Source organism: Paenisporosarcina sp. P4_B8 (genome assembly GCF_056402175.1).
Window position 1 is genome coordinate 1 of sequence record NZ_JBFUHX010000004.1, and the last position, 57,671, is coordinate 57,671.

Annotated in this window: 60 protein-coding genes and 1 other RNA gene (1 of these 61 running past the window's edge); 40 read left to right on the forward strand and 21 right to left on the reverse strand. The window is 39.3% G+C overall.

The genetic code is table 11. From position 1 onward, the window contains the following. Nucleotides 1-219: 219 nt before the first annotated feature. Both AC1DSK_RS05220 and AC1DSK_RS05225 read right to left on the reverse strand, forming a co-directional pair. Nucleotides 220-1,095, reverse strand: coding sequence for a cation diffusion facilitator family transporter (locus AC1DSK_RS05220; protein ID WP_477547666.1), 876 nt, complete (start codon nucleotides 1,093-1,095; stop codon nucleotides 220-222). 46 nt (nucleotides 1,096-1,141) lie between these two features. Next, on the reverse strand, nucleotides 1,142-2,494 hold the full coding sequence (locus AC1DSK_RS05225) for a hemolysin family protein (RefSeq protein WP_477547667.1): 1,353 nt from the start codon (nucleotides 2,492-2,494) through the stop codon (nucleotides 1,142-1,144). A 204-nt stretch (nucleotides 2,495-2,698) separates the two neighbouring features. On the opposite strand from AC1DSK_RS05225, the gene chrA reads away from it, so the two are divergent. The 6 genes from chrA (at nucleotide 2,699) to AC1DSK_RS05255 (ending at nucleotide 11,745) form a co-directional block, all read left to right on the forward strand. Next, complete coding sequence (gene chrA / locus AC1DSK_RS05230; RefSeq protein WP_477547668.1) at nucleotides 2,699-3,886, forward strand: chromate efflux transporter; 1,188 nt, start codon at nucleotides 2,699-2,701, stop codon at nucleotides 3,884-3,886. 15 nt (nucleotides 3,887-3,901) lie between these two features. Beyond that, nucleotides 3,902-5,173 (forward strand): kynureninase, encoded by a 1,272-nt coding sequence (gene kynU, locus AC1DSK_RS05235; RefSeq protein WP_477547669.1) that lies wholly within the window; start codon nucleotides 3,902-3,904, stop codon nucleotides 5,171-5,173. Continuing rightward, the gene (kynB, locus tag AC1DSK_RS05240) at nucleotides 5,174-5,794 is read left to right on the forward strand and encodes an arylformamidase (protein ID WP_477547670.1); all 621 of its coding nucleotides are present in this window, start codon (nucleotides 5,174-5,176) and stop codon (nucleotides 5,792-5,794) included. A 939-nt stretch (nucleotides 5,795-6,733) separates the two neighbouring features. Beyond that, nucleotides 6,734-8,476 (forward strand): ABC transporter ATP-binding protein, encoded by a 1,743-nt coding sequence (locus tag AC1DSK_RS05245; RefSeq protein WP_477547671.1) that lies wholly within the window; start codon nucleotides 6,734-6,736, stop codon nucleotides 8,474-8,476. Next, on the forward strand, nucleotides 8,473-10,230 hold the full coding sequence (locus AC1DSK_RS05250; RefSeq protein WP_477547672.1) for an ABC transporter ATP-binding protein: 1,758 nt from the start codon (nucleotides 8,473-8,475) through the stop codon (nucleotides 10,228-10,230). Before AC1DSK_RS05245 ends, AC1DSK_RS05250 begins: the two co-directional genes overlap by 4 nt. Nucleotides 10,231-10,491: 261 nt before the next feature. After that, entirely contained in the window at nucleotides 10,492-11,745 is a 1,254-nt protein-coding gene (locus AC1DSK_RS05255) for an MFS transporter (protein ID WP_477547673.1), read from the forward strand. Between the two features lie 157 nt (nucleotides 11,746-11,902). Here the strand turns inward: AC1DSK_RS05255 and AC1DSK_RS05260 are convergent, their stop codons facing one another. Further along, complete coding sequence (locus tag AC1DSK_RS05260) at nucleotides 11,903-12,109, reverse strand: YheE family protein (RefSeq protein ID WP_477532729.1); 207 nt, start codon at nucleotides 12,107-12,109, stop codon at nucleotides 11,903-11,905. Nucleotides 12,110-12,178: 69 nt separating this feature from the next. On the opposite strand from AC1DSK_RS05260, the gene AC1DSK_RS05265 reads away from it, so the two are divergent. The 3 genes from AC1DSK_RS05265 to AC1DSK_RS05275 all read left to right on the forward strand — a co-directional run bounded on the left by AC1DSK_RS05265 (nucleotide 12,179) and on the right by AC1DSK_RS05275 (nucleotide 14,153). Next, a complete protein-coding gene (locus AC1DSK_RS05265) occupies nucleotides 12,179-12,568 on the forward strand; it encodes a ferritin family protein (protein ID WP_477547674.1) in 390 nt (129 codons plus the stop codon). Between the two features lie 78 nt (nucleotides 12,569-12,646). Beyond that, nucleotides 12,647-13,795 (forward strand): DUF445 domain-containing protein, encoded by a 1,149-nt coding sequence (locus AC1DSK_RS05270; protein WP_477547675.1) that lies wholly within the window; start codon nucleotides 12,647-12,649, stop codon nucleotides 13,793-13,795. Nucleotides 13,796-13,805: 10 nt separating this feature from the next. Beyond that, nucleotides 13,806-14,153, forward strand: coding sequence for a YlbF/YmcA family competence regulator (locus tag AC1DSK_RS05275; RefSeq protein WP_477547676.1), 348 nt, complete (start codon nucleotides 13,806-13,808; stop codon nucleotides 14,151-14,153). 434 nt (nucleotides 14,154-14,587) lie between these two features. Here the strand turns inward: AC1DSK_RS05275 and cspC are convergent, their stop codons facing one another. Beyond that, nucleotides 14,588-14,788: a cold shock protein CspC gene (gene cspC / locus AC1DSK_RS05280; RefSeq protein ID WP_016429181.1), complete on the reverse strand. Its 201-nt coding sequence runs from the start codon at nucleotides 14,786-14,788 to the stop codon at nucleotides 14,588-14,590. A gap of 629 nt (nucleotides 14,789-15,417) precedes the next feature. Here cspC and ssrS point away from each other — a divergent pair. Together ssrS and AC1DSK_RS05290 are read left to right on the forward strand one after the other, a co-directional pair. Further along, nucleotides 15,418-15,612: non-coding RNA, 6S RNA (gene ssrS, locus AC1DSK_RS05285), on the forward strand. Between the two features lie 361 nt (nucleotides 15,613-15,973). Next, nucleotides 15,974-16,513, forward strand: coding sequence for a MepB family protein (locus tag AC1DSK_RS05290; protein WP_477547677.1), 540 nt, complete (start codon nucleotides 15,974-15,976; stop codon nucleotides 16,511-16,513). A 396-nt stretch (nucleotides 16,514-16,909) separates the two neighbouring features. On the opposite strand, the gene AC1DSK_RS05295 is transcribed toward AC1DSK_RS05290, so the two are convergent. After that, on the reverse strand, nucleotides 16,910-17,572 hold the full coding sequence (locus AC1DSK_RS05295; RefSeq protein WP_477547678.1) for a CPBP family intramembrane glutamic endopeptidase: 663 nt from the start codon (nucleotides 17,570-17,572) through the stop codon (nucleotides 16,910-16,912). A 230-nt stretch (nucleotides 17,573-17,802) separates the two neighbouring features. Between AC1DSK_RS05295 and AC1DSK_RS05300 the strand changes: the two genes are divergently transcribed. Further along, the gene (locus tag AC1DSK_RS05300; RefSeq protein WP_477547679.1) at nucleotides 17,803-18,585 is read left to right on the forward strand and encodes an enoyl-CoA hydratase; all 783 of its coding nucleotides are present in this window, start codon (nucleotides 17,803-17,805) and stop codon (nucleotides 18,583-18,585) included. A gap of 41 nt (nucleotides 18,586-18,626) precedes the next feature. Here AC1DSK_RS05300 and AC1DSK_RS05305 read toward each other — a convergent pair whose 3' ends face one another. Then, entirely contained in the window at nucleotides 18,627-18,812 is a 186-nt protein-coding gene (locus AC1DSK_RS05305; protein WP_477547680.1) for a YhzD family protein, read from the reverse strand. A 146-nt stretch (nucleotides 18,813-18,958) separates the two neighbouring features. On the opposite strand from AC1DSK_RS05305, the gene AC1DSK_RS05310 reads away from it, so the two are divergent. The 7 genes from AC1DSK_RS05310 (at nucleotide 18,959) to yhaM (ending at nucleotide 26,873) form a co-directional block, all read left to right on the forward strand. Beyond that, nucleotides 18,959-19,168 (forward strand): helix-turn-helix transcriptional regulator, encoded by a 210-nt coding sequence (locus AC1DSK_RS05310; protein ID WP_342543064.1) that lies wholly within the window; start codon nucleotides 18,959-18,961, stop codon nucleotides 19,166-19,168. Continuing rightward, a complete protein-coding gene (locus AC1DSK_RS05315) occupies nucleotides 19,161-19,472 on the forward strand; it encodes a DUF2178 domain-containing protein (RefSeq protein ID WP_477547681.1) in 312 nt (103 codons plus the stop codon). Before AC1DSK_RS05310 ends, AC1DSK_RS05315 begins: the two co-directional genes overlap by 8 nt. 11 nt (nucleotides 19,473-19,483) lie before the next feature. Continuing rightward, nucleotides 19,484-20,383 carry an ABC transporter ATP-binding protein gene (locus AC1DSK_RS05320; protein WP_477547682.1) on the forward strand — a complete coding sequence of 300 codons (900 nt, stop codon included), beginning with the start codon at nucleotides 19,484-19,486 and terminating at the stop codon, nucleotides 20,381-20,383. After that, nucleotides 20,376-21,644, forward strand: coding sequence for an ABC transporter permease (locus AC1DSK_RS05325; RefSeq protein ID WP_477547683.1), 1,269 nt, complete (start codon nucleotides 20,376-20,378; stop codon nucleotides 21,642-21,644). The genes AC1DSK_RS05320 and AC1DSK_RS05325 overlap by 8 nt, the downstream gene beginning before the upstream one ends. A 163-nt stretch (nucleotides 21,645-21,807) precedes the next feature. Beyond that, nucleotides 21,808-23,028, forward strand: a complete 1,221-nt coding sequence (locus tag AC1DSK_RS05330; RefSeq protein WP_477547684.1) for a metallophosphoesterase family protein — start codon at nucleotides 21,808-21,810, stop codon at nucleotides 23,026-23,028. 9 nt (nucleotides 23,029-23,037) lie between these two features. After that, nucleotides 23,038-25,932 carry an ATP-binding protein gene (locus AC1DSK_RS05335; protein WP_477547685.1) on the forward strand — a complete coding sequence of 965 codons (2,895 nt, stop codon included), beginning with the start codon at nucleotides 23,038-23,040 and terminating at the stop codon, nucleotides 25,930-25,932. Then, a complete protein-coding gene (gene yhaM, locus AC1DSK_RS05340) occupies nucleotides 25,929-26,873 on the forward strand; it encodes a 3'-5' exoribonuclease YhaM (protein ID WP_477547686.1) in 945 nt (314 codons plus the stop codon). The genes AC1DSK_RS05335 and yhaM overlap by 4 nt, the downstream gene beginning before the upstream one ends. Nucleotides 26,874-27,095: 222 nt before the next feature. Here the strand turns inward: yhaM and AC1DSK_RS05345 are convergent, their stop codons facing one another. Then, entirely contained in the window at nucleotides 27,096-27,992 is an 897-nt protein-coding gene (locus tag AC1DSK_RS05345) for a peptidylprolyl isomerase (protein WP_477547687.1), read from the reverse strand. Nucleotides 27,993-28,122: 130 nt separating this feature from the next. Here AC1DSK_RS05345 and AC1DSK_RS05350 point away from each other — a divergent pair, with 130 nt between their 5' ends. After that, the gene (locus AC1DSK_RS05350) at nucleotides 28,123-28,224 is read left to right on the forward strand and encodes a YjcZ family sporulation protein (RefSeq protein WP_231391157.1); all 102 of its coding nucleotides are present in this window, start codon (nucleotides 28,123-28,125) and stop codon (nucleotides 28,222-28,224) included. 213 nt (nucleotides 28,225-28,437) lie between these two features. On the opposite strand, the gene AC1DSK_RS05355 is transcribed toward AC1DSK_RS05350, so the two are convergent. The 7 genes from AC1DSK_RS05355 to AC1DSK_RS05385 form a co-directional block, all read right to left on the reverse strand. Continuing rightward, complete coding sequence (locus tag AC1DSK_RS05355; RefSeq protein ID WP_016429167.1) at nucleotides 28,438-28,623, reverse strand: hypothetical protein; 186 nt, start codon at nucleotides 28,621-28,623, stop codon at nucleotides 28,438-28,440. Between the two features lie 68 nt (nucleotides 28,624-28,691). After that, nucleotides 28,692-29,237: a DUF3267 domain-containing protein gene (locus tag AC1DSK_RS05360; RefSeq protein WP_477547688.1), complete on the reverse strand. Its 546-nt coding sequence runs from the start codon at nucleotides 29,235-29,237 to the stop codon at nucleotides 28,692-28,694. Nucleotides 29,238-29,355: 118 nt separating this feature from the next. Continuing rightward, complete coding sequence (locus AC1DSK_RS05365; protein WP_016429165.1) at nucleotides 29,356-29,922, reverse strand: HTH-type transcriptional regulator Hpr; 567 nt, start codon at nucleotides 29,920-29,922, stop codon at nucleotides 29,356-29,358. A gap of 168 nt (nucleotides 29,923-30,090) precedes the next feature. Further along, nucleotides 30,091-30,474 (reverse strand): YtxH domain-containing protein, encoded by a 384-nt coding sequence (locus AC1DSK_RS05370; RefSeq protein ID WP_477547689.1) that lies wholly within the window; start codon nucleotides 30,472-30,474, stop codon nucleotides 30,091-30,093. A 98-nt stretch (nucleotides 30,475-30,572) separates the two neighbouring features. Then, on the reverse strand, nucleotides 30,573-30,764 hold the full coding sequence (locus tag AC1DSK_RS05375; protein WP_477547690.1) for a hypothetical protein: 192 nt from the start codon (nucleotides 30,762-30,764) through the stop codon (nucleotides 30,573-30,575). Between the two features lie 163 nt (nucleotides 30,765-30,927). Continuing rightward, the gene (locus AC1DSK_RS05380) at nucleotides 30,928-31,452 is read right to left on the reverse strand and encodes a tryptophan transporter (RefSeq protein ID WP_477547691.1); all 525 of its coding nucleotides are present in this window, start codon (nucleotides 31,450-31,452) and stop codon (nucleotides 30,928-30,930) included. A 117-nt stretch (nucleotides 31,453-31,569) separates the two neighbouring features. Continuing rightward, a complete protein-coding gene (locus AC1DSK_RS05385; RefSeq protein WP_477547692.1) occupies nucleotides 31,570-31,995 on the reverse strand; it encodes an HIT family protein in 426 nt (141 codons plus the stop codon). Nucleotides 31,996-32,109: 114 nt separating this feature from the next. Here AC1DSK_RS05385 and AC1DSK_RS05390 point away from each other — a divergent pair, with 114 nt between their 5' ends. Further along, nucleotides 32,110-32,850 (forward strand): ABC transporter ATP-binding protein, encoded by a 741-nt coding sequence (locus AC1DSK_RS05390; protein WP_477547693.1) that lies wholly within the window; start codon nucleotides 32,110-32,112, stop codon nucleotides 32,848-32,850. Continuing rightward, nucleotides 32,843-34,033, forward strand: a complete 1,191-nt coding sequence (locus AC1DSK_RS05395) for an ABC transporter permease (RefSeq protein ID WP_477547694.1) — start codon at nucleotides 32,843-32,845, stop codon at nucleotides 34,031-34,033. Before AC1DSK_RS05390 ends, AC1DSK_RS05395 begins: the two co-directional genes overlap by 8 nt. Nucleotides 34,034-34,116: 83 nt before the next feature. Here AC1DSK_RS05395 and AC1DSK_RS05400 read toward each other — a convergent pair whose 3' ends face one another. From AC1DSK_RS05400 to AC1DSK_RS05410, 3 genes are all read right to left on the reverse strand, one after another. After that, nucleotides 34,117-34,725 carry a DUF3298 and DUF4163 domain-containing protein gene (locus tag AC1DSK_RS05400; RefSeq protein WP_477547695.1) on the reverse strand — a complete coding sequence of 203 codons (609 nt, stop codon included), beginning with the start codon at nucleotides 34,723-34,725 and terminating at the stop codon, nucleotides 34,117-34,119. Between the two features lie 24 nt (nucleotides 34,726-34,749). Continuing rightward, nucleotides 34,750-35,142 (reverse strand): hypothetical protein, encoded by a 393-nt coding sequence (locus AC1DSK_RS05405; protein ID WP_477547696.1) that lies wholly within the window; start codon nucleotides 35,140-35,142, stop codon nucleotides 34,750-34,752. A 256-nt stretch (nucleotides 35,143-35,398) separates the two neighbouring features. Then, nucleotides 35,399-36,565 (reverse strand): M20 family metallopeptidase, encoded by a 1,167-nt coding sequence (locus AC1DSK_RS05410; RefSeq protein WP_477547697.1) that lies wholly within the window; start codon nucleotides 36,563-36,565, stop codon nucleotides 35,399-35,401. 209 nt (nucleotides 36,566-36,774) lie between these two features. Between AC1DSK_RS05410 and liaF the strand changes: the two genes are divergently transcribed. From liaF to AC1DSK_RS05440, 6 genes are all read left to right on the forward strand, one after another. After that, nucleotides 36,775-37,503: a cell wall-active antibiotics response protein LiaF gene (gene liaF / locus AC1DSK_RS05415; protein WP_477598097.1), complete on the forward strand. Its 729-nt coding sequence runs from the start codon at nucleotides 36,775-36,777 to the stop codon at nucleotides 37,501-37,503. 15 nt (nucleotides 37,504-37,518) lie between these two features. Further along, on the forward strand, nucleotides 37,519-38,592 hold the full coding sequence (locus AC1DSK_RS05420) for a HAMP domain-containing sensor histidine kinase (RefSeq protein ID WP_477547699.1): 1,074 nt from the start codon (nucleotides 37,519-37,521) through the stop codon (nucleotides 38,590-38,592). Then, nucleotides 38,561-39,205 (forward strand): response regulator, encoded by a 645-nt coding sequence (locus AC1DSK_RS05425; RefSeq protein ID WP_477547700.1) that lies wholly within the window; start codon nucleotides 38,561-38,563, stop codon nucleotides 39,203-39,205. The genes AC1DSK_RS05420 and AC1DSK_RS05425 overlap by 32 nt, the downstream gene beginning before the upstream one ends. 30 nt (nucleotides 39,206-39,235) lie before the next feature. Beyond that, a complete protein-coding gene (locus AC1DSK_RS05430) occupies nucleotides 39,236-39,709 on the forward strand; it encodes an SRPBCC family protein (protein WP_477547701.1) in 474 nt (157 codons plus the stop codon). A gap of 107 nt (nucleotides 39,710-39,816) precedes the next feature. Beyond that, the gene (locus AC1DSK_RS05435; protein WP_477547702.1) at nucleotides 39,817-40,050 is read left to right on the forward strand and encodes a DUF2642 domain-containing protein; all 234 of its coding nucleotides are present in this window, start codon (nucleotides 39,817-39,819) and stop codon (nucleotides 40,048-40,050) included. Nucleotides 40,051-40,140: 90 nt separating this feature from the next. After that, nucleotides 40,141-41,034: a manganese catalase family protein gene (locus AC1DSK_RS05440; protein WP_477547703.1), complete on the forward strand. Its 894-nt coding sequence runs from the start codon at nucleotides 40,141-40,143 to the stop codon at nucleotides 41,032-41,034. A 221-nt stretch (nucleotides 41,035-41,255) separates the two neighbouring features. Here AC1DSK_RS05440 and AC1DSK_RS05445 read toward each other — a convergent pair whose 3' ends face one another. After that, the gene (locus AC1DSK_RS05445) at nucleotides 41,256-41,774 is read right to left on the reverse strand and encodes an antibiotic biosynthesis monooxygenase family protein (protein WP_477547704.1); all 519 of its coding nucleotides are present in this window, start codon (nucleotides 41,772-41,774) and stop codon (nucleotides 41,256-41,258) included. Between the two features lie 212 nt (nucleotides 41,775-41,986). Here AC1DSK_RS05445 and hemE point away from each other — a divergent pair, with 212 nt between their 5' ends. The 3 genes from hemE (at nucleotide 41,987) to hemY (ending at nucleotide 45,481) form a co-directional block, all read left to right on the forward strand. After that, nucleotides 41,987-43,036, forward strand: a complete 1,050-nt coding sequence (hemE, locus tag AC1DSK_RS05450; RefSeq protein ID WP_477547705.1) for a uroporphyrinogen decarboxylase — start codon at nucleotides 41,987-41,989, stop codon at nucleotides 43,034-43,036. Nucleotides 43,037-43,109: 73 nt separating this feature from the next. After that, a complete protein-coding gene (gene hemH / locus AC1DSK_RS05455; protein ID WP_477547706.1) occupies nucleotides 43,110-44,045 on the forward strand; it encodes a ferrochelatase in 936 nt (311 codons plus the stop codon). 23 nt (nucleotides 44,046-44,068) lie between these two features. After that, a complete protein-coding gene (hemY, locus tag AC1DSK_RS05460) occupies nucleotides 44,069-45,481 on the forward strand; it encodes a protoporphyrinogen oxidase (protein ID WP_477547707.1) in 1,413 nt (470 codons plus the stop codon). A gap of 283 nt (nucleotides 45,482-45,764) precedes the next feature. Here hemY and AC1DSK_RS05465 read toward each other — a convergent pair whose 3' ends face one another. After that, a complete protein-coding gene (locus AC1DSK_RS05465) occupies nucleotides 45,765-46,727 on the reverse strand; it encodes an NAD-dependent epimerase/dehydratase family protein (RefSeq protein WP_477547708.1) in 963 nt (320 codons plus the stop codon). Next, nucleotides 46,714-47,067 (reverse strand): hypothetical protein, encoded by a 354-nt coding sequence (locus AC1DSK_RS05470; RefSeq protein WP_477547709.1) that lies wholly within the window; start codon nucleotides 47,065-47,067, stop codon nucleotides 46,714-46,716. Before AC1DSK_RS05470 ends, AC1DSK_RS05465 begins: the two co-directional genes overlap by 14 nt. A gap of 407 nt (nucleotides 47,068-47,474) precedes the next feature. Here AC1DSK_RS05470 and AC1DSK_RS05475 point away from each other — a divergent pair, with 407 nt between their 5' ends. From AC1DSK_RS05475 to AC1DSK_RS05485, 3 genes are all read left to right on the forward strand, one after another. Further along, entirely contained in the window at nucleotides 47,475-47,663 is a 189-nt protein-coding gene (locus AC1DSK_RS05475) for a hypothetical protein (RefSeq protein WP_477547710.1), read from the forward strand. Nucleotides 47,664-47,777: 114 nt separating this feature from the next. Further along, nucleotides 47,778-48,347 carry a TetR/AcrR family transcriptional regulator gene (locus AC1DSK_RS05480; protein WP_477547711.1) on the forward strand — a complete coding sequence of 190 codons (570 nt, stop codon included), beginning with the start codon at nucleotides 47,778-47,780 and terminating at the stop codon, nucleotides 48,345-48,347. Nucleotides 48,348-48,413: 66 nt separating this feature from the next. Further along, complete coding sequence (locus AC1DSK_RS05485; RefSeq protein WP_477547712.1) at nucleotides 48,414-50,600, forward strand: YhgE/Pip family protein; 2,187 nt, start codon at nucleotides 48,414-48,416, stop codon at nucleotides 50,598-50,600. A 46-nt stretch (nucleotides 50,601-50,646) separates the two neighbouring features. Here the strand turns inward: AC1DSK_RS05485 and yhfH are convergent, their stop codons facing one another. Next, nucleotides 50,647-50,772, reverse strand: a complete 126-nt coding sequence (gene yhfH / locus AC1DSK_RS05490) for a protein YhfH (protein WP_016429141.1) — start codon at nucleotides 50,770-50,772, stop codon at nucleotides 50,647-50,649. A 134-nt stretch (nucleotides 50,773-50,906) separates the two neighbouring features. Here yhfH and AC1DSK_RS05495 point away from each other — a divergent pair, with 134 nt between their 5' ends. The 6 genes from AC1DSK_RS05495 to AC1DSK_RS05520 all read left to right on the forward strand — a co-directional run. Continuing rightward, nucleotides 50,907-51,896, forward strand: coding sequence for a lipoate--protein ligase (locus tag AC1DSK_RS05495; protein ID WP_016429140.1), 990 nt, complete (start codon nucleotides 50,907-50,909; stop codon nucleotides 51,894-51,896). A gap of 282 nt (nucleotides 51,897-52,178) precedes the next feature. Next, on the forward strand, nucleotides 52,179-52,886 hold the full coding sequence (locus tag AC1DSK_RS05500) for a response regulator transcription factor (protein WP_477547713.1): 708 nt from the start codon (nucleotides 52,179-52,181) through the stop codon (nucleotides 52,884-52,886). Next, nucleotides 52,883-53,962 (forward strand): sensor histidine kinase, encoded by a 1,080-nt coding sequence (locus AC1DSK_RS05505; protein WP_477547714.1) that lies wholly within the window; start codon nucleotides 52,883-52,885, stop codon nucleotides 53,960-53,962. Before AC1DSK_RS05500 ends, AC1DSK_RS05505 begins: the two co-directional genes overlap by 4 nt. Next, the gene (locus AC1DSK_RS05510; RefSeq protein ID WP_477547715.1) at nucleotides 53,895-54,668 is read left to right on the forward strand and encodes an ABC transporter ATP-binding protein; all 774 of its coding nucleotides are present in this window, start codon (nucleotides 53,895-53,897) and stop codon (nucleotides 54,666-54,668) included. The genes AC1DSK_RS05505 and AC1DSK_RS05510 overlap by 68 nt, the downstream gene beginning before the upstream one ends. After that, complete coding sequence (locus tag AC1DSK_RS05515; RefSeq protein ID WP_477547716.1) at nucleotides 54,640-56,574, forward strand: FtsX-like permease family protein; 1,935 nt, start codon at nucleotides 54,640-54,642, stop codon at nucleotides 56,572-56,574. Before AC1DSK_RS05510 ends, AC1DSK_RS05515 begins: the two co-directional genes overlap by 29 nt. A gap of 362 nt (nucleotides 56,575-56,936) precedes the next feature. Further along, nucleotides 56,937-57,671 carry the 5' portion of a fatty acid--CoA ligase family protein gene (locus AC1DSK_RS05520; RefSeq protein ID WP_477547717.1) on the forward strand. Its footprint extends 819 nt past the window's final position, so the window shows 735 of its 1,554 coding nt (coding positions 1-735); it begins with the start codon at nucleotides 56,937-56,939; the stop codon falls past the right edge of the window.

A 57,671-nucleotide genomic window follows, 5' to 3' on the forward strand; every position in this document is an offset into this window, starting at 1 on the left:
CAACAAAACATTGTGATTTTGCACTGTCTTCGGATGGTGCATTTTAGATTTTAGAAGAAAAGCACCGCTAAATGCGGTGCTAATTAATTATTAAGTGATATGCGATATCGGAGATTATTTAGTTTTTTTCTCCTCTCAAGAAAACTCGATAGGATTTTTTCAGCGTTTCTTATCGTTAATAAATCAAACTTCTTCGTTTAACCCCAATCCTTCAATTCTTTAATCGATTGTCTCGTGGGGTTCAATATGAACCAGAACCATGCAAAATGGTTTTACTAAATGTATTTTTTTCTCAATCTCTTCCGTTATTCGATGACCCTCCACAACATTTAATGATGGATCAACTGTAACGGTTAAATCGACAAACATTAGATTCCCATGCATGCGTCCTTTGAAGTCTTCTAAATAGATGACACCCTGTACTTTTCGAACGAGAACTGAAAGAGTTTCAACCTCATCTTCGTTAAAACCGTCAGTCAAGGTATGTACGGCCTCATTGAATATATCGAATGCCGTTTTCATGATCAGTAATCCGACTAAAATGGCTGTAATTGAATCCAAGATAGGGAGTCCAAATATAGCAGCTAATATCCCGATGGATGCCCCGATACTGACGAGGGCATCTGATCGGTTATCATATGCTGCGGCTCGAACCGCGGAGCTATTAATTCGATTAGCCAGCCTTAAATTGTATCGATAAACCACATACATCACAATGGCACTGCCAGCAGCAACAAATGCTGTTAAGATGGAAGGTGTTTCGTGAATCGGGTGAAGCATGTTCTTTCCTGCATTTATTAATACTTGCAAACCGACAGCAGCCATAATAAAAGAGGCGACAAGCGATGCAACTGTTTCGGCACGGAGATGTCCATAATGATGATTATGATCCGGAGGTTTTTGTGATATTCGAAGTCCAATCAATACAGCAATTGAAGCTGCGATGTCCGTCGAGTTATTGAGACCATCTGCTTTTAATGCTTCGGAAGTACCGATATATCCGATGGTCAATTTTATAGTGCTTAGAACTAAATAGGTACCGATACTTATCCAAGCACCTTTTTCCCCTTCGCGTAATTGTGTATATAGCTCCAATTTGTTTCCCCCCTGCAAAACTTTAAGACATAAGAAAACGACTCTCTTAGTGAGAGTCGTTTCTTTCTAATCGTTCTTCAATCATATTTTCTAATTCTTCTTTAGTTAACTTAATGACTTCAAGATACAGTATGTGATGGCCTTCCATATCTTTAATCGTGAATTCGTATCCTTGTTCAATTATTTTTTCACCTTTAATGGCTTCAAAATGTTTAGTCAGGAACCATCCACCGATTGTATCGATATCTTCTTCATCAATATCAATGCCCAAAATATCATTAACGTTTTCTATTAAAATTTTGGCATCTAGGATATAGTGATGATCTCCTAATTTTTGAACATCCGGCAATTCATCATTATCAAACTCGTCTCGAATATCACCGACAATTTCTTCAAGAATGTCTTCGATTGTTACGAGACCCGATGTTCCGCCATATTCATCCATCAATATTGCCATATGAATACGTTCACGTTGAATTTTCAATAACAACTCACCAATTGGAATGGTTTCAATGACACGAATGATTGGTTGCATATAATCAATGACCGGTCGATTAATATTTTCCGAATCCTTAATATAAGCAGTCAATAAATTCTTCATGTTCACCAAACCGATTACATGATCTTTGTCGCCATCTGTTACTGGATATCGCGTATACTGTTCGACGTTTACCTGGTCAAACACTTGGCGAAGGGTCGTATCTTTATCAATGGTGCTCATCTCGGTACGGGGAGCCATAATTTCTTTGGCAATCCGATCGTCAAATTCAAAAATCTTGTTTACAAACTTATATTCCGATTGGTTGATTTCACCACTTTTCAAGCTATCCGATAGAATTATACGAAGTTCTTCTTCTGTATGTGCCAGCTCTGATTCAGATGCAGGCTTTAATCCAAATAAGCCTGTAAGTGTACGAGCTGAACCATTTAGGAATTTAATAATTGGATACATGATGCGATAGAACCAAATCAATGGTTTTGCCGTAAACAAGGCAACTTGCTCCGCTTTTTGAATGGCTAACGTTTTCGGTGCCAATTCACCGACCACTACGTGCAAAAATGTAACGAATGAGAACGCAATTCCGTAAGATAGGATATTTGACGTGTTATCACTTAGCTCGAAACGTTCAAATAGCGGATGCAATAAAAGCTCGACAGTAGGTTCTCCAAGTAAACCTAAACCTAACGCGGTCATTGTAATACCCAACTGACACGCAGATAAATATTCATCCAAATTTGAAATGACACGTTTAGAGTGAACTGCACGTTTATTTCCTTCCGCAATCAATTGATCAATGCGGGTTGATCTCACTTTTACAATAGCAAACTCACTTGCCACGAAGAATGCCGTAAAGGCGATTAAGACAGCAAATGCTGTCAATCGTATGGCTATGTCCAAAGAATTCCTTTGTTCCAGACCCGAATGAGGGGGAGAACAAAGTGTACACCTCCTGTTTTCTAAAAAATAGTTAATACCTATAATAATAAAATACTCAGGTTTAAAAAACAAATATTACTTTCCACAGTCAATTTTCCTTTCAACGGTTTCCTTATTTTTGTATCCTAAAAGAAGAGACTTATTTGACGGGGGAGTGATTAAATAATGGGAAAAGCTAAGAGAGGTCGTTATCTTGAAATCTTGTCCGCTTCAACCAAGCTAGGGTTAACTTCCTTTGGAGGTCCAGCAGCACATATCGGTTATTTTAGAGATGAATACGTGCAAAAGAGAAAATGGCTTGACGATAAACTGTATGCTGACTTGGTTGCCTTATGTCAATTCCTGCCCGGTCCCGCGAGTTCACAAGTAGGGATATCCATCGGTATGCTACGTGGAGGATTACTCGGTGGTATTTTGTCATGGATTGGTTTTACACTTCCTTCGGTTTTAATATTGATGGCCTTTGCTTGGATTATTATGCAAACGGGATCATTTGAAAGTGGTTGGATTCAAGGCTTGAAAATCGTCGCGGTTGCAGTTGTCGCACATGCATTGATGGGGATGGGCAAAACGTTAACGCCGGATCGACCGAGATTGACAGTCGCAATGATTGCCGCAGCTGCAACATTATTGATTCCGACGGCTTTGGGTCAGATTCTGATTATCGTACTAGCTGGTTTGTTTGGCGTACTGTATTACAAAAATGAAAAAGCACCAGATGCAGTCGAAATGCCATTGTCATTCGGTAAGAGGACAGGAATTATCGCGTGGATTCTATTCTTTGCTTTACTCATTATATTGCCGATCTTTAGACCATTTGTACAAGCTACCTGGTACGCGATCTTTGATATTTTCTATCGTGTTGGTTCCATCGTGTTCGGCGGAGGTCATGTTGTTTTACCTATGCTGGAAAGGGAAGTAGTACCAGCCGGTTGGATGTCTTCGGAAGCTTTTATAGCGGGTTATGGTGCAGCTCAGGCGGTACCGGGTCCATTGTTTACACTGGCTGGCTATCTTGGTCAAATCATGGGAAGCTTCTCCGGAGCTGCCATTGCCGTGGTTGCAATGTTTTTACCATCCTTCCTACTTGTAATGGGAACGTTGCCTTTTTGGGCGGTTATTCGTACTAAACCAAGAATTCAAGCAGCATTGAAAGGTGTGAACGCGGCTGTAGTAGGCATATTACTGGCAGCATTATATGACCCGGTTTTTACAAGTGCCGTACATGACCCAATTGATTTTGTCATTGTGTTAATTTCATTTACTCTGTTAGTATTTTATAAACTGTCACCTTGGATTGTCGTGATTATCACCGCAATATTAGGTGCATTGAGCTTCACTATATTTGGTTAAAAGGGAGAGATGGCTTTGGATACGACTGTGCAATTTGCAAAAGAAATGGATAAGCATGATAAGATGAGTTCTTTTAAAAAAGAATTCTACTTACCAGAGAATCAATTATATATGGATGGGAACTCGTTGGGGCTTATGTCAAAACGTTCAGAAGCAACTTTGGATAAACTAATTTCCAGCTGGCGTGAAAAAGGGATTGATGGCTGGACAGAAGGTGAGAATCCATGGTTTACATATCCAGAGCAGTTAAGTGAACGTGTTGCCAAAATTGTCGGTGCTCAAGGAAATGAAGTGATGGTGACCGGCTCCATTACCGTAAATATTCACCAAATGCTATCTACTTTGTTCCATCCGACACCTGAAAAGTCTGTCATTGTCGTTGACGAACTTAATTTCCCTTCCGATATTTATGCGGTGGAAAGTCATTTGCGGTTGCGTGGTCTTGACCCTGCTGTGTCGATGCGAAAAGTGAAAAGTACTGACGGCTATACACTAACACTGGATGCAATTGAAGAAATGTTAACAGAGGATGTAGCCATCTTAATGTTACCTTCTGTGTTGTATCGAAGCGGCCAGTTGTTGGATTTGCATCGCATCACTGAAATGGCCCATGCGAAAGGAATTTTGGTAGGCTTTGATTTGGCACATTCCATTGGCTCCGTGCCTCATAACTTACATAACGATGACGTAGATTTTGCAATATGGTGCCATTATAAATACATGAATAATGGTCCTGGGGGAACTGGTGGGCTTTATATTCACGAGCGTCATCATCACGAGTTGCCTGGTCTTGCGGGATGGTTCGGCTCAGATAAGACCAAGCAATTTGATATGTCTCATGAATTCTCCAAAGCAAATGGAGCGGGTGCTTATCAAATCGGGACCCCGAATTTATTCAGCACTGCGCCTTTAAGCGGAAGTGTGGAGCTTTTTGAAGAAGCGGGAATGGACGAAATCCGTTCGAAATCCCTTGCGTTGACAAAATATTTACGTGAGTTGATTCAAGCGGAAGCAGGTTCATTCGGCTTTGTTGATGTCACGCCCTTTGCAGATGAATCAAGAGGTGGACATATTGCCCTTGCCCATCCAGAAGCTGCCCGGATTTGTAGAGCATTGAAAGAAGCAAATGTCGTTCCCGATTTCAGAGCACCAGATATTATTCGATTGGCTCCGATTAGTTTTTATTCGAGTTTTGAAGATGTGTGGGAAATGGTTCAACGCTTAAAAACCATTATGGTAGAAGAAACATACAAAACGTTCTCCAATGAACGAAATGTGGTGGCTTAAATGAAAATACATGACATTTCGATGTTGTTGAACCAGAACGTTGCAGAATGGCCGGGTGATACGCCCTTCCAATTTCATATCAACTGGACAAAAGAACAGAGTGGTTCGGTAAACGTCGGACAAATTACGACGAGTACACATATAGGTACCCATATCGATGCTCCTTTTCACTTTGATGAAAACGGAAAAAAAGTTCACGAACTTCCTTTGGAAAACTATATTGTCGACGCGATTGTGATTGATGTGAGTGGAAGTGAGGTTATATCGAGAGAATTGTTGAAAGGTAAAGTGACTGGGGAAGCAAAAGCGGTTCTTTTCCGAACGAATGCCTGGCAGCAAAGAGATGTATTCCCTGAAGTAATTCCAGCATTTGATGCGGATATTGTGGATTGGATGGTTGAGAACGAATTGTCTTTATTTGGAGTCGACTTACCATCGGTTGATGCGATTACTAGTAAAGATTTACCTATGCATCATGCTTTAGGAACTGCAGGTCGCTATATTCTTGAAGGACTTATACTTGACGATCTCAAGGAAGATACTTATCAATTAATCGCACTTCCTTTGAAAATAGAAGGAGCGGATGGAAGCCCCGTGCGCGCAGTATTAATTGAAAAGTAATACGGAATACGAGGACCTTGGCTGGAACGCCGAGGTCCATTTTTAAATAGAAAGTAGTTGGTACCCGAAAATGCAATTTCTCCACCAATCACATCCCCATTTACATATGCTACTAACAGTGCGGTATTTGGTTTATATTGCATTAGGTCTACTGCTCTTTCCAGTGCCGCCCGACTGCCTTCTGAACCAACGTATCCTACAATCATTTTGTTAAACATAGATGCGAACTCCTTTCTTAGCTGAACATAGGGAATACGTAATTAATGAGAAGCCATAATACCGCGAAAAAGATAATTAGATACGCAGCGTATTTAATGAATGTCGCACCAACTAATCCATTGTCCGTTTTCTCCTCACGTCTAACTTCTATATTTTTTCTTTCTTGCGTCCATGGTAAATCGCTACTTCTTTTTGTGTATGATTTGTTACCGTTTAAATACCCTACCTAAATATGCCTAAACGCAAGTTGTTAACAGAATAATAATTTTTTTCTAAATCTATTGACAATCCAAAAAATGTCATGATAATCTTAATAAGTAAATAACTATGAGAAAAGGAGGTACGTGTCATGATCATCAAAGTTGAAGTTGATACAAACTACATAGTTCGTCCGTACCTACCGATCATTTCTCTTTGAGTTCACATTAATCAAGGAACAGGTATGGACACCTGTTCCTATTTTCATGCGCACACGCATCTGGAAACAGGGCGTGTGCTTTTTTGTGTTTTTTTACTACCAAATTTTGGTTGTTACAGCTCTGCTGTTTCAAATAGAGAAATGCCAAAGACCATGAATGACCTGTCTGAGGTTGAAAGCAAAAAAACTATGTAAAGGAGTGCTGAAGATGAACATTCAGCTACAGAAACAAATTTTAATCAAGGAATCTCTAGAAGGTGGCTAGTGTAAGCTCAACCTGAAAAAGAAAGAAGGAAAATCTTATGTTCTCCGTATTATTTAAACTTAAATGGTTTTTCGCAGAAAACTGGAAACGATACACAATTGCCATTTCATTATTGATGGTCACGAATGTAATCGAAGTTGTTCCACCATGGCTTCTAGGCGAATCTATTGATGCCATTTATCAACAAACATTAACATCACAGTTATTGATGACTTTCTTACTCGCTTTACTTGGTGTAACGGTTCTCAATTACTTAAGTAACTTTGTGTGGCAATACCAACTATTTGGCGGAGCCTATGTTATTGAAAAACAATTACGTAGCCGCTTGATGAAACAATTTTTACGCATGACGCCTTCGTTTTATGAGAAGAACCGTACAGGGGATTTGATGGCGAGAGCGACAAATGATTTAAAGGCAGTCTCCACAACAGCAGGATTCGGTATCTTAACATTGATTGACTCATCCCTTTATATGCTCACGATTTTAGTGACGATGGGAATTCTCGTTAGTTGGAAACTGACATTAGTAGCTCTTCTTCCACTGCCTATCTTGGCGATCATCATGCAAATTCTCGGCAAGCGCATCCACGAGAAATATATGAAGGCACAAGATGCCTTTGGCGATATGAATGATGGCGTACTGGAAGCTGTAGCGGGGGTTCGAGTGATTCGAGCATACGTGCAAGAACGTGCATCAGAAAAACAATTCGCTGATATGACGGAAGATGTGTATGCGAAAAACATGGAAGTTGAAAAAATCGATGCATTGTTCAATCCCATCACGAAAGTATTGACCGGAGTCAGTTACATGATTGGGATAGGGTACGGTGCGTACCTCGTTTCACAACAGCAAATGACACTGGGGGACTTAGTATCATTCAACGTGTATTTAGGGATGATTATTTGGCCAATGTTTGCAATCGGGGAATTGATCAATGTCATGCAGCGAGGGAACGCTTCTCTTGATCGCGTTCAAGAAACGCTCGATTATGAAGAAGATGTCAAAGACGCGTCTCATCCAGTAACAATCAATCAACCTGGACGCATCGGTTTCAACCAAGTGAAATTCCAATATCCACAGTCTTCGTCGGTAAATTTAAGCGACATCAACTTGCAATTGGAGCAAGGTCAAACGCTTGGAATTGTCGGGAAAACGGGAAGCGGAAAAACGACGTTGATTAAGCAGTTACTTCGTGAATATCCAGCTGGAGAAGGAACGATTTCATTAGCCGGCATTCCAATTGAAGATCAAACAAAAGACCAGGTTCGGAATTGGATTGGCTATGTTCCTCAAGACCATGTGTTATTCTCACGGACTGTCAGAGAAAATATACTGTTCGGTCATCCGGAAGGGACGGAAGAGGATATTGAAACTGCAATTCGTTTATCCCATTTCCAAAAAGACCTGCAATTACTACCACAAGGGTTAGAAACGCTTGTTGGTGAAAAAGGGGTCGCTTTATCTGGCGGTCAAAAACAACGTATTTCAATCGCCCGAGCACTCATTAAAAATCCTGAAATCTTATTATTGGATGATTCATTATCTGCTGTCGATGCGAAAACAGAAGCACGGATCATTGAAAATATCCAACAGGAAAGAGAAGGAAAAACAACGATTATTACCACGCATCGTCTTTCAGCCATCCAACATGCAGATTGGATTATTGTATTGGACGACGGTGTAATGATTGAAGAAGGTACACATGAAGATTTGCTGGAGAATGAGGGCTGGTATAAAGAACAGTTCGACCGACAGCAAATTGAGGAGGTGTCATCATGAGTACAGGAAAAAGATTATGGCTGTACGCCCTTCATTATAAAAAATTATTAATCATGGGAATTGCTATGCTGACGGTTGCAGTTGCAGCCGACTTGGCAGGCCCCTTGATTGCCAAAAAAATCATTGACGAACATATTGCAGATACGACTGCAGGTTCAATAGATTTTGAACCGATTGTGATGCTGCTTAGTGTGTTCTTTGCCTTAACGGTCGTGGCAGCAATTTTCCGTTACGGTGAATATTTATTGCTACAAAAAGCTGCGAACCGTGTTATTCAAAAAATGCGAAATGATGTGTATCAACACATCCAAACATTGCCGATCCGCTACTTTGATAACTTGCCTGCCGGTAAAGTAGTTGCTCGTATCACAAACGATACGGAAGCAATACGAGAATTATATGTAACAGTTCTTTCTCAATTTGCTTCAAGCGCTATGTATATTACAGGTATTTATGTGGCGCTGTTCTTCTTGGATTGGAAAATGGCTTCTATCGCATTATTTGTTTTACCTATTTTGTTTGTATGGATGGTCATGTACCGAAAATATGCATCGAAATATAACCATATCGTCCGTGCAAAAGTAAGTGATATGAATGCGATGATTAACGAATCCATTCAAGGTATGACGATTATTCAAGCATTCCGTCGTGAAGAACAAATGCAAGAAGAGTTCGAAGTGATGAATCGCGAACATTACAAATATCAAAATAAACTGTTGTACTTGGATGCGGGAACTTCACATAACCTGGTTGGTGCAATCCGCTCTATTACATTTGTATTATTCATTTGGTATTTCGGCGGAGCATCTTTGAATGCAACTACTGCGATTTCAGTTGGTGTGTTATATGCTTTTGTTGATTACATTACGCGACTGTTTAACCCAGTGACGGGTGTTGTGAATCAGTTAGCTAAATTAGAGCAAGCACTTGTAGCTGCTGAACGAGTTTTCCGTTTGCTGGATCGTTCTGGTGAAGATGTCAGCGACGAAAAAATTGCCCGTTATCGTGGCAATGTTCGATTCGAAGACGTGTGGTTTGCTTATAAAGATGAAGAGTATGTACTGAAAAACATTTCATTTGAAGCTAAGCAAGGGGAGACCGTGGCGTTAGTTGGTCATACCGGATCCGGGAAAAGCTCTATCATGAACTTATTGTTCCGTTTCTATGATGTATCCAAAGGTGCCATAACCATCGATGGAACAAACATTCAAGACTTGTCCCGACAAACGGTGCGAGATCATATGGGAATTGTCTTGCAAGATCCTTACTTATTTACAGGCACCATTGAATCCAACGTCAGTCTTGGAGATGCAAGAATATCCCGTGAAAAAGTGATAGCTTCTCTGGATGCAGTTGGAGGAGAACGTGTTCTGAAGCATTTACCAAATGGAATTGATGAGCCTGTAATTGAAAAAGGAAGCACTCTTTCTTCAGGTCAGCGTCAATTAATTTCATTCGCTCGTGCATTGGCATTTGATCCTGCGATATTAATTTTGGATGAAGCAACTTCCAATATTGATACAGAAACAGAAGAAATTATTCAGCATGCTATGGAAGTGCTGAAAAAAGGACGTACAACTTTCATTATTGCGCATCGACTTTCTACTATTAAAAATGCAGATCGCATTTTAGTTTTGGATAGAGGGGCAATTGTTGAACAAGGAACACACGATGAATTAGTTGCACTCGGTGGCCGCTATGAACAAATGTATCGCTTACAATCTGGAGTGGCTCTTAACCCGCAAGTGGGTTAAGGGGTACTCCCTTTTTTATGCTTATAACAAAGTTAGAACTTTTCGAGGTAATTTCTTTCTTTCATGATGCTGTGTCCAAATCAAGCGCAAGTCTGCACCTAAGCCTCAGTCCCTCAGGTGAAAGCAAGCTTTAGAATCGTTCCTTCCAGCACCGGTGTCAGGCTAGAGTGGTGCCTTACGCATTTCTAATCATTGCAACTTCCAAATGAAAGTCTTATATTTAGAGAGGCGAAACAAATGGGTTAGGGGATATATATAAACATGAATACCTGGTTGTCTGAATGGAAGAAAAAAATTACAGGGTTTAATCAAAATATACGGATGTTCATGCTTGCGAATGTCCTGATTCAAATTGGTATGGGCGTGTTTATGGTCATGTACAATTTATATATAAAAGAACTCGGATTATCCGAAGTCGTAAATGGGAAAGTCATTTCATATATGTCCTTAGCAACAGCACTTGTCCTGATTCCTGCTGGGTTTTTAAGTGATCGTGTCGGAAGGAAATGGGGCATAGCGGTCGGTACATTACTGACGGCGAGTACATTATTTTATAGAAGTATAGTTGTAACTGAAGAACCTATTGTCATTGCAGCGTTCTTTACAGGACTCTTTATGGCTATTGTGCAGGTGTCAGGCGTTCCTTTTCTCGCAGAAAACTCAAAAGCTTCCGAGCGTATGCACTTGTTCAGTATTCACTTTTCGGTTGTCACAGTGGCAAGTGTAATTGGGAGTCTCGGTGGCGGGGTAATGGCTGATGTTCTCGAATTTGGATTTGGAATGACTGCGGTCGACGCCATCCGCTGGTCTCTTCTTGCAGGAGCAGCACTGTTCACATGTGGGATTGTACCTTTATTGAAATTAAAACCTGAAACTGTTTCGGAGGTATCGAAAGTAGAAGCAGTGAAAAATCTTCCCGAACAGGACAGCGGATTTAAAATAAACGTACGCATTATTGTGTTATTTGCCTTTGCTCAATTGTTAATAGGAATTGGCTCGGGTCTAGTCATTCCTTATTTGAATTTGTATTTTGCCAATCGATTTGATGCTTCTTCCGCATTTATCGGATTAGTGCTTTCTCTTGGTTCGGCAATGACAGCTGTTGCGATGTTGATTGGTCCGATGCTGGTCAAAAAAGTTGGGAAAGTAAATGCCCTGGTGCTATTTCAGTTAGGGTCGTTGCCGTTTTTGTTTTTAACGGCTTTTACAACTTCCGTATGGCTTGCATCTGCTGGTTTTTTAATGAGGCAGGCATTAATGAATGCCGGTAATCCGATTCAAAGCGCGATTGCAATGGAAGTCGTCCATGATAAATATAAAGGATTAGCAAACTCCGTTAATCAAATGGTATTCAATATAGGGTGGGCAGTGATGGGTCCTGTTTCTGCTTTATTAGTGACGACATATGGCTCCTATTGGGGTTACGCCTATGCCTTTTCAATTACGGGTGTTTTATACATTCTTTCTTCCAGTTACTTTTATGTTGTATTTGGAAGAAAAAAACAGGTGTTGTAAGGGGTTTTTTTACTTAAATCCGCTATCGTAGAGGCTCTTCTACAGACACTGCCATTCAGGAAGCTGTCAGAATGTTGGTGAAGAGTAGATAAATGAGAAATAGCTGGAGACGCGAGATACAGGCGTTTCCAGCTATTTTTGTGTATGAAATAATCCTTCAATCGTAAACATGAAAGAGCATCAGCTCGTGAATCATTTTTTTCACAATTTCTTCATCTGGAGGTATAGAACCGTTTGTCCAAGAAATGGATCCATCCGGTAAGTATTCACCAGAATAACGACTTTGCTTATAGAAAAATGAAAATGTCCAGCCAGGTAGTTGTTTATTTTCAAACATGGGTTTGAAGCTAAAATGTTGCAGCATGATTGGGCTCCTTTCATAGGTAGAGACACACCTGCATACGCTAGAAAAAAGGCGTAAAGGAGTGGCCTAATGTTTAATGAACAATTAAAACAAGCCATATTAGACGAGTATCGAGATTTTTATTTTTATAAATCCATGTTGAAGCTGACTGATGATCCATACTGGCAATCGTTTATCAGGCATGCGATGGAGGACGAAAAAAGTCATTATGAAATGTTCCAACAACTCCATTATATGCTCACCGGCGAATTTGTACAAAATCCCCCTAAACCAAAACCACCAACTGACTTAAAGCAAGCAGCAAAAGAGTCGCTTGAAAAAGAGCTGGAAGCGACCGATTTTTATAAAGAAATGCTGCTTACCGTTCCCTTACCCGAAGCCTACAATCCCTTTTTCATTGCCATGCATGACGAAATGGAACACGCGATCAGATTTTCTACGATGTACAATGCACTTTAAATGAGAGGTTCACATTTTTATCAATCTGCCTTTGTCTGTTATAATGAAAGGCAGATTGACAGAAAAAGGTGAACCAACTTGGACTTTATATGGACATTACTTTTCATGGCATTTATTGGTGCCTTAATCGGAGGGTATACGAATCACCTTGCGATTAAAATGCTGTTTCGGCCTCATGAAGCGAAATATATCGGCAAATGGCGTGTGCCATTTACGCCTGGACTAATTCCAAGGCGAAGAGATGAGTTGGCGAAACAACTTGGCCGAACGGTTGTAGAGCATTTATTGACACCAGAAACATTTAAACGACGTTTCTTCTCTGATGATATGCGAAGAAAAGCGGAGTTATGGATTCAAGGTCAACTAACGAAACATCTTTTTGAATCAGATATGACCTTACAGCAATGGCTTTCAAAAGCTGGCATCGAAAACGTTCCTGCACTTGTAGAAAATAAAATGGATTCCGTTATCGATGAACAATTCGAATCACTTGAATCCAAATTCTCCTCAAAAACAGTGAAGGAGCTTGCACCCGAACAGTGGCAGAAAGAAGCCGATGAACGCATTCCTGAAATTGTTTCGTATATGATTGCAAAAGGGGAAACCTACTTTGCTTCTGAAGAAGGACGGAAAACGGTTAAACGACTGATAGACGATTTCCTTTCGTCAAAGGGTACTTTTGGCAATATGATTCAAATGTTTATGGGAGAATCTTCTTCTATCGTGGATCGAGTGCAACCGGAAATTCAAAAATTCCTACGCGCACCTGGAACATTTGAACTTCTTACCAATGTTATTCACGGAGAATTGGACAAATTAAAAGATCGTCCCTTGCATGAATTGATTGGTGGGTTTGATTTACAGCCGGTAATAACGGTTGTAAAATCGTATGTCAAACAAGAGGTGGCACTTGAAAAACGTCTGGATGCTACGTTACAATCGTACTGGCCAGAGGGTGCTGATTGGACAGCCAATAACTTGACGCCAAAAATGACTGAATTTATTTTTACCCAAGGCGAAATAAAACTGGAAGAAACGATTCAACGATTAAAGCTTGAAGAGATGGTAGAAGAGCAAGTTGATTCTTTCCCTGTTGAACGTCTTGAAGATCTAGTATTGGGTATCTCTAAAAAAGAATTTAAAATGATTACGGTACTTGGGGCATTACTTGGTGGGCTTATTGGTTTAGTCCAAGGTGGTATCATGTACTTAATCAATACTATGTAGGAGTGATCACATGTCAGTTAATATTTATGATGATATCAATCGATTAGAAACCACATTCAGAAAAACGTCAGAGTATGCTTCTGTACAAAAAGCAGTAGCAGCAGTAAAGGCGGATGAACAAGCATTGGCGTTGTTTAAGAGCTTCCGTGACTTGCAAATGACACTGCAACAAAAACAAATGCAAGGTGAAGAAATCTCGGGTGAAGAACTTGAGTACGCTCAGAAAACGGCACAACTTGCTCAATCGAATCCTAAAATTGAACAGATGCTTCAAGCTGAAATGGCGCTTAGTGGGTTAATTGAGGAAGTTAATCGTGTATTAATGAAGCCTGTACAGACATTATATGAAGGAATTTAAACCGGCGATTGCCGGTTTTTTTTATGGAGAAAGTAATTTAACTGAAAGAGGGTAATAAATGAAATAGAGGAAAACTGAAAGGTCCCAAAAAGCATTGCATGAGTTAGAAGATATGCTATAATCTAAGAATCCTTTAAATTGTGTTACTTTACTTGAATGAAGACCTCTGCTCACAACATGAGCAGAGGTTTTTTTGACATATATGAAAGAATAAATTATTCAATGTTTTTCTAGAGTTAAAGTTTTGTTATGTTCAGCCCTATGTGCCAGCCTGCAATCTAAGCTTCAGTCCCTAATGAGAAAGCGAGGTTTCGATTCGGTGCTTCCAGCGCCGGAATCAGACTAGAGTGGCACTTTGTGCTTTTCTTATTTGCTTTTTATTTTGGACAAATAAAAAACAGACTCTACAATGTAGAGTCTGTTGAAAGGTTAAATTATGCTTTTTGAACGTTTGAAGCTTGAGCTCCACGAGCGCCTTGCTCAACGTCGAAAGTAACTTTTTGACCTTCGTCTAAAGATTTGAAGCCTTCACTTTGGATTGCTGAGAAATGTACGAATACATCGTCCCCATTTTCACGCTCGATAAAACCAAAACCTTTTTCTGCATTAAACCATTTTACTGTACCTTGTTCCATTTTTGTTGCCTCCTAGTGTGAAATTCACACAATGTAATACTATCCCTGCCCAAAGTGATCATTAAGACGATAAGTCTGAAACGTATACAAATCTTTTACACCGACAAAAATAATTCTTCTTTATCATAGCACCATTCTCTCGGATTAGCAACTGATTTGATTAACTGCAAAAAAACATAGTCTAAATGAATAGTTTATTCCATATTCATTTATCAGTAGAAAGCTGATACAGTGCAGTTTCTGAATTGTATAGGCTAATCATTTCTAAATCGTTAATTTCTTATTAAGATGACGACAAAAAGGATTCCTGTAATGATGAAAATAATAACTCCGAAAAAAATGAACCCATAAAGCAAAGAACTCATTCCACTGAATACATCTCCAACAAATGTCTTTGAATACTTCAAAATTTTATCCATTTCCTCGTTCCTTTCATACAACGATGATTTTCATTAGAAAGCAAAATGATTTACTTAAAGTATTTGTTTTCGGATTAATTATTTTTAATTGTACAGGAAAAAAATGTAAAACACTAGAATGCTATCAAAATAGTTAACATAAATAAAAAGATGCTAACCGAGGTCAAAATTCCCATTGAAAGGTCAATGACAATCGTGTTAAGATATCAATACAAGCTGCATTGTTCGTAACGATATTAAGTTTTAACCTTTAAGCTGTTGTAGGGAGTTTTTATAGAAACAGGAATGACATGCCACATTCACTTAGGTCAATGAGGACAGGCAGGATGGTTTCCGCGAACACCCACTTTGAGGAGTGGTGGTCTAAAACTTTCTTATTTTATTTACGGCAAAGGCGGCTTTCTTAAAAAGTCTTTAATAGCAAGGTTATATAAGCACTCTTACCAAAAATGGTGAGGGTGCTTTTTTGTGGTCAATTTCTCTGCGGGTGTTAATTTGGTGCAAACTTGCAACAGTTTGGAGCGTCATTTTTCTTTATATATCAGAGGTTTATTACGATTAATAATCAAAATTTGCATTAGAATAGACTACGTATTTTTCATCTTCTTAAAAACTTGTAAACGAAAAAACACATGCCAATTCCATTGTCAGTTTGTTTGATAAATAAAAACGTTTGTTCTATAATTAGAAATATGTTCCGATCATGAAACCCTGGTTTACAGAAGTCGTATAGGTAGTCATGTTTAGATGGAGGATACTGAGAATAGTGAATAATAAATCTTATAATATTTGGACATCATCGAAGGCAATTCACAATGATCTCCTTATTGCAAAGGAGCTTCTATATAATAAGTGTGGATTTGACTGTACTCTCCCAAAAGCTGAATCTGAAAGTACCGATTATGGCGCTTATACTTTTGAGATTAGCGGGTTATCTATTAAATATCGAGTAGCTAAGATAACTCCAACCAAGATAGGACAGTTTGTTACTTTATGGAAGAGGGACGGTAAAGGACCTATTCAAACATTCCACAAATCGGATAATATAGATTTATTTATTATAAGCACTCGAAAAGACAATTATTTCGGGCAGTTTATTTTTCCAAAATCTGTATTACTGGAAAAAGGAATAATATCAGACTGTAACAATGAAGGTAAACGAGCTATTAGAGTTTATCCACCCTGGGATAATACAACAAGTAGACAAGCACTAAAAACTCAAAAATGGCAATTAGAATATTTCATGGAAATTATTGAAGATCAATCAATTGACTTAACTCGCGCAAAAAAACTGTTCCAGAGATAAAATGATTTTCATTCCAAAGATATAGTCAATAGTACTGAACCGCCTTATCATTGGGCGGTTTCCTTTTATTCAAAAATCAACAACAACGATAATAGGGCCTTTGGTTAAATCAAAATGACCATCGTTTGATTGCCCTGCACTTCTAACCAGGTGCTTTTTATTTGTCCTTTTATCATGTTGGTACAACTAATAAAACGGTGTCAAAGCATCATGAAAAATGCCGTTAAAATAATTTGATACTTGATCACATTTGAGAAGTAGTGGTCTAAAACTTTCTTATTTTATGTACGGCAAAGGCGGCTTTAAACTTATAAATATAGCCCAGTTCCTATTTAGGAACTGGGATTTTTTAATGAAGACTCTGATAACGATAATGTAAATATAAAATCGCAATGCCTATTGCATTAAATAAACAATATAAAAAAGGATAATACCGATATCTGCGAGTGTGTGGCTAATCACTGAAGCGGTGATGGATGAAAAAATCTTTCTAAAATAGCCCCAAAGCAAACCTGCAAGTAGGACTGGTATGGTTGCGATAACACTCAAAGGCATATCAACGAGCGGAATCAGAACCAACAAATGATAGAGGGCATAAAAAAATGAAGTAATGATGACACTTCGCATGGTTCCTAATTTATCAAGATATCGCTTGTACATAAATTCACGCCAGTACCATTCTTCCAAAAATGGATTGATGCAAATCAATATGAAAATATAGAGCCACACAATCGGACCACTAAATTCCCACTGGACGAGTATATCCGAAACATGATCAATTTCAAATAAGTGACCCATTGCTAATAACAATGAGCCGAAGATTGCAATGGCGCACAAAACTCCGCTAATAAGACCGGTCATAATGGATTTCAATGTTTTTTCAGTTTTGATGGATTGATAAAATGAAGATTTAAGTGCTGGGTTCCTAAAATAAGAGACAAAAGGAATTAAAAAAAGCCAGCTATAAAATAAACCGAATGTGATGGGAATCGATTCAAATATATTGATTCCTAAAAAAATCATAATTGTAGGACCGAAAAGGTAGATTACATTTTTCATGTTGCCTCCTGATTGATGGAATGACAAAATCATCTCGACTTTAGTATTGAAATTAAACCCTTGGAATATTCGCTTGCCAATTAAGTATAGCAGCAAATGGAATTTTGACCCATATGTCTTATGGATTTCAACAGACAATAAAGATTCTTAGTAATAATTAAAGGATTTATCCTTAGTTTCTCGAATAATAATATTATGAATGACTATTCACTTGGAGAGAGGTGTCTACTTTGACATATGAAACAGTAAGTGTAGAAAAAAATGGACGCTTGGCGACGTTGACTTTGAACCGTCCTCAAAGCATGAATGCAATGAACGCTTTAATGATGAGAGAAATTGCCGAAGCATTGGAATGGTTGCACGAAGAGAAAGATGTGCAGGTGTTATTAATAAAAGGAGAAGGACGTGCTTTTTCGGCAGGTGGTGATATTAAAGCAATGTTGGATCCGGAAAGTCCAATGGATATTGACTCAGTCATGGGCGATATATCCCGTCTGGCGAAGGCACTTTATACTCTTCCTATGGTTACGATTGCTTCTGTTCATGGAGCAGCAGCAGGATTGGGGCTTAGTTTAGTGCTTGGGTGTGATGTTGTCATTGCAGAGGAAAACAGTAAACTTGCTATGAACTTTATTGGCATTGGCTTGATTCCAGACGGAGCAGGACATTTCTTCTTAAAAGAAAGAGTGGGTATTCCGAAAGCTAAGCAACTGATTTGGTCAGGTAAAGTGTTGAATGGACACGAAGCCTTGTCACTTGGCTTAATTGATGAAGTGACGGCTGAAGGAAAGGCTTATGATTATGCGGAACTTTCGGCAGCAAAATTCTTGTCTGCACCTTTGAAAGCAATGATTGCATCTAAACAAATATTACATACGCAACATGTACATGAGTTGGAGCGTGTTCTGGCACTTGAAAGTTCAACTCAATCAGCAATGCGCCGGACGAAGGATCATTTGGAGGGCATACAAGCCTTTGTGGAAAAACGAAAACCAAGTTTTAAAGGTATATAAAAAAATCTGCTTGTAGCGAGATTCGCTTCAAGCAGATTTTTTTATACGTGAAATAAAATTAATTTCCCGGCATTATTGACCAACCGATGCGTCTGATCGGTAAAGTCTTTTTCATCGATTAAATCTTGTCCTTTTGCTTTTGCTTCCTCATCAGTGGCAAACTCCCAAGTCTCTTCTACGATTAATTTCCCTGTTTTTTCAAACGCTGTGAATTTATAAGATTTCAAAAATATCAAACCCCTTAGAAATGAATATAAGTTCATTATACAAGTTTTTAAAAAGAAAAAATAGTTTGTAAATTACTATTGACATATTTTGGATAAGTGAAGTAAGCTTTACGTAAAGTTAACTTTACGTAAAGGAGGGATGATGGTTGAAGAATTTCGTGAAAGAGAAGCGTATGGAATTAAATATGACGCAAGATGATCTTTCCGAAAAGTTAGATGTATCAAGACAAACCATTATTTCGTTAGAAAAAGGAAGATACAATCCGTCCATCAATTTGGCATTTAAATTGGCACGATTATTTAGTTGCACGATTGAAGACTTATTCGTTTATGAGGAGGAGGAAAAAGGTGTTTGAAAATGTTGATAATTTAGCTGCATTGTCTGGATTCTTTTTCGGTTTTTTGACAGTTACCATCGCACTTTACTTCAATCATAAAATCGGCAAAAAGAAACGAAGATTTGATGAACGTTACCATCAAATGCATACCCGTGCACGGTCGATTGCCTGGAGCATATCAACTTTCTGTATCGTAGGTGCCTGGATGGCCTCAATATTTGTGGAAGGAGCAGGTTTTTCATTTTTTATCTTAACGTTTGTATATGTTGCGCATATGATTGCGTATTTGATTAGTAGTATAGTTGTCGAGAAAAAATTCTAAGGGGTGTTCACATGACATTACAGATAGAACATGTAACGAAGAAATTTGGGGATTTCACTGCAGTCAAAGATTTATCCATGTCTGTTAAACAAGGGAGCATGTTTGGTTTTCTAGGTGCGAATGGCGCTGGCAAAACGACTACTTTCCGCATGATTCTTGGATTATTGGATCCAACAGAAGGGGCCATTACTTGGAATGGCCAACCAATCAGCTATGATAACAGTACACATATCGGGTATTTGCCTGAAGAACGTGGACTCTATCCAAAAATGAAAGTGGAAGATCAGCTGGTTTATTTAGGTCAGCTCCGCGGCATGAAAAAGAATGATGCCAAAATCGCAGCACATCAATGGCTTGAGCGATTTGAAGTGCCTCACTATGCAAATAAAAAAGTGGAAGAACTCTCGAAAGGAAATCAACAAAAAATACAAGTGATTGCCTCTGTAATCCACAAGCCTTCTTTAATCATTTTAGATGAGCCATTCAGTGGGCTGGATCCGGTCAATGTAGAAATTTTGAAAAAAGCGATAATGGACATCCAAAAAGAAGGCGCCACGATTGTCTTTTCCAGTCATCGTATGGACCATGTAGAAGAACTGTGTGAACAGCTTTGCATCATGCATCACGGGGAAGCAATTGTCAGAGGGTCTCTACGTGAAGTGAAAAGAGGATTTGGACGTCAAAACGTTCGATTGAAAGCGGATTTCGATCTTTCCTTTTTAAGTGACATGGAAGGTGTGAATTCATTCAAGCCTTCTATCGAAGGTGGACTATTTCAAATTTCGGAAGAACATACTGCACATGAATTATTGCGAATGGCCTTAACGAAAGGTGATATTCGATATTTTGCAATTGAAGAACCATCCCTTCAGGACATCTTTATTGAAAAGGTGGGAAAAGAACATGCGTAATTTCTGGACAATATTTAAACAATCATTTTGGACGAAAGCTAAAACGAAATCTTTTGTGATTACGACGCTCATTGTGATTGCCGGGATTTTCCTGATGGCCAACATTGCGACCATAATTACCAAAATTCAAGATGCAGGTGTATTTGATGGGGGAGCGGAGAAAGATACAATTTACGTTGTTGAAGAAGATGGGAAATTGCTCAATCAACTTCAGCAGCAATTAATGGCTTTAGAAAGTGATATCACTTTAAAAGCTACCAGCAAATCAGTGGAGGACCTGGAGCAGCAAATCACAGATGAAAAGATTGCTAGTTTCTTAGTGTTGAAGTTAGATGAAACAGATACTATCCAAGCGACTTATATATCTAAAAATGCTACTGATTTTGAGCAACCAATGCAGGTTCGTGAAGCACTTCAAACCGTGCAGACAAATATTAAAGCAACTTCTTTGGAACTGTCACCAGAAGAAGTTGGACAATTATTTTCACCAATTCAATTCGAACAGGATGCGGTAAGTGCCTCATCTAAATCAGAAGAAGAATTGAGTCAGGCGCGCGGATTGGTATATGTATTGATTTTTGTCATTTATTTTGCCGTGTTCTACTATTCAAATATGATTGCAATGGAAGTTGCAACTGAAAAATCTTCAAGGGTTATGGAAATCATTATTTCGAGTGTTTCTCCCGTTAAACACATGTTTGCGAAAATTGCAGGTGTGGGGACGCTAGGCTTGTTGCAGATTGCGATATTCGGAGCGGCTGGTTTTACCGCCTTGAAAACAAGTTCGTCTGATTTGACGTCCGGTGTATTTTCCTTTTTTGGTTTTTCAAATGTCAGCATCAGTACAATGATTTTCGCTGTTATATTCTTCCTTCTCGGCTATTTCCTGTACGCAACTCTTGCAGCGTTGCTTGGCTCGCTCGTGAGTCGAACTGAAGATGTTCAACAGCTATTGTTGCCTATGACTTTTTTAATAATTATTGCGTCATTCATTGCTTTTTCGGGTCTTGGAAATCCAGAGGCATCATATGTTCAGTTTGCATCATACTTCCCATTCTTTACACCGCTGGTTATGTTCCTTCGTGTTGGGATGCTTGATTTGCCTATTTGGGAACCACTATTGGGTATTGGAATACTATTAGTCACTATTTTCATTTTGGGCTGGTTCGGCTCACGGGTATATCGTGGGGGTGTATTGATGTACGGTGCCTCACAATCGTTGAAAGATATTAAGAAAGCATTGGAACTAGGAAGAAAATAAATAGAATTACTAGTAAAAGTGGGGCATAACATGTCCCGCTTTTTTCTTTTGTAAAAGAATTCTTTGTTCACCAGAACTGGAATCTGCCTTTCTGGCAAGTAGCATTTTTTACGTGAGAATGATAATATGAGAACAAATATTCGTTTTTTGAAGGAGGGACATTATGACATCCATTCGCTTTTTTCACGTGGCTGACTTACACCTTGATAGTCCATTTAAAGGTGTTACATCGATGCCAGAACATCAGTTAAAGACTCTCCGAGACAGTACGTTTAAAGCTTTTCAAACACTGATTGAAACGGCTGTTCAAGAAAAACCGGATTTCATATTAATTGTCGGGGACATATATGATGGAGAAGATCGTAGTTTACGTGCACAACATAAGTTTCAGGAAGGGATGGAAGTGCTCAACCGTCATCAAATTCCTGTATTTCTTTGCTATGGAAATCATGATCATCTTGGAGGCAAATGGACACGCTTTCGACTTCCGGAAAATGTCCATGTATTTCGGGATCAAGTAGAAAAAGTGAATGTTCAAATTCGACATCATGATGTATACATAAGTGGTTTCAGTTATCCGGAACGCCATGTGAAAGAGTCAATGACGACAATGTACGAAGAAGCATTCCAGACGGATGCATTTTACATTGGCATGCTCCATGGCAGTTTGTCAGGGGATACGACACACGCCGTTTATGCACCATTTACTAAAGAAGAACTTATAAATAAAAATTATGACTACTGGGCGCTTGGTCATATACACAAGCGACAAGTTCTCCATTCGGATCCCCCCATTGTATATCCAGGAAACATCCAGAGCCGTCACCGGAACGAAAAAGGTCCAAAAGGGTTTTATGATGTCTTCCTTGAAAAAGGCAACGCGCAATTTAATTTTATACCGACTTCGTCAATTATTTACGACCAAATAAATTGTTCGTGTAAGGGAATTGTTCATGCTAACGAATGGTTTGAAACAATCGATTCGGCAATTGAAAATTTCCGCAATGTTCATGGTGCTGGCGTTCTTGAGATTAATCTAACGGATGTTGATACCAATACGTTAACAATGCTAGAAGGTACTCCACTTGAAGAGTGGCTGTCAATGGTACGGGAGACACAAGAGATGAAAGAGCCTCATATTTGGGTACATGCTATTACATTTGATGCTATAGATGCATTTGAAATGGAATCAAGCGGAATGACTGAGCAGGTGATTTCCGTCATGGATACGTGGGATACACAACAATGGAAAGAAATTATTAGTGATGTCTATCAACACCCAAGGTTGAGTCGATATATTGAAAGATTGAATGACAATGACTATGAGACGATTCACTCAGAGGCTAGAACTTTCATCCAAAAAGAACTTGTAGGAAAGGAGTGAAGACCTTCCATGCGTATTCAGAAACTGGTGATTTATGGATTCGGACAACATGAAAATGTAACGATCAATCTGAAAGATGGAATCAATGTATTCTTCGGAAACAATGAAGCGGGAAAAACGACCATTCAACAATTCATTTTGGCGGTGATGTTCGGGTTCCCGCTCCGCAATCAATCCAATATGAGATATGAACCAAAAGGTGGCGGTCGACACGGTGGACAAGTTCATATCGATCATTCTGAGTTCGGTCACGTGGTGATAGAACGAGTCAAAGGTAAATCTTCCGGAGATGTAACAGTCTTTTTCGAAGATGGTACGCGAGGCGATGAAGAAACGTTAAAAAAAGTACTTTATCGATATGATCGAAACTCCTTTGAATCGATTTTTTCTTTTTCTATTCATCAATTGCAAAACTTTGACAAGATGACCGAAGTAGAGCTAAGTCGGACTCTTCTTTCCTCAGGAACAACGGGTGTAGACACGCTGACGAAGCTGGAGCAACGGGCGACAAAAGAAATGAGTGGCTTATTTAAAAAATCTGGCAGAAATCCGGAAATGAATATGAAAATTGAAGAAATCCGCATGTTAGACCAGAAGCTCAAAGAAGCACGAGCGGAAATCGATCAATACGAACCAGCCATTTTACGCATTGCTGAAATTGATGGAGAACTTGAAAACTTGAATCATGTTGAGCTGCAGGTCAAACAACAAAATGAGCAATTTGCCAAACTCCTTCAAGCTAAACCATTACTGGAAAAACAGAAACAACTTCAATCAGAACTTTCTATCAACCAACAAGCAAATTTTCCTATAGAAGGAATTCGACGGTACGAGAAAGCTAAAGATCGCATGCACGAAGCCAAAATTCAAGTGGAACAGCTACAATTTGCTATTCAACAACAACTAGAGCAATTGAATGAATTATGGTCGTTTGAACAAACACGGGAAATAGAAGAGTTATTGGCTAAGGAGTCCGAATGGCATCATTGGCTGCTTAGAAAGCAACAGTTGACGAGCGACCTTGAACAAGCGAAATCCGACATACAACAGCAAGCGCGAATGTTAGGGGTCAAAGACAAGTCCCATTTTTCTCAAGTGATATCTATGGATGTATCCCTTCAAAAAGAAGAGCACTTTCAACAAGTAATGCATCGATTGCAACAAGCCGAAGAGGCTATTCGATTTGAACGACAAAGCTGGGAACGAACAAAAATCGAAAAAGAAGAAATTGAAAGTAGAATGCAACAGCTTCGTGCGTCTGCACCTACTGAAATGGAGCAACAACAAAGTGGAAATGTGCAAAAACTGATAAGACAAGTGGCCGAGTTGAAAGCCCGCCAGCGGCTGGAGACACAGCCGGCAGCAGTGACGACAAACATTCCCCTAATTATCACCGTCATGATTTGTATAGCCTCCATTCTAGGGGCTATTCTTTCAGGAAACTGGACGATCGCGATTGGTGGAATTGTGTTAGCAGGACTTATTTTTGTGTTATTGAAAAAGATGGACCAAGGTACATCTGACAGGAAACCCGATGATTATTCATCGCAAATTGCAGCACTAGAACAGGAATTGTCCAGTACTGAGCAATTGACCAATCGGGTGAGATTGTATAATGAACGAATGGAGCAGCTCAAAGAAAAACTTCAAGATCAGCATCGGTTGACGGTGAAGGTAGAGCAAAGTATCGGTATTCAAGAGGCAAAATGTGAGGAAGCGAAAGAGACATTATCGGATTTTCTTCAGCTTCATGGATTTACAGAGCTATTGCATCCGAAATTGTTCCCAGAACTGTTTAAACGCATTCGTCATATTCAGGAACAGCAACAATCAATTTCACAAAAATTGACGGATGTTCAATCTCTTGAAGAAAAAATTCAAAATCGACTTAAAAAAATGTCCGAGGCAACGGGTGAGGCGCTTTCAAAAGAGCATGCTTATCATCGGTTGCGTGAGATCTGCAACAATGTAAAAACAAATCGAAAAGAGCATGAAATGTATCAAGTAAAAATGAAAGAATGGGAAGCTCAGTTATCAGAAAAAGAGAAGTTGTTTGATGCCCTGTCTGAAGACGTACAAAAGTTGTGGAGTGAAGCGCAAGTCGATTCTGAACGTGGATTTTATGAAGCCGACGTAGCATACCGTCTGAAACAAACCCTTCAACAGGAATACCAGTCGATTCAAGCGCAACTCAAATCAATTGGTGAAATCGCAATGTCTTCTGTAAATCATGAGGAACAAGAAGCCCAGTTGACTCAATTAAAGGAACAAGCAAATAATCTTACCAAATCCCGCCAAGACTTATTGGAGGAAAAAGCATTACTGAGACAGCAAACTAGCTCAATGCTTAGTGATGAAAATTATGGGTATATACTACAACAATTTGAACAAAAGAAAACTGAACTCGCAGAACTTGCACATAAATGGTCCGTAAACAAAGTTGTATCGGAAGCCATCAGGCAAACGATGCACAATTTAAAAGAAAATAGACTCCCATTTGTTCTTGAAAAAGCCCAGCAGTTCTTTAGGCACTTAACAAATGGACGATATGAGTCACTTGAAGTGAATGACGAGGGAATTTTCGAAGCGGTCCATTCACAAGGCATGCGTTATCGAATTGCGGAATTGAGTCAAGCTACGAAAGAACAAGCGTATATTGCCATGCGATTCGCTTTGGCGGAATCATTGGTTGGATCCGTGCCTTTCCCATTCGTAATGGATGATCCATTTGTCCATTTCGATCGTTTCCGTGTGAAACAAATGGTACAATTAATGTCAGATTTAGAAAACCATCATCAATTCTTGTATTTCACTTGTCATGAAGAGATGACGGCAATATGGACTGATGCACACATCATAGATGTTGCATTGTTGCAAAAGGAAAGGAGTGTATCGCCGGTATGAAAGGTAAAGGTATTTCAAACTTAGCAGTGGGCGAAACTGTCGATCATTATCTATTAATCAAGCAATCTATAAAGGCATTCACAACGACCGGAAACCCTTTTATGACCCTTATTCTTCAGGATAAAAGTGGAGATATCGAAGCGAAGCTCTGGGATACAAATGATGAGCATGAAGCGTTGTATCATGCGGAAGCAATTGTTCGTGTAGGTGGAGAGATACAACACTACCGTGGGAAAAACCAATTGCGAATCAAAAGCATTCGAGCTGTAAAAGATGATGAAGGAATTTCATTAAGTGACCTTGTGCCATCTGCTGAGAAAGCGAAAGAAGTATTGTTTGAGGAGTTAATGCAATTCTTCTTTGAAATGAAGAATCCACAGATTCAGCGAATAACGCGTCACTTGTTGAAAAAACATCAAGCGGCCATCATGACTTATCCTGCTGCAACGAAAAATCATCACGATTATGTCTCTGGTTTAATTGACCACGTCGTATCGATGTTAAAGCTTGGTAAATCATTATGTGATTTGTATCCTTCATTGAATAAAGATTTACTGTATGCAGGCATTATTTTGCATGATGTAGGAAAAGTTACCGAGTTATCAGGGCCAATCGCAACTTCTTATACCATCGAAGGGAATTTGTTAGGCCATATTACTATCATGGTCAATGAGATTTCAAAAGCGGCAGAAGAGTTACAAATTGAAGGGGAAGAAGTTATGCTTCTCCAGCACATGGTTTTGTCGCATCACGGGAAAGAAGAGTGGGGCAGTCCTAAAAAACCAATGCTGCGTGAGGCAGAAATTCTTCACTATATTGATAATATCGATGCGAAGATGAATATGCTGGATCGAGCATTAAAGAAAACGAACCCTGGAGAGTTTTCTGAGCGTCTATTCCCGCTCGACAATCGTTCATTCTATAAACCAACGTTTGAATAAGAAAAACGTGTATTAGGTAGTTAGTTATGCAAAGATTAACAATGATAAATAACAAGAATGGAACGAAGGCTAACGAACATCCTGTTGGCCCGAGGAGGCTTGCTAGTTCGTTCGCGGAAAGGGTACAGATTCCTTCTTTTTAAAAAAACAACTGTGAAAGTAACATAGCAAATAACAAAAAGGCGCTTCCTCAAATGGGAAGCGCCTTTCCTGTACACATTATTATTCAGCAGCTTCAGGTTCTGCTGGCTCTGGATTTAACATTTGATCGATTGCACCTTTTAAGTCTTCATCGTTAATTTTGATATCTGCTTCTTTCATTAACTTCGATACTTTAGGTAGCAAAGTGCTTTGATCAGCTTTTTGCAATTTTAAGGTTTTAGTTATTTCTGCTTTTTCATCTTCAAATGAACCAACCTTAGCTTCACGCTTATCCGTTACTTGGATAATATGATAGCCGAATTTAGTTTTTACTGGCTCACTGATTTTGTTAATTTCCAATGCCAATGCTGCATCAGAGAATTCTTTTACCATTTTATCTGGAGTAAACCAGCCAAGTTCGCCTCCTGATTGCTGTGCTGCTTGCTCAGTTGAATATTCTTTTGCTACAGCAGCGAAATCAGCGCCACCATCAAGCTTCGCTTTAACTTCCTTCGCAGTTGCTTCGTCTGCTACTAATACATGACGTGCATTTAATTCTGTTTTCATGTTTTCGTATTGAGCTTTTACTTCTTTGTCTGTAACTTTAACGTCTTCAGTTAAAGCTTTTTCTTGCAATAAGTTCAAACGAATGTATTTTTTATAGCTCTTTTCTGTTTGACCTTGTTGTGCAAGATATTGATCAAAGCTTTCGCCCATTTCTTTTTTCTCTTTGTCAAATTGAGCTTTTACTTCTTTGTCTGAAACTTCATATTCTGAAGCTAATACTTTTTCAATGATTAAAACTTGAAGTGCTTGTTTACCAACGGATTCTTTCATTTCTTCATAAAGTTCGTTTTTCGTAATATCTCCAGCTTTAGACGTGACAATTGGTTTGTCGTCTGACGCTGAGTCGCCATTACAAGCTGATAAAGCTAATACAGATGCTGCTAATGTCAATGTTAATACGGTTTTTTTCATGGGAAATCTCTCCTAACTATCTTCTTATTGCCGGTTTTACTATAACATAGACGACGGAAAAACAAAAATGGTTCCCTCATATGCCTACGCTTGTTGAACACAAGAGCATACGATAACAAAGAGGAAGGGGGTGTGCGAAGTGAGTGGTGGGTTCCAGCATCAATCCAGCTTTGCGTTAATCGTTGTATTATTTATTCTTTTAATCATCGTAGGTGCAGCGTTCTTGTGCTAATTTAAAAATCAGTAACGGCTGAGATAGACCGACATTGGCGTTGCATAAACTATCGGAAAAGAATATTTTCGGATGAAGTAGTGAAACGACTGTCCGAACTTACGCTGAAGCTGAACAGAGAGGCTCTCTTAATTTGTGGGTTTCTTTAAAAAGTATTCTTTGCTTTTCAAAAAGAAAAAGTCCATTTGCCTGGAGTCAGGCGAATGGACTTTTTTATGCGGTCAATAATATTTCTACATAAAAGGAAACAAGTAAAATCGTCACCAATACATTAATGGTTCGGAAAATCTTATTTTGTTTCTCTTCAGGAATTTCTCGTTGCGCACATAATGCATAAGTCATGCGATTAATCTGGAATAAATACACAATCGAGAATAGTACTACAACTGCGATAATCAAGTTTATTCCTCCCCTCTGCCAATCTTCACAAGCATATCAAAATCAAGAAAAAAAGAACAGCAATCCGTTTAAAAGTTAGCTGGAGGAACAAGAATTTCATATCCCGTATCCGTTTCTTCAATTAAAGCTTTTTTGGGTGAACGGGCAAGATTTTTAATATATAACAAATCAATCAGACAGAGACCACAATGATAAGCTAGCAGCATCGTAAAATAATGACCAAATTCGGGCATCATGAATGCACCAGTAATCAGCAGGCTGTTAATAATAAAAAATGGAGCAAGTAGAGCAAATAAGAAAAGTGCTTTAGGTACAGGCTCTTTTATACGAATCGATAATATAGGCATAAAGCTGAATTGTATTTTTACTGAGAAGTGTATGCGATTCCGATATCGAATAAATGGTAAAAAGTGAAGACTCTTATGAACCGGATACAATAACAAGAAACTCAGTAAAAAAACAGCGAATCGATCATCCGAAAGGCGATTGTCGTGTAAAATTTCGAGCAACACATAAAAAAGTGAAAATACGGCAACGACGAGTAATGACGATAACATGAAAATACGATCAAATCCGTATTGTTTTTTTACATTGATGGTTTTCCAGCAGTGCACTGTATGCATCTCCTATTGTAAAATAATGTACTTGCAGATACATACATTACGATGTTTTGATAGAAAAAGCAAGCCAATATTTATTACAAATTAGATAGCGTTTTCAAACGTTGCTATATTAACTCTTGTTTGTAACGGCCGGTTTAATGTTACCAATTTTTTCATCAAAGGATTGATCAATGTTTTTAAATGAATGTTCGAAGATTTCCATAAAGTCATCTCCATAAATATTTCGGATTACTGCCATGACTTCCATGAATTCGGGGAAACGCCCGTATAAATCTTTAAGAGGCATTGAACCTTCAATAACAGCGTGCTGAGAATCGTGATAATGCTCAATCATTTTTATTAATAATTCTTCACCTTGTTCAGTAAGCTCGATATACGTATTCCGCTTGTCATCTTCTCGTTTTGAAAAAGACAAAAGCCCACGTTCTTCCAATTTTTTTGAAAAGTTGAATGCAGTAGACACATGCATTACACCAAACTTTGCAACATCTGAAATGGAAGCCCCTTTTAAATGATATGAAATCCATAAAATATGATGCTCATTAATATTCAAGTCATAAGGTTTTATCCATTGTTGCCAATCCTTTTCGACCGCTTTCCAAAGCGCTTTCGACAACTGGGCAATTCGCTGGCTGTAGAGCATAGCTTCTTTCATGGTATACAATTGTTCAGACATATCGTCACCTGCTTCCATAAAAATCAATTTCTATCATTATAGCAATAAAGTAAAGGTCTGCATAGTTAGAATGTTGTAAATATTAAGATTTAAGTAGTTTTTTTGTTGACGAGAAATTGATTCAAATAAAAAATGCCCTGCAAATTTTTTGCAGGGCATTATGCTTAATTATGAACTGGCTGGTGAAGCATCTTTTTGATGCTTGGTGATTGATTTTTCAAGTTCCTCCATTGCCAACTGAATTGAAGCAATTTCATTTTGAAGACTTTCCTGAATAGGTGCAGTTTCTGACTGCCATTGTTGTACAGTTTGTTTCAATTCATTAATCGTTTGCGGTACATCAGTCTTTGCCGTATTAGTTAAACCAGCTATCGATTGTTTTAAATCGCTTATTTGAAACTTTACGTCAGATAATTTCTCTTTCCAATCAGATGATGCCATTTTGACATTCGAACGTAATTCGCTACCGGATTGAGGAGTAGAGAATAAGACCACTGCTGATCCTGCCACAAGACCTGAAACCAGACCAACAAAAAATGTAGAAGCTTTCATTATAGAGGCACTCCCTTCATATATATGTATACTATTCCTTCATTTCAATTAATTAAAACATGTCGGACAAGCCAAAACAACAAGAAATGCGAAAAGTGTCAAGAAAGCCCAACACCGGCGCTGGAAGCAAGGTCTCCTTTGCGACGAGTAACCGCAGGAGCAAGGTCTCCTTTGCGACGAGTAACCGCAGGAGCAAGGTCTCCTTTGCGACGAGTAACCGCAGGAGCAAACGAATCGAAAACTCGTTTTCGAATGAGTTTTAAGGTTTGAAGGAAAGATCGCGACATCATGTCGCAAAGCCTTCATGACCCACATCCTGTGGGCCTAAGCTTAGGTGTGGGCTGGCGCTTGTAGGTAGACAACATGAAATGCGAAAAGTGCCAAGAAAGCCCGATTTCCGTTGGTTGCTAGAGGAAAAAAAAGGCCTGCCAAGATTGGCAGACCATAGATTATTTAATTTGAAAAAGCGGTATCGAATTTTGAACGCTTCAACAATTGCGTTACAATCGGGAAAATAAAGAAGAATGCGATGGCATTCAACGCTACAGTTGGTAAAACAACCCCAACTACAAGACCGCCAAAAGGAACATTTACTCCGAGTACAAAAATGGCAACTGATAGGAAAATGATGCCTGACAGAAGTGTACCCAATCCTGCAAGTGCGACCGCAACTGAAAGTTTTTGTGTGAAATGTTTAAGTGCCACAACGACTGCAAAAAAGACAAATGCTGTAATAAACTTATCAATCACGTTTGGTAAAAAACCAGCTGGAAAAGTCGAAAATAATCCAGATATAACACCAGTTGACAGTGCGAGTAAAAATACATGTGACGCTTTTGGAAATAATAAAATACCAATAAACATCATCGTTAACATGAAGTCAGGTTTCATTCCACCGCCGAAACCTGGAATGATTAAGTACAACGCAGCTCCTACACCGACTAATAGGGCCATTAACACTAAATTTTTTGTATTCATTTGCTCATCTCTCCTCAACTATTCTAAACTCATATTTAGGAATCTCCGGGCGTATCCTGTGATCGACAGCGAGAAACTTACTTAAGATATTACAAGGTTTGGCAGTGAAATGCAAGTTTACTTGTGTATGTTTGACTTAATCAGTTCTGCATACTCAGCGAACATTTCATTGGAATATTGCTTCTCTTTTGTTTGCCAAGTTGCCTTAAATCCATCAGTTTGATCATATCTAGGTATGAAATGAAGATGGAAGTGGAAAATGCTTTGCCCAGCAGGAGCACCATTATTATTCAGCAAATTCAAGCCGGCTGGCTGAAAAGAAGCTTTGATTGATTCAGCGATTTTTGGCGCAACAGAAAATAATTGACCAGCTTCTTCTGATGACATGTCATAAACATTTTCATGGTGTTTTTTGGGGATTAATAGCGTATGCCCTTTTGTCAGTGGCATAATATCCATAAAGGCTAACACATGATCATCTTCATATACTTTTGTACTTGGAATTGAACCGTCTACAATTTTGCAAAATAAACACTCACTCATTTTAGGTCACGTCCTTTCAAGATATGGTCATAAGTTTATCATACAAAGAAGTGACAAGTGAAAAGCCATACAGCAAATTTTTTGATAAGATAAAGAATAAAAGGGGTGCATCTGATGAACGTATTGGAAGTAAACGCAGTAACAGGTGGCTATACACGGAAGCCAGTCATTCATGATTTATCCTTTTCCATTGCCCCCGGTGAATTAGTGGGTTTAATAGGATTGAACGGGGCAGGGAAAAGTACAACCATTAAGCACATAATTGGGTTGATGAATCCAAAAGATGGAGAAATTCGATTAAACGAAGTGACAATGAAGGAAAATATGGATGTCTATCGTTCATCGTTTTCATATATCCCGGAAACTCCCGTTTTGTATGACGAACTAACATTAAAAGAACATTTGGAACTGACTGCGATGGCCTATGGGTTAGATGAAGCAACTTTGGCAGCGCGTTCAGAAGTATTGTTGAAAGAATTCCGCATGGAAAAACGGTTAAATTGGTTTCCATCACATTTTTCAAAAGGAATGCGACAAAAAGTCATGATTATGTGTGCCTTTTTAGTAAATCCTTCATTATATATTATCGATGAGCCTTTCGTTGGACTCGATCCACTGGGCATTCAATCTTTACTGGATCAAATGAATGAAAAAAAACTAACTGGCGCATCTGTCCTCATGTCTACGCATATTTTATCGACAGCTGAACGCTACTGCGATCGTATTTTGTTATTGCACAACGGACGCATTCGTGCGCAAGGGACGATGAATGATTTACGGGCAGCGTTCAATATGCCACTTGCTACTCTTGATGATTTGTACATCGCAATGACGAAGGAGCAAGACCATGAATAACCTGCATGATGTATGGCGAATACGGTTTATTCATTATATAAATGAACTACAGAAATACATGAAATTTGTGTTTACAGGACATCTGGCAATTGTCATCGTGTTTGTCCTTGGAGCGGGTGGTTATCAATATAGTGAATGGTTGAAGTCTGCACCAACTGATTTTCCGGCTACATGGCTAGTATCCATTGTAATCGGACTATTATTGGCATATAGTCCGCCTACCACATTGATTCGTGAACCGGACCAGGTATATTTATTGCCATTGGAATCAAAGTTAATGTCATATATGAAAAAAGCGTTAGCTTGGTCATTTTGGTCTCAGATATTTCTAGTTTTACTGCCTTTAGTTGTTGCCATTCCTTTACTTACACAAGTAGGACAAGTCAAACCATTGACTATTGGTATGGTTCTTATCACCATTGTATTGTTGAAATTTTGGAATGGCCAAATTGAGTTTGCCTTCCAGTGGGCTAATTCAGGCAAGAGAATCTGGGGAGATCGTTCTATACGTGCCTTAATTTCTATATCTACAATCATAGCCACTTTCACATTGGTTCCTTTTTATTTGGTGCTATTGATTTTCCCAATTGGATTTTATAGTCTTTGGATTAAGCAGGTTAAGGGACAACCATTCCCGTATGAGCACTTTGTGAAAATGGAACAAAATCGTATGTTGCGTTTTTATAGATTTGCTAATTATTTCACGGATGTTCCTCACGTACGGGGAAGTATTCACCGTCGTCCATGGATGGATGTCATGTATCGATTGATTCCATTCCAGGAGGGAAACGCACAAAATTACTTAGTGTTTCGTACTTTTGTTCGTACAGATGATACTTTCTACTTATGGCTTCGCTTAACTGCACTTTCTGCTATAGGTGCGGCATTTATTAGCATTCCTGTTGTTGTAATGATTTTCGTAGGAGCTTTGGCATTTGCTTCTGCCATACAAATCAAACAAGCCCTATCGTCATCTAGTGAATTCCGAATGGATATGCTTTATCCCTTGGTCGAAACTGCACGGAAAAAAGCGGTGCTGAAATTAGTAAGAGTAGTACAAGTTTTGCAAGCAATAATCGTACTGATTGCTGTGCTTTTTACTGGTGTAGAGCAAGGCATTTTATATGCTTTGCCTCTAATTGTCGTAGTAGTTAGTGAGATTACCTTAAGGATGAGTAAATAGGAAATTTAAAACGGTCTCATAGCCCAATATAAGGGGGTTATGAGACCTTTTTCTAATACAATTGGTAATAGAAATTACTTTTTTCAGAAGGGCAGTAACTTTTCGAGTGGACCATCTAGCTGAATGATATTTTGTATGTCGAGAATCGGAATAGGGAAGTAAGGGAAGCCCCAGACGTAAGCGGTGATTTCGTATTGCTGGAAGTAAATGACCAGTGAATGGTCAGCAAAGTAGAAATCTTGATCTGGCCTGATTTTTGTGAATGGTTCAAGCAATTGAATATCCCAATCTTTGATTTTCTGTCCAATGATTTTCGATAAAACCGTTACATAATCACTATCTGGTTTAAATAAATCTTTTAATTCATACTGTCTTCCTGTAGTTACATCAAACGACAGTGCTTTAACTATGGTATTGCCGTGAGCGCCACCGGTAAACCCATAAACGGTTAATGTCAGACTTAAAATATTTCGTTCGTTTGTCTTGATTTCAAATCCTCCGACCATTTCCTGCAGAAATGGCTCATGAAATCCAAGCTCGACCATCGTGTTATTTATTGTTGAAACAATGACGGAATTGATTTTCATTTCCGCTTGTCGATTGGCGAGACCAATTACAAAAGGATAGTATACGTTAACTTTAGGTGTTTGTTTTTGAAGAACTTTGTGAGCTATCGTAACAGGTAAATCCATTTGCTCATCCTTTCTAAAACAAGTCTAATCTTTATCCTCTATAACCGTTACCTCAAAAGTTCCAAGACCCATCGAAGTGGAAAGTTTGTTGGTAAGATCCTGTATGTAGTTTTCTGCTTTTCTTTGACTCGTATCGATTCCATGCAAAATGATCGTTAATTCCTTTTTATCCATACTGAAAATCGTGTACGCAATGCTTCCAGTAGGTTTATATCCTTCATTTTTCAATGATGTAATAAGTTGTTGCTGAAAGTTCGTCTCGATCAATTTACTGTTGACGGCTTCAACTTCTTTCACATCTCGCAAATAAAGGTCCTGATCCGATTCGCTAGTCAAAGACGATAGAATTATAATCACGACTACCAGACTGATAAATAAGAAACCTAGTAACATTACTCCTTTTTTTGACCTTCTCATCGCAACCTCCAATTAGACATGGTTTTAAAATCATATGCCTAATCCTTTTAATTATTCGAAGTTTGGCATGAAAGCACGAACTGGAAATTAATAACACCTACTTCTTATATAAAGTAGCTTGATGAGGAGGCTTGCCTGTTCATCCGCAGAAAGGGCACAGATTCCTTCTTTTTTATAAAATCAACCGTGAAAGTTAACAGAGCCATTCAAAAAAAGAACCCGACACCATGTTACTGATGTCGAATTCTCATTTATTTTAGTCTTGATAATCTATGACTGCTGCACCTAATGTTTTTGCCGCAATCAACATGGCACTTTCATCAAAATCAAATTTGGGATGATGATGTGGGAATATTTCTCCTTGTGGTTGCGCCCCGGTAAAGAAGAATGTACCTGGTACTTTTTCCAAATAGTAACCAAAATCTTCACCGCCCATATGTTGTTCCGTTTCACGCACTTCACTGACACCCGGCACATGTTCAGCCAGTTCTTTCAAAAATTGAGTTTCAGCAATATGGTTAACGACAGCATTGTAACCACGCTCATATAAAAATTCGTAGGTGCAATCATTCGAATGGCATGTTCCTTGAATGACACGGTCCATTTCTTTTTCAATAAGATCACGGACTTCAGGATTGAATGTACGGACTGTTCCAATTAATTTCGCTGAATCCGCAATGACATTGAATGCATTCTCGGCTACAAAAGAACCCACAGATAATACGGCCGATTCCACTGGACTCACTCGACGAGAGACGATTTGTTGCAGGTTAGTAACTAGTTGAGCACCGATTACGACTGAATCTTTTGTTTGGTGGGGGCTGGCTCCGTGTCCTCCGCGACCTTGAATTGTAATTTCGAATCGGTCAGCTGCGGCCATGACCGGTCCGACTCTGTATTCAATCGTTCCTGCAGGAGTCAGTGACCACAAATGTGTACCAAAAATGGCATCGACACCCTCTAAACAGCCCGCCTCAATCATTGGCTTCGCTCCACCAGGCGCATACTCTTCTGCATGTTGATGAATGAGTACGTATTCTCCGGAAAGTTGTTCGCGCATTTGATGCAATGTTTTTCCAAGAACTAATAAAGTAGCGGTATGACCATCGTGACCGCAAGCATGCATAACGCCAGGAACCGTCGATTTATACGAGACATCTTTCTCGTCCTGAATTGGCAATGCATCGAAGTCCGCACGCAGGGCAACAGTTTTACCTGGTAAAGCACCTTTGATTCGTGCAACTACACCATTTCCGCCAACATTTGCTGTGAACTCAATACCTAAATCTGCATAGTAATCTTGAATGTATTTTGCTGTATTTGTCTCTTGAAATGAAACTTCAGGATGCATATGTAAATATCTGCGGATGACTAGCATTTCCTCAAATGCCGCATCTAGTTTTTCAAATAATTGATTCTTCACAAAAAAATCTCCTTTCGACTGTCGAAATAGTTTGAATGTTTGTTATTATATCATTGAGGGAACATCAGAACAATTGAAGTTTAATAAATTCACCAAACAAAGCAAATTCCGTCTTGAGGCGGAGAACACCTCCCACTAGCGAGAGATGTATTCGCATACGATTTAGTTAGAATAAAGAGTATAAGAAATTTTAGATTGGTGGTAAAAACATGAAAAGGCCATTATTGTCCACATTTTTTTTTATTGGGATGGGTGCGATTTTACTTAGTATGAATTTAGGTGTATTTAACTTACGAGAGACCTCCTGGACAACTTTTATTATTCCGGGAATCCTTATTGTGCTTGGATTGATTGCTCTGGATAGTTATCTAAAAAAAGATCGTCAAGGTATTTCCTTAGTTTGGGGAATGTTTGCCGCTTTGTACGGAATTCTCATTACATTGGGAATTCTGGATTATTTTGAATTTGCATATAGAGACTGGTTGAAATTATGGCCGATTTTATTTGTTGCTTTCGGTGTACATCAACTATTCAAACGGCCTTTACAAGAGAAAAAGAAGAAAATCATTACAATTAATACATCAAAAAATAGTGAAAAGAAGTCTTTTCACAGTCCTGATTGGGAATTAGGGCCTCTACAATTAACAAAAAATGTGGCTGAATATTTTTTTGACTTTTCAAAGGCAATTATTCCGCCTGGCGAGACTCCGATACAATTAACTGGTTTTGTAGGAGAAATCCATATGTTAATCCCTGAACATATCGGTGCTCATATTACGATTAAAGCGAATGTAGGTGAAGTTGAATTATTCGACCAACTGGATAAAGGACTTGGTGCAGACCTCGTTTATGAAACCCCAAACTTTGAAACTTCAGAAAAACGTCTGCGAATATTCATTAAGTACAATGTTGTCGATGTTAAAATTCATGGTGTCTAGGAAGGAAGAGTAGGAATGAAGTCATTTCATGTTGAATCCATTAAACAAGGCTGGCGGCTTGCACGTGATGTCTCCATTTTCCTATTCGCCATTCTTCAACTATATGTTTATTTCATTCCGTACACATTTATTACTATAAAAGGTTCTATTGTAGTGCCCATCATCGTTTTTATAGTAATCGCTACTTACGAAATGATCCGGGGATATCGAAGGGACAATCATTTATCAAGTCGCCACCGCGATCTACTGGCCGGTTTTGGCATGTTGCAAAACGGCAAATACCGTACCCGCCTTCCAGTTCAAGGGAATGACGAGCTTGGGTTGCTTGAAGAAGGTTTTAATGAGTTGGCAGAACAAATGAATGTCCAATTAAGAACTTTACAACGTCTAGTGGATCAGAATGTCATGATGATCAAACAAGCTGAACAAGCTGCAATGACGGAAGAACGTCAAAAAATTGCACGTGAATTGCATGATGCTGTCAGTCAGCAATTGTTTGCCTTATCGATGCTGTCCTCTGCTGCAGAGAGAACAGTTCTACAAAATCCTGAAAGAGCTGTATCCATTATTCAGCAAATATCTGTTCTATCCGTAAAAACCCTCAATGAAATGCGAGCTCTATTGCTTCATTTAAGACCAATGGATTTACAAAATAAAACCCTCTTTGTGGCACTTTCAGAGTTACTCGAAGAGTTGGAGACGAGGACTGATGTTACATTCGACCTTAAATTTCCAGAAGAGTCCTGCTTGTCTCAAGGAAGTGAAGAGCATGTGTACAGAATTGTGCAGGAAGTGCTTGCCAACTGTCTTCGTCATGCAGAAGCCACACATGTGAAAATTTTAGCAGAACTCAGTAGTTCACAATTTGTATTGACCATCAGAGACGACGGAAGAGGGTTTGATTCGGCAAAGAAGAAGCAAACATCATATGGATTGATGACGATTCGAGAACGCTGTGAAGAAGTAGGCGGCACTGCCCGATTGCACTCAAAAGAAGGGGAAGGAACGGAATGGCTTTTCCAGATTCCTTGCCAACCTTTAAAAGGAGGTATGCGTGATGAAACCGATTCGAATTGGCATAACAGATGATCATGAAATGGTCCGACTGGGATTGGTATCTTATTTTATGACAGAACCGGGAATCGAAGTTGTTGGAGAAGCGAGAAGTGGTAAAGAAGGAATCGCCTTAGCTAAAAAACATCTGCCCGATGTGATGCTGATGGACTTGTTAATGGAAGATGGCAATGGAATCGAAGCCACAAAAGAAATCCTGGCTTTTCATCCAACATGTAAAATCATGATATTAACGAGCTATTATGATGAAGAACAAGTATTTCCAGCGCTTGAAGCAGGGGCTTTCAGCTATTTATTGAAAACGTTGCCAGCCCATAAAATTTCTGAGGCGATTCAAGATGCCTTTAAAGGGCAGGCGACGATTGCCCCTAAAGTGACTGACTTGATGATGAAAAAGTTGCGTCCTAAAGAGAGGTTTCTTCACGATAATTTAACGGAGCGGGAATTGGATGTATTAAAATGCCTAGGGGACGGGCTTAGTAACCAGGAAATTGGGGAGAAGTTATTCATTGGCATCAAAACGGTGAAGACTCACGTGAGCAATATTTTAGGTAAGCTTGAATGTGCCGACCGCACTCAAGCTGCTGTTTATGCCAACCGTAATGGGATCTTGCACGGGAAAGAATAAACTGACTTTCACATTGAGGAGTGTCTCATGATGCCTGTTATCATACACATTACTTACATAAAAGCACCGATTGAAGTGTGTTTCAATCTTGCCAGAAGCGTTGAAGCGCATATGCAAACTACCTCTCAAACAAAGGAAAGGGCAGTTGATGGCGTAATAACAGGATTATTGGAAAAAGGTGATTGTGTCACTTGGGAAGCCACTCATTTTGGAGTGAAACAGAGATTAACTGCCAAAATTATAGAGATGGTTAGACCCAATTTTTTTATAGATGTTCAAGTTAAAGGAGCTTTTCAATCATTTACACATACGCACGAATTTACGGAAATCCATTACGGGACAATGATGAAAGATACGTTTGTCTATCATGCACCATTCGGTATCATTGGACGCGTGGCAGATAAACTGTTTTTGGAAAAGTACATGCAAGGATTTATTGAATCCCGTTCGAATGAGCTAAAGCATCTGGCAGAATTACGAATGAGGGAAATGAAGTCAGAATAAACCTGTTACAATGGACATTTCAAATTTTGAGGATTGGAAATTTCATATCACATTTGCCACAGCAGTTCCATACAATATGGGTATTGATTGAAAGGAGTGTGGCATGAATGGATGATCAACAACAGTCCGTAGAGTTTGTCAGCAATTTTGATCCTTTTGTGTACCAGACGTTAACGTCAGCTGTAGGAGGAAAAATTGTTGTTCAATTATCAAATAACAGTGTGGTCACAGGTGTACTTAAAGAGGTTGTGCCCGATCATATCATAGTGGAAAAAAATGGAACACCATTTTACGTTCGTATCCAACAAATTATTTGGGTGTCTCCAGCTTCTCATAAATAATAATTGAATATATTCACTTACTGGGAGTCATAAACATAAACGGGAAGAGTCGAATTCGTTTAATTATCAAATTTGAGAGAAGGAGATTCCATGTTTAAACGCATAAATAGGCTGGCAATCGAGTTGCCTGTACCCGAATATGGCGATGCAAACGCTGCTGCAGCCGTTCAAGAACTTTTGGGTGGTAAATTCGGAGAAATGTCGACTTTGAATAACTATATGTATCAGTCATTCAATTTTCGTCAAAAAACGAAATTTAAACCATTTTATGACTTAGTCGCAAGTATTACCGCTGAAGAATTTGGACATGTTGAGCTGGTATCCAATACCATCAATATCTTGAACAAAGGTATTTCTTTTGCAGGTGATCCTGATTTGACACCATTGCAAAATGGTAAAGATTTACGAAATACTTACGCGCTCATAGCAACCGCCCAAACTTCGATGGCAGGGGATTCCATGGGTAATCCATGGCGCGGTGACCATGTGTTTTCTAGCGGAAACTTGGTGCTGGATCTGTTGCATAATTTCTTCCTGGAATGTGGAGCTAGAACACATAAGATGCGCGTTTATGAAATGACGAGTCACGAAACAGCGAGAGAAATGATTGGTTATCTACTTGTACGCGGTGGCACGCACGTACTTGCGTATGCGAAAGCCATTGAAATGGCCACCGGTGTTGATATAACAAGAATGCTTCCAATACCGAATCTGGATAATCGGTCATTTGATCATGCGGTAAAATATGAAGATCGTGGTTTAGGAAATGTTCTCTTTACATGGAATGATGAAGGGCAGTATAAAGATATTCGCTCTATCTGGAAAGGCGATAATCCGAGTACCGGTCAGCCACTTGTTGTTCAAGATGGTATTCCTAAAGGTGGACCAATTCCGGACCTTGACGATTTACCCGAAGAATTCGCGCCGGGAATTGGGCCGGATGAATATCAACAAATTGCCAAACGTTTAATGGCTAACATGTAGGGTTTTAAACGATTTCTCAAGAAGTTAACTTGCTTGTGAACCGAGTTTGAGCGATAAAGTGTTTGATTTGAGCGATAAATCGCCAGTTTGAGCGATAAATTTCTAGTTTGATTGATAAATCCTCTAATTTCAGCGATAAAAATTTCACGAAATTTTTATTAAGAAATCCATAGCCATCAAAAAAGCGCCGTTCCCTTGGGAATAGGCGCTTTTCAATATTATTAAGCTTTGTCTGTCTTTTTTGCAGTTTTATAAGTTGTAACATAAGAAGCACTTGAGAAGATATTTGGACGTTTGTCGATGCCTTCATCGGTACCGCGTTTTTCATGTGCCTTGTTATAAGCTTGTGAATTCTGCCAAGCTTCGAATGAGCCTGCACCAGTCCATTCCGTCAAAATGATGTATGTGTCCGAACCGACTGGACGCAATACGCGGATTGCAATAAATCCTGGCTCATTTTCAATAGCACGCGGACGATTTGTGAATCGGTGTTCAAAAATCGGGCGACCTTCTTCTGTTACTGGGATATTGTTGAAAACGAAGTAGCCCTGGTCACTTAATTCACCTGAAGAGTCGATGACTTCATACTTACGCGGTGTTTGAAAAACTGTTTTGCCACTTGTTTCATGAAGTAGCACTGCATTTCCTTGTCCGTGTAGGACGACCATCTTTTCTCCAGCATGTTTTTCCTTTAAAGAATTCATGAATTCAGGTGTACCTGACGTCAAATAAATATTCACTCAAAATCCCTCCATTCTATAAGTACATTATAATCTTCCCCAGTTAAAAGTGCTCAAAACAACACTTTGTCAAAAGAGTGTCGTTGAATCAAGACAATTCTATGACAATTGCACTTGAAATCTATACAATAGTGTAGAGAACGTCTATATTTAGAACGAATATAACAAGGACGACCCCAAATATGTAAGGTTGAAAGGCAGGAAGGCAATTCATGAGACAGATTAACGACACTTTTTTACGCGCAGCGAGAGGCGAGAAAGTAGATTACACACCTGTATGGTATATGCGTCAAGCAGGACGTTCACAACCGGAATATCGCAAAATTAAAGAGAAGTATTCATTAGAAGAAATCACGCATCAACCAGAACTTTGTGCATACGTTACACGCTTACCGGTTGAAAATTACAATGTGGATGCCGCGATTTTATATAAAGATATCGTGACACCACTTCCTGGAATCGGTGTTGATGTGAAAATCAAATCAGGCGTGGGGCCTGTTATTTCTAATCCGATTCGCACAGTGCAAGATGTAGAAAAACTTGGTGAACTTTCGCCTCAAGATCACATCCCATTTGTTCTTGAAACCATCAAAATTTTGACTGAAGAACAACTGGATGTTCCGTTAATCGGTTTCTCTGGAGCTCCGTTCACGCTTGCAAGTTACATGATTGAAGGCGGTCCTTCTAAAAATTACAACAAAACGAAAGCATTCATGGTCTCTGAGCCTCAAGCGTGGTTTGCATTAATGGACAAGCTTGCTGATATGATTATCATTTATACTAAAGCACAAATCGATGCTGGTGCTAAAGCCATTCAAATTTTTGATTCATGGGTTGGCGCATTGAATATTGAAGATTACCGTATTTTCATCAAACCGATAATGACACGGATTTTTACTGCTATTAAAGAACAAGGTGTACCTGTAACGACATTTGGTGTTGGTGCAAGTCATTTAGCAAAAGAGTGGCATGATCTGCCAGTGGACGTAGTAGGTCTAGACTGGCGCTTATCAATCAAAGAAGCTCGAGCAATGGGCTTAACAAAAACGCTTCAAGGAAACTTGGACCCATCTCTTTTGTTGGCAGATTGGTCTGTCATTGAAAAACGTGCTAAAGAAATCATCGATCAAGGAATCGCTCATCCTTCACATATTTTCAATTTAGGACATGGCGTATTCCCTGAAGTAAATCCAGATACATTAAAACGATTGACGTCATTTGTCCATGAATACAGCCGTGCACAAATCAAAGCACATTCATAAGTCTTACAAGTTCGCGCAATGAAATTGAACCTAGCAAAATGAAGATTGTAAATTAATGAACGAGGTGATCAAGTTGACTAAAAAAACAATGGGACTGCTTGTGATGGCTTACGGCACGCCCTATAAAGAAGAAGATTTAGAGCGTTATTATACACATATTCGTCATGGCCGTCCGCCAAGCCCAGAAGCTCTTACCGATTTAAGAGACCGCTACCGCGCAATCGGTGGAATTTCTCCTTTGGCAAAAATTACAGACGACCAAGCGACTGCACTTCGTGACCGTTTGAATGCCGTTCAAGACGAAATTGAATTCAAATTATACATTGGGTTAAAACATATTGAACCGTTTGTTGAAGATGCCGTGGAGCAAATGCATAAGGATGGAATCACAGAAGCGGTTTCCATTGTACTTGCACCTCATTTCTCAACATTCTCGATTAAGTCGTATAACGGACGCGTACAAGAAACTGCTGAAAAATTAGGTAGTCTACAGATCACTTCAGTAGAGAGCTGGTACGATGAACCAAAATTCATTCAGTATTGGTCTGAAAAGGTTTCCGAAACTTTCAATTCGATGTCGGCAGAACAACGTGAAAAAGCTTGTTTAATCGTTTCTGCACACTCATTACCTGAGAAAATTATCGCAAATGGAGATCCATATCCAGATCAATTAAAAGAAACGGCCAACCTAATCGCGCAATCAGCTGGTATTGAAAACTACGAAGTCGGTTGGCAAAGTGCTGGTCAAACGCCAGAACCTTGGATTGGACCAGACGTTCAAGACCTTACTCATGAATTGCACGAACAAAAAGGCTATTCTACATTTGTCTATACGCCAGTAGGGTTTGTCGCAGATCATTTAGAAGTGTTATTCGACAATGATTATGAGTGTAAAGTGGTGACTGATGAAATCGGTGCCAATTACTACCGACCTGAAATGCCTAACACACAACCATTATTTATTGATGCTATGTCCGATGTTGTATTGAAACATTTAGATAAAAAATAAGGAAACTGAAATCGAAAGTGATGATGACTGTGTCTCAAGGAAAACGAAAAGTAGCGATAATTGGTGGCGGAATTACTGGATTGGCAGCTGCATATTACTTGCAGAAAGAAGCGAAAGAAAAAGGGTATCCTCTTGAAGTAGTTTTGATAGAAGCTTCCCATCGACTCGGAGGGAAAATCCAAACAGTCCGCAAAGATGGATTTGTCATTGAACGGGGACCTGACTCGTTTTTGGCACGTAAAAAAAGCTTTGGCATTTTAGCCGAGGATCTTGGCATCAGTGACCAACTTGTCAGCAATGCAACTGGACAGGCATATATTCTGGTCAATGACGGGCTGCACCCAATTCCTGGAGGGTCTGTCATGGGCATCCCTACACAAATATCGCCTTTCTTCACCTCGGGATTGTTCTCATGGAGCGGGAAATTTCGCGCGGCTGGAGATTTTATTTTACCTAAGTCCTCTGTTAACGGAGATCAGTCGGTTGGACAATTCTTACGCAGACGTTTCGGCGGTGAAGTGGTTGAAAATTTAATAGAACCTTTATTATCAGGCATCTACTCCGGAGACATTGATAAAATGAGCCTCCAGGCTACATTTCCCCAGTTTTATAAACTAGAACAGGAACATCGAAGTTTGATAATCGGTTCGAAAAAAACGACACCAAAACAGCCGATTGTTAAGTCAAAAGAAGGTATTTTCCGTACATTCAAAAATGGATTGGAAACTGTAGTGGAAGCAATTGAAGCACAGCTTGAACCAGGTTCAGTTATGAAAGGTGTTCGTGTGGAACGTTTCGAACGAGTTGGAGAACAAGTGAATTTGTTCCTAAACAACGATTCAGAAATGCTTCTCGATCAATTGATTTTTGCAACACCACATCTCGCCGCTCTGCCATTATTTGAGGAGCACGGATTGATGGCTGACTTCGAGGAGATGCCTGCTACTTCAGTGGCGACTGTTGCACTGGCTTTTAAAGAAGAAGCGGTCAAACAAGATAAAGAAGGCACCGGCTTCTTAGTGTCTCGAAACAGTGATTACTCCATCACTGCTTGTACGTGGACACATCGTAAGTGGCCAACAACAACACCAGACGGGCATGTATTGCTTCGAGGATTTGTTGGTCGGGCAGGTGATGAGTCTGCGGTTGAATTATCAGACAGCGAACTTGAAAAAATCGTTCTCTCGGACTTACGCAAAACGATTAACATTGATCAAGAACCTCTATTTTCGGTCGTCACTCGATGGAGAAATGCTTCTCCCCAATATGTGGTAGGGCATAAAGAACGCGTGGCTAAAGCGAAAAGAGAGATTCGAGAGCGTTTTCCAATGATTAAGCTAGCAGGAAGTTCTTATGAAGGCCTTGGACTGCCTGATTGTGTCGATCAAGGGAAAGCCGCTGTCAGTGAAGTTTTGGATGACTTGTTTGTTAAATAAATGAATGTGAAAGGGCAACTCCTCGGAGTTGTCCTTTTGTTTACGTTTATTGTAGAGTTATTATAAAAGATTCTAATGGTATAAAATAACAATTATTGTTACATCGTTGCAATAGCTTCGGAGGAATGGTCATGGCAAAACTACCTTTGGCCTTAATCTTTCCTGCGTAGTTCACGAAAGGTTGCGGATCCACTCTATAAATAATCAATAGTAAAAGTAAACGGAGCCTTTTTATTAAGCAGAGAGTACAAGGATAATAGTACCTGCTATGTTTACAAAAAAGTTATGAAAAACCAAGTGAAATATCGCGATAATACGTTAGAATGTCCTGTATTGACTCATCAAATGATATGCTAGGTTGCCATCCCAGTTTATTGATTGACTTAGGTCTAAGAGGTTTAACTACTTCAAGGTAATTGCCCAATGTTTGAATTTCAAATTCAACAGAAGAATAAAGACGGAGAGTATTTATCAGGTCTTTTAAGTACTTGTATTTTCCAGACGATATAACATACGTTTTGCCAGGAATACCTTTTTGAAATAATGTATCGTACGCCAAAATAGCATCTCTGACATCCAAAAAATCGAGTCTCGCATGTAAGTTAATTACTTTTAGTATTTTTTCGGCATTAGTGAATTCCATTTCAACTACTTTTTTTGCAAGGATTGAGCATAGCCCGAAAGAAATGCCCGGACCGATAAGATTGGAAGGCTTTGCGATAATAACATTCATTCCATAAAGCATTTCCCAGGACTGTGCAATCAATGTTTGAAGAGTTTTCGATAAAGCATAGGGATGGTGAGGAGCGGAGAAGTCGGTAGGATTGAATTCCAGCGAGGATCCAACAACTACGATTCTACAATCAGATTCTTCATTTCGCAGGGCTTCCAATAAATATGCAGTAGAGAAGACATTTGCCTCGAGAGAGCCAAGTGGATCACTCCAGGATGCTTCAACATGGTTCTGACCTGCCAAATGAAGAAGAAAATCGGGTTTTGTTTTTTTGATTAGCATTTTAACTGCCTGTTTATCTGTAAGTTCACATTTTTCATAGGTTACTAAGCGATTTGAAATTTGATTGGTTGCCATTCTCGTTACTGCAATCACATGATAGTTCTCATTCATAAAGTATTTGCATGCGTGTTTCCCCGTAAATCCATTTGCTCCTGTAATTAAAATCCTCGGTTTCCCCAATGGTATAGCATTTTGCGGGAACTGGCTTGATGACTCGTTATTTTGCGTCAAATCCTCCACTCCTATCGGAATGAAAATTGAAAGGACCTAGAAATGAACAGTCAATTAGATTGATAAAATCATAGGTATCATTCATTCCATTTTGGATTTCAACGAGAGGATCCCAATATAGCCCTAGATGTGTATTTTTATTACAAAGATTACTATGTTTGATATCTACATCCGGAGAAACAGTATGGAGTGGCTGCATATTAATACCATTAATATCTGCCGGTAACTTTAAAAGCTCATTGATGGAAGATTTTTTCGCCGTACTTACTCCTGACAAAATGAACGCGTCAAATAAATGGGAACTAATAAATCCGGCTTTTCCCGTGACAACAACTTTCAATTCACAAACATCCTTTTGTTTTTTACATTGTATGTAGTAGGTGACTATGAGTTTAGGCATTCGCATTTTTACATATAGACCTTCGCTTATCGTAGGTAACTAATAGAAGATATAAGTTTAAGTTTACAGAACTCAAATGTATTTTTATCGGGATGGAATTTAAGCAATGGATTGTGAGGAATTGAGTAAATTTGGGCAATGATTTGAGGGTTTAATCCTTTATTTGTTCAACCATTGTCATCACGAGTTCTGGTTAGGATTAGAATCATAGGAAGTTAATCTAGATAAAAGTTGGCGCTAATCTTTTTTCAATTGTTGAAAGTAAGGGCTTTTTTAAAAAAGCTCTTTAATTTGTATTATAGTGTTTAGTAAATCTATCAAAAATTGTAATAGTAGGTGGGAAAACTATGTATCTTATTATGAAATTTATGATTTTCATCATTTTAATCTTGTGTTTTGATTTTCTGTTGAAGATTATGATTTTCCATCCTTTTGGTGCTGATGGCATTATGGGTCTATGCATTCGCTCCATTATTGCAACCATTTTAGCCATTATCAGTTCATACTATATATTAAGAAGGATTAATGATTTATGAACAAATAGTGACAGTAATGAATTGCCTATTGTAAAAAACATAAGAATCTATTATGATTATGACTAGATGACCGATATGGTTTTTTAGTCAGTTTTATGAGATGAGGTGAAAGAATTGGATCGCAGACATGAAATTTTAGAAGCAGCAACTAAATCATTTTCTTTATTTGGTTATAAAGCGACCACCATGGATCAAGTGGCGAAGGTTGCAAATGTAGGAAAAGGGACGATTTATACATTTTTTGCAAATAAAGAAGAATTGTTTCATGAAATTGCCTTTACGATGATTAATGAAATGAAGGCAGAAAAAGATGCTATCATTTCGGATCAGTGCTCTTTCCAGAACAATGCCCATCTCGTATTAATGAAAATGCTGGAGTTCCGGGAGCGACACGCTTTACTTGCAAAGTTGATTGCTGAAGAAAAAGATATGAAAACGCCTGTCGTTCAGGCTGTTCTTGTAAAGGTTGAACAAGAAATTGTACGCTATATTGCAGAGCATATCGAGCGGGCGATTGCCAAGAATGAAATAAGAGAAGTAGATGTTGAACTAGTCGCCTACTTAATTTTTAAAGCCTATATGGCCTTTGCTGTTGATTGGCAAAAAACTCATGAGCAAGCGCTACCGGAAGAAAAAATAGTGGATGTATTTCGTGACACTATATTCCGAAGTCTCATTAAGTGAGACTCTTTTTTTGAAACAAAATGACCAATTGAGAAATTCGGTCAATAAGTATTAGGAGGAAATTAGATGATAAAACAAGAATTTCTAAACATTTTTAAGAACCGTAAATTACTTGTTCCAATCCTAGCGGTTTTATTCATTCCGGTATTGTATGCGGGGATGTTCTTATGGGCGTTTTGGGATCCCTATGAACAGTTAAATGAGCTGCCAGTAGCAATAGTCAATGAGGATGCGGGAGCTGAATTGGATGGGCAACGCATAACGGTCGGGAAGGATCTCACGAAGAACCTAGTAGATAGTCAAGAGTTTCATTTTGTGGAAGTGTCAAAAAAACAGGGAGAAGAAGCTCTGAAAAATCAAGACTATTATATGGTAATTGAGATTCCTTCGAATTTTTCTCAACATGCAACGACACTTTTAGATGAGAAACCTGAAAAATTGATGATTGAATACAAACCGAACGAAGGGTTTAATTTCTTATCCGCACAAATTGGTGAGTCAGCAATTGAACAAATTCGTGCAGAAGTAAATAAACAAGTCGTCGCTAGTTACTCCGAAAATCTTTTCGCTTCCATTTCTAAAATGGGCAATGGGTATGGGGAGGCTGCAGACGGAGCCGAGAAATTATCGGCTGGAGCAGATAGTCTTTCTTCTGGAGCGACGGATTTGAAAGGTTACTTGGAACAATTGGCAAGCGGATCGGTACAATTGGCTGATGGGTCAACAGCACTTGCTTCAGGAACCGTAAAAGCATCAAATGGAGCAACAGAATTAAATGAAGGACTCGGGAAACTTACAGCAGGAGCGGGTCAGTTACAACAAGGCGCTGGTAAAGCAGCAGATGGAGCTGGCCAACTGCAAGATGGAGTTGCGTCTTATACGCAAGGTGTCGCAAAAGTATCAAATGGATTAGCGGCGGCAAATGAAAAAGAACAGCAACTCAATGAAGCGTTAAGCCAACTGCAACAAGGTGCCACCATGACGAATCAATCTGTTGGCAAATTGGCAGGGGGTTCTACTCAAGTAACATCTGGTTTGGAGACTTTATCTGAACAAATGGCTCCGATTCTCGCATCTCTTCCAAAAGAGCAACAAACCGCTTTGAAAGGGGCACTTGAGCAACTTCAACAAGGAAGTTCACAAGTTTCTCAAGGCTTAGGTGAGTTACAAGTCGGAACAGAACAGCTAAGCGGCGGCATGAATCAAGCATCATCTGGTGCAGAGAAATTAGCTACAGGTCATCAGGAGCTTGCGAATGGATTGTCTACCTTAACTCAATCTTCCGAAGAATTAAATGCAGGGGCTGCATCTTTAGCAACTGGAAGTGACACCCTTTCGACTAAGTTGGGAGATTTGAAAAACGGGTTGGCAAGTGCCTCTACGGGCAGTAATGAACTTTCAAACGGGTTGCAACAACTTGTTCAAGGTTCGAATGAGTTAACTTCAGGTACATCACAAATTGCATCAAAATCTGGAGAACTTGCTGCTGGATCCACTGAGCTTGTTGATGGAACAGCGAAACTAGCTGAAGGTACGTCTTCTTTACAAGAAAAACTTGCAGATGCTTCTACTGTAGCAAGCGAAGTAAATGCTAACGAAGATACGATTGACATGGCTTCTTCTCCAGTTGGCGTAACAAAATCAGCTGTCAATCACGTGCCAAACTATGGAACAGGATTTGCGCCATATTTCTTGTCACTTGGATTGTTTGTGGGAGCATTGCTAATTTCAATCGTTTTCCCTCTGGTACAAACAGCCATCCCACCGACAAGTGGGTTTGCATGGGCAACGAGTAAAATGACCGTTCTCGGTATCGTTGGCGTTGTGCAAGCATTGATTGCGGTAGCAATCCTAATTTTCGGATTAGGATTAGATCCAGAAAATCTTGGATGGTTTATTGCGATAGCCATCATGACGAGTTTCACCTTTTTAGCCATCGTGCAATTGCTCGTTACAGTTCTTGGTGACAGTGGTCGATTTGTCGCCATCATCATTCTTATTTTGCAACTGACGACAAGTGCAGGAACGTTCCCGCTCGAAATGATTCCGCAACCATTGCAAATATTTAACCAATGGTTGCCGATGACCTATTCCGTACAAGGATTCAAAGCTGCGATTTCCTCAACGGATATTGACTTTATTCAGTGGAATATCGGAATATTGCTGGCATTCTTTATAGTAGCAGTTGCATGTACGACGACTTATTTCGTCATTTTGTTCAAGCGACGCTATTCAAAAGTCCAGGAAGCATAAAAAAACGGCCGTTCAGGAGGGAAATCCTGAACGGCTGTTTTTTTAATTAAATAGTATTACATTTATCGCATGTATTACCGTAGCACTCATGCTGTTCTTCGATTTTTTCTCCACATTGGGCACATTGCTTAGGGGGAAGGTTCTTGAAAAACTCTACTACATTCTCAATCATGTCGGTGACCTCCTTTTTCTGTACTAGTACTGTTATCGTATATGGTATTGTATTATAACAGTTAAACGAATGTCAACACAAACGCCTAATATTCCTATATAATATGAATAACATCTAAAAGGAGCGATACCCTCATGTATTTTATTGATAACAAAGGAATTACAGATCCTCGCATAAATTTGGCGATTGAAGAATATGCACTAAAAACAATGGACATAGAAAAGGATTCTTTCTTTCTGTTCTATATCAATGAACCAGCTATTATTATTGGCAAGAACCAGAACACCATTGAAGAAATCGATACAGATTACGTAGATATTAACGGTATTCACGTAGTACGCAGACTATCTGGTGGCGGAGCTGTTTATCATGATTTGGGTAATTTAAACTTCAGTTTCATCACGAAAGACGATGGGGACAGCTTCAGAAACTTTAAGAAATTTACGCAACCAATTGTGGATGCGCTGAAAGAAATGGGCGTTGATGCAGAACTGTCAGGACGCAATGATATCTTAGCCGAAGGTAGAAAAATTTCTGGAAATGCCCAATTCACAACAAAAGGCCGTATGTTCAGTCATGGTACATTAATGTTCAATACTGAAATTGATGCAGTGGTTTCTGCATTAAAAGTACGCAAGGACAAAATTGAATCAAAAGGAATTAAATCAATTCGCAGTCGAGTGGCAAATATTACCGAGTTTTTGGACAAGCAAATTACAATTGAAGAGTTTCGTGTGAAATTGCTCCACTCAATTTTTGGTGGAGAAGAAGTTAAAACAATTGAATTGACTGAAGAGGATTGGGCAAATATCAAAGCCCTATCAAAAAAACGTTATGGAAATTGGGAATGGAATTATGGCAAGTCTCCAGCATTCAATATGTCCCATTCAGAAAGATTCCCAACGGGTGGAATTGACGTGAGATTGCAAGTGAAAAACGGAGTCATTGAAGATGCTAATATTTATGGTGACTTCTTCGGAGTAGGCGATGTTGCAGATATCGAGAAGCGAATCATCGGTGTGACTTACGATAAAGCGGCGATTTCTGACGCGCTAGGTGATATGGAAATCTCAACGTACCTCGGCGGAATTACAAAAGAAGAATTCCTTCAGTTGATTTATTAATATTCATTACGAAAGCCTGACTTCGGTCAGGCTTTTTTTATGGACAAGAGGTAAAGATGGTCGTCCAAATCCAATTTGTGCAACCTGGAAGGCTAATCTGTCTACCTGGTCGGTCAAACTATCTACCTAGAAGTCCATTCTGTCTACCTGGAACACCAAACTGTCTACCTGGAATTACGCCATTGTTCCATTCTCTCCTTTCATCGGAATAATCTACATAGAGTAGCACTTCGAGCCGTTCTTAAGTACAATTAAGAAAAAGATATTAAGGGGGAGGACAAGATGTCGACACATCGCATTTATATCGTTGAAGATGATCGGAAAATCGCCTCGCTGCTTGCCGATACGTTACGTAAATATCATTATGAAGTGCAAACGGTTCAAGACTTTGAACTGATTTTAGAAGAATTCGAAGCGTTCGATCCGCACATCATTTTGCTTGACATTAATTTACCTTCTTATGATGGATACTATTGGTGTCGTCAGTTCCGCATGAAGACGACGTGCCCGATTATTTTTATCTCAGCACGATCTGGTGACATGGACCAAGTGTTTGCGCTTGAAAATGGTGGGGATGATTTTATCACGAAACCTTTCCACTATGAAATCGTCCTAGCCAAAATAAGAAGTCATTTACGAAGAACTTACGGTGAATATGCAGCGAAACAAGAAGAACGAACGATAAAAACGGGCAAACTCTGTTTATATTTGGAGCGCATGGAACTTCATACTTCTTCGCAAGAAATTCCACTGCAAAAACGTGAGTGTACAATACTTGAGCTATTAATGACCCAGTCACCAAAAGTGGTCACTCGTGAGCAATTACTGGAAGAACTTTGGGACGACCAAGCGTTTGTCGATGAGAATACATTGAACGTTAATATGACTCGTGTAAGGAAGAAATTACAGGACTACGGAATCACCTCAACTATTGAAACGGTAAGAGGGGCTGGGTACCGTTTTATATTAAGTGCGGAGGAGTCGTCATGAATTTCCGGCTGTTTGTGAAAGAACATGCTGCTTACTTGATTTTTCAACTGATTATGGTGCTCTTTATTATGTTGCTGTATTGGTTGGATGGATTTCGCAATGTCGATACGGCTATTTATTCAGTTGTCATCAGCACGTTACTGATTTTATCGTTTTTATTTGGTCGGTTTGTGAAACGATACGCATTTTATCAAAAAGTATTGTCTCCACCGAAGCACATGGAAGAGGCTTTGCAGCGTGATGGGAAATCACCTGAACAACAACAAATAGAAGCGTATTTACAGGGCTTGTATAGACTGTACCAAAATGAAGTTCAGGCACTCTACGCAAACCAGCATCGTCATCTTCAATTCATGAATCAATGGGTGCATCAAATGAAAACACCTCTATCTGTCGTGGAATTGCTATTGCAAGAAGATGGCAACGTCGATAAGAAAAGCATGCAAGAAGAGATTGACCGCTTGAAGCGCGGACTTGATTCTGTCTTGATGAATGCCCGCTTGGATACGTTTGAACAGGATATGCAAATTGAACAAGTACATCTAAAGACTTTGGTGTCGGAAGTAGTGTCGGAAAATAAACGCTTGTTCATTACACATCATGTGTATCCAGTGATTGCGATTGATGATGAATTTATCGTGCCAACAGATGAGAAATGGATGAAGTTTGTGATCGGCCAGTTTATCACGAATGCCGTAAAATACACGTTTGAAGAAGGCAAGAAAGTAAATGTTCAAGCAACCTGTCAACAAGGACAAGTTCTCCTTTCTGTTCAAGATGAAGGAATCGGTATACCTGCGACCGATCTTCCCCGCGTCTTGAAAGCTTTTTTTACGGGGGAAAATGGTCGGAAAACAGGAGAAAGTACAGGAATGGGCTTATATTTAGCTAATGAAATTTGTGGGAAACTCGGTCATGAAATGAGTGTAATGTCTGAGCAAGGCAAAGGCACGACAGTATCGGTTTTATTCCATAAACATGAAGCTGCAAAGCGAGGTGTAACAGAAGATGAGCATATTGAAAATGGACGAAGTGACGAAAGTGTACGAGGGGAAAGTGACGCACCGTGCAATTAACCAAATAAGTTTTGAAGTGGGAAAAGGTGAATTTGTTGCTGTCATGGGCCCTTCAGGTAGCGGGAAAACGACCCTGCTCAATCTAATTTCAACGATTGATAAGGCAACTTCAGGTACCCTCACGATTGATGGGCTACGTCCAGATGAAATGTCAAAAACCGAGCTCGCTCTTTTTCGTCGGAGACAGCTCGGTTTTGTCTTTCAGGATTTTAATTTATTGCAAATGCTGACAGTGGAAGAAAACTTGGTTCTCCCATTAACACTGGATGGACTTCCACTAGATGAAATGAAGCGACGTATAGAGGATTTGGCGAAGAAATTGAACTTGGAACAAATACTTGAAAAACGACCGAATGAAATTTCTGGAGGACAAGCACAACGGACTGCGATTGGGCGGGCGCTCATTCATCATCCCGCCTTCATTTTAGCCGATGAGCCAACCGGGAACTTGGATTCTAAAGCTTCTCGTGATGTGCTAGAACTATTGGCAAAGGTAAATCAGGAACAAAAAACAACGATACTCATGGTCACACATGATCCGATTGCCGCAAGTTACTGTGACCGTGTCATTTTCATAAAAGACGGTGAGTTTTTTAATGAAATTTATAGCGATAATCGTAGGCAAACCTTTTTCCAACGTATTTTGAACGTGCTGTCTTTGCTAGGAGGCAATGTCAATGACCTTTCGACAATTCGCCTATCGTAATGTCATTCGAAATCGTCGAATATATGCCGCTTTTTTTATGGCGAGTATGTTTTCAGTCATGGTCTTTTTCATGTATTCCATGTTACTATTTCATCCGAAAATCGAAGATGAATTTTTAAGGGAATTTGCGGCCTCAGGGATGATTGTAGCGGAAATAATATTGTACATATTTACGCTGTTTTTCCTGTTCTATTCCATGAGCGCTTTTTTACAGGCCCGTTCCAAAGAGTTCGGGTTGCTACTTCAGCTTGGTATGGAGAAGAAGCAATTGAATAAATTGATTTTCCTAGAAACGATGTTGATTGGTGCTGTATCTGTAGCAACCGGAATCTTTTTTGGGTATGCCTTTTCCAAATTCTTTTTTATGATTGTGCGCGAATTGCTTCAATTGGAAAGTTTACCTTTATATGTATCAATTAAGCCCTTTGCCTTGACAATTGGGGCATTTTTCAGTCTTTTTGTCATCATTGCGATGACGAGCGTCGTGTTCATACGAGAGCAAAAAATAATCGAACTGATACGTGGTTACTGGAAGAACGATGAACTACAAAGTTACTCGACGGTGAAAGCAATTCTAGGCATTGCCATGTTATTGTTTGCGTACGGAGCGGCCGCGTTTACATCGATGAATGTGGTACTGGCTTTGGCCATTGTTTTACCACCTCTTGCTGCACTAGGTACGTATTTCTTCTTTACACATAGTGTGTTGTTTTTGCTTCATCAAGTACGCAAACGCAAGTCTCTTTACTGGCATCCGTATCGCATGATCGCCGTTTCGGAAGTGGCTGTAAAGCTCCGTGAAAATGCACGTATGTATTTTATCGTCACCATCGTTTCGACTGTTGCTTTTTTATCAGTTGGAACATTAACATCACTGTCTTCCTATACAGGGCAGTTTCGTGAAATAAACCCGCTTTCGCTAATCTATTCGAGTGAAATGAATAATCCATATGAATCGGACCACATTTCATTATTGCGTAAGGAATTGGAAGAGCAGGGGTTATCTTACACGCTTGTGCCGTTCTTAATTAAACAGCAAACTTCATCCTTTTCACGGAACTCGGTGGATATTTTAAGAGAGTCGGATGTCAATAGTTTAGCACTAGCACTCGGTTCGCCACTCATTGAATTGGCTCCTGGAGAAGCCATGTTTATTCCGTATTCTGAGGAATCAATCGGCAATTTAAAAGGTAAAGAAATTCAGACTGTTTTGGAAGAAAGCAATGTCCCGATTAAAATCCATGGTGTGTATCCGAAGATGTTATTTCCTTCAATGATTATAGGATCAAACATTGTGGTAGTAGACGACATAGACTATCGATTGATAGACGAACCGTTTGCAGGAAGAACAATGCTTGACTCATCGTATAAATTTTTTGCTTTCCATGTAGCCGAATGGGAACGTACAAAATCAATCGGATTAGATATAGACTCCCAAGTGACGAACGCAATTTATGATGGAGGTTTTACCACTCTGCCATTTTACTTTGAAAATCCAGGATTGAACTACAGTGTTATACGGGCAACATTCTCGTTGTTATTGTTTACAGGGTTAATGGTTGCAGCCGTTTTGTTATTGGCAGCCGGAAGTTTTGTTTACTTTAAACTGTATACGGGACTGGAGCGGGACAAACGACAATTTGATGTGTTGAAAAGGATGGGCTTGACCGAATCGGAAATTATCAAAATCGTCAATCGTCAACTGGTTCCTCAGTTTTTCCTCCCCTGGGGGATTGCGATGTTACACAGTGCATTTTCATTTTTGTCACTGCAAGTCATTTGGAGGAACTTGGCGGAAGTCTCCATCTTGAGCGAAATGATTTTAGTATTGATTGGTTTCACATTAATTCAGGTCGTTTATTATTTTTTAATACGCTGGCGTTATATTGCACATGTCCGAGCATAAGAACTGTTTGCGACGAAGCAGCGAAGCGATGCAACACACTTTCATGTTTCGAAGCTAGCACAGCGATGCAGAAACAGGAGCATAAATTGCGACGAGTAACCGCAGGAGCATAATGTTTCCAACGCACTTTCATGTTTCGAAGCCAGCACAGCGATGCAGAAACAGGAGCATAATGTTTCCAATCAGTAACCGCAGGAGCATAAATTGCGACGAGTAACCGCAGGAGCAGAATTGTTTGCGACGATTAACCGCAGGAGCACCGTGAAAGTTAACGGTGCTTATTGTATTGACTGAACATTTCTTATATAATGAATATATTGAATAATGAGTGAGTATTCATTCAATACAAAGGGGATAGTCAGATGAATTTAGTATCTCGGGTTCGTGAAACGGCTTTGCAACAACCATCTAAAACGGCTTATCATTTTATGGGGAAAGATACATCCTATGCAGAATTCGATCAATCAATTGCTCGTTTTGCGTCAGCTTTGCGTGAACAAGGTGTGGAAAAAGGGGACCACGTCGCATTATTGCTCGGCAATACACCACACTTCTTGATTTCTCTTTACGCAACGATGCGTTTGGGAGCTACAGTAATACCAATCAATCCAATCTATACACCTGATGAGATTTCCTACATCCTTCAGGATAGTGACGCGAAAGTAGTAATAGCACTTGATATGCTTTTGCCATTTGTTGTGAAAGCAGCAGTAGCATTTCCGTCCGTCCATACATATGTAATTTGTGAAACTTCTCCAGATACGGGAGAGAAGCTGGCTGCTCTTCCTAAAGAGCTCCGCGGAAAAGTGAAATCTTTTACACAACTAGTCATGTCTGCTTCACCTGACGTTTTACCTGTTGATATTGACCAGAATGACAATGCCGTTATTTTATATACTTCAGGAACGACGGGGCGTCCTAAAGGGGCTATGTTAACGCACGGAAACTTGTATTCAAATGCACGTGATTCAGCTGACTATTTAGGCTTTTCCTCATTAGATAAAGTGCTCGCAACTTTACCTGTATTTCACGTATTTGCACTGACAGTTGTCGTGAATGCGCCACTATTAAAAGGTGCTACGATATTACTAGTGCCT

Excerpts from the sequence above, each read along its gene's own strand:
- AC1DSK_RS05495 (WP_016429140.1), top strand. The coding sequence starts at position 50,907 with ATGTATTTTATTGATAACAAAGGAATTACAGATCCTCGCATAAATTTG.
- kynB (WP_477547670.1), top strand. The coding sequence starts at position 5,174 with ATGAAAATACATGACATTTCGATGTTGTTGAACCAGAACGTTGCAGAA.
- AC1DSK_RS05370 (WP_477547689.1), bottom strand. The coding sequence starts at position 30,474 with ATGAAAGCTTCTACATTTTTTGTTGGTCTGGTTTCAGGTCTTGTGGCA.
- chrA (WP_477547668.1), top strand. The coding sequence starts at position 2,699 with ATGGGAAAAGCTAAGAGAGGTCGTTATCTTGAAATCTTGTCCGCTTCA.
- AC1DSK_RS05335 (WP_477547685.1), top strand. The coding sequence starts at position 23,038 with ATGCGTATTCAGAAACTGGTGATTTATGGATTCGGACAACATGAAAAT.
- AC1DSK_RS05295 (WP_477547678.1), bottom strand. The coding sequence starts at position 17,572 with ATGAAAAATGTAATCTACCTTTTCGGTCCTACAATTATGATTTTTTTA.
- AC1DSK_RS05265 (WP_477547674.1), top strand. The coding sequence starts at position 12,179 with ATGTTTAATGAACAATTAAAACAAGCCATATTAGACGAGTATCGAGAT.
- AC1DSK_RS05345 (WP_477547687.1), bottom strand. The coding sequence starts at position 27,992 with ATGAAAAAAACCGTATTAACATTGACATTAGCAGCATCTGTATTAGCT.
- AC1DSK_RS05250 (WP_477547672.1), top strand. The coding sequence starts at position 8,473 with ATGAGTACAGGAAAAAGATTATGGCTGTACGCCCTTCATTATAAAAAA.
- AC1DSK_RS05425 (WP_477547700.1), top strand. The coding sequence starts at position 38,561 with ATGAAACCGATTCGAATTGGCATAACAGATGATCATGAAATGGTCCGA.
- yhaM (WP_477547686.1), top strand. The coding sequence starts at position 25,929 with ATGAAAGGTAAAGGTATTTCAAACTTAGCAGTGGGCGAAACTGTCGAT.
- AC1DSK_RS05385 (WP_477547692.1), bottom strand. The coding sequence starts at position 31,995 with ATGAGTGAGTGTTTATTTTGCAAAATTGTAGACGGTTCAATTCCAAGT.
- AC1DSK_RS05405 (WP_477547696.1), bottom strand. The coding sequence starts at position 35,142 with ATGAGAAGGTCAAAAAAAGGAGTAATGTTACTAGGTTTCTTATTTATC.
- AC1DSK_RS05395 (WP_477547694.1), top strand. The coding sequence starts at position 32,843 with ATGAATAACCTGCATGATGTATGGCGAATACGGTTTATTCATTATATA.
- AC1DSK_RS05440 (WP_477547703.1), top strand. The coding sequence starts at position 40,141 with ATGTTTAAACGCATAAATAGGCTGGCAATCGAGTTGCCTGTACCCGAA.
- hemY (WP_477547707.1), top strand. The coding sequence starts at position 44,069 with ATGACTGTGTCTCAAGGAAAACGAAAAGTAGCGATAATTGGTGGCGGA.
- AC1DSK_RS05505 (WP_477547714.1), top strand. The coding sequence starts at position 52,883 with ATGAATTTCCGGCTGTTTGTGAAAGAACATGCTGCTTACTTGATTTTT.
- AC1DSK_RS05325 (WP_477547683.1), top strand. The coding sequence starts at position 20,376 with ATGCGTAATTTCTGGACAATATTTAAACAATCATTTTGGACGAAAGCT.
- AC1DSK_RS05375 (WP_477547690.1), bottom strand. The coding sequence starts at position 30,764 with ATGATGTCGCGATCTTTCCTTCAAACCTTAAAACTCATTCGAAAACGA.
- AC1DSK_RS05510 (WP_477547715.1), top strand. The coding sequence starts at position 53,895 with ATGAGCATATTGAAAATGGACGAAGTGACGAAAGTGTACGAGGGGAAA.
- AC1DSK_RS05485 (WP_477547712.1), top strand. The coding sequence starts at position 48,414 with ATGATAAAACAAGAATTTCTAAACATTTTTAAGAACCGTAAATTACTT.
- yhfH (WP_016429141.1), bottom strand. The coding sequence starts at position 50,772 with ATGATTGAGAATGTAGTAGAGTTTTTCAAGAACCTTCCCCCTAAGCAA.
- liaF (WP_477598097.1), top strand. The coding sequence starts at position 36,775 with ATGAAAAGGCCATTATTGTCCACATTTTTTTTTATTGGGATGGGTGCG.
- AC1DSK_RS05420 (WP_477547699.1), top strand. The coding sequence starts at position 37,519 with ATGAAGTCATTTCATGTTGAATCCATTAAACAAGGCTGGCGGCTTGCA.
- AC1DSK_RS05365 (WP_016429165.1), bottom strand. The coding sequence starts at position 29,922 with ATGTCTGAACAATTGTATACCATGAAAGAAGCTATGCTCTACAGCCAG.
- AC1DSK_RS05330 (WP_477547684.1), top strand. The coding sequence starts at position 21,808 with ATGACATCCATTCGCTTTTTTCACGTGGCTGACTTACACCTTGATAGT.
- AC1DSK_RS05245 (WP_477547671.1), top strand. The coding sequence starts at position 6,734 with ATGTTCTCCGTATTATTTAAACTTAAATGGTTTTTCGCAGAAAACTGG.
- AC1DSK_RS05435 (WP_477547702.1), top strand. The coding sequence starts at position 39,817 with ATGGATGATCAACAACAGTCCGTAGAGTTTGTCAGCAATTTTGATCCT.
- cspC (WP_016429181.1), bottom strand. The coding sequence starts at position 14,788 with ATGGAACAAGGTACAGTAAAATGGTTTAATGCAGAAAAAGGTTTTGGT.
- AC1DSK_RS05475 (WP_477547710.1), top strand. The coding sequence starts at position 47,475 with ATGTATCTTATTATGAAATTTATGATTTTCATCATTTTAATCTTGTGT.
- AC1DSK_RS05400 (WP_477547695.1), bottom strand. The coding sequence starts at position 34,725 with ATGGATTTACCTGTTACGATAGCTCACAAAGTTCTTCAAAAACAAACA.
- AC1DSK_RS05430 (WP_477547701.1), top strand. The coding sequence starts at position 39,236 with ATGCCTGTTATCATACACATTACTTACATAAAAGCACCGATTGAAGTG.
- AC1DSK_RS05260 (WP_477532729.1), bottom strand. The coding sequence starts at position 12,109 with ATGCTGCAACATTTTAGCTTCAAACCCATGTTTGAAAATAAACAACTA.
- AC1DSK_RS05390 (WP_477547693.1), top strand. The coding sequence starts at position 32,110 with ATGAACGTATTGGAAGTAAACGCAGTAACAGGTGGCTATACACGGAAG.
- AC1DSK_RS05275 (WP_477547676.1), top strand. The coding sequence starts at position 13,806 with ATGTCAGTTAATATTTATGATGATATCAATCGATTAGAAACCACATTC.
- hemE (WP_477547705.1), top strand. The coding sequence starts at position 41,987 with ATGAGACAGATTAACGACACTTTTTTACGCGCAGCGAGAGGCGAGAAA.
- AC1DSK_RS05380 (WP_477547691.1), bottom strand. The coding sequence starts at position 31,452 with ATGAATACAAAAAATTTAGTGTTAATGGCCCTATTAGTCGGTGTAGGA.
- AC1DSK_RS05515 (WP_477547716.1), top strand. The coding sequence starts at position 54,640 with ATGACCTTTCGACAATTCGCCTATCGTAATGTCATTCGAAATCGTCGA.
- AC1DSK_RS05500 (WP_477547713.1), top strand. The coding sequence starts at position 52,179 with ATGTCGACACATCGCATTTATATCGTTGAAGATGATCGGAAAATCGCC.
- AC1DSK_RS05320 (WP_477547682.1), top strand. The coding sequence starts at position 19,484 with ATGACATTACAGATAGAACATGTAACGAAGAAATTTGGGGATTTCACT.
- AC1DSK_RS05255 (WP_477547673.1), top strand. The coding sequence starts at position 10,492 with ATGAATACCTGGTTGTCTGAATGGAAGAAAAAAATTACAGGGTTTAAT.